The 55383-nt window shown below is 65.5% G+C and carries 55 protein-coding genes (1 of these 55 only partly in view); 28 read left to right on the top strand and 27 right to left on the bottom strand.

What is annotated here, in order from left to right; genetic code table 11:
- Together PKE80_RS04575 and PKE80_RS04570 are read left to right on the top strand one after the other, a co-directional pair.
- Positions 1-704, top strand: partial view of a MaoC/PaaZ C-terminal domain-containing protein gene (locus PKE80_RS04575; RefSeq protein ID WP_271181487.1) — the 3' portion only. 145 nt of this gene lie to the left of the window's left edge; 704 of the gene's 849 nt are visible here — the last part of the coding sequence; the start codon falls outside the window, past its left edge; its stop codon occupies positions 702-704.
- A 4-nt stretch (positions 705-708) separates the two neighbouring features.
- Positions 709-1650 carry an NAD(P)H-dependent flavin oxidoreductase gene (locus tag PKE80_RS04570; RefSeq protein ID WP_271181486.1) on the top strand — a complete coding sequence of 314 codons (942 nt, stop codon included), beginning with the start codon at positions 709-711 and terminating at the stop codon, positions 1648-1650.
- A gap of 43 nt (positions 1651-1693) precedes the next feature.
- On the opposite strand, the gene PKE80_RS04565 is transcribed toward PKE80_RS04570, so the two are convergent.
- The 4 genes from PKE80_RS04565 to PKE80_RS04550 all read right to left on the bottom strand — a co-directional run bounded on the left by PKE80_RS04565 (position 1694) and on the right by PKE80_RS04550 (position 4852).
- Complete coding sequence (locus tag PKE80_RS04565) at positions 1694-2089, bottom strand: putative quinol monooxygenase (protein ID WP_271181485.1); 396 nt, start codon at positions 2087-2089, stop codon at positions 1694-1696.
- A 107-nt stretch (positions 2090-2196) separates the two neighbouring features.
- Positions 2197-2706 carry a hypothetical protein gene (locus PKE80_RS04560; protein WP_271181484.1) on the bottom strand — a complete coding sequence of 170 codons (510 nt, stop codon included), beginning with the start codon at positions 2704-2706 and terminating at the stop codon, positions 2197-2199.
- Entirely contained in the window at positions 2703-3884 is a 1182-nt protein-coding gene (locus PKE80_RS04555) for a phosphotransferase family protein (protein ID WP_271181483.1), read from the bottom strand. Before PKE80_RS04555 ends, PKE80_RS04560 begins: the two co-directional genes overlap by 4 nt.
- A 44-nt stretch (positions 3885-3928) precedes the next feature.
- Positions 3929-4852 carry a DUF7064 domain-containing protein gene (locus PKE80_RS04550; protein WP_271181482.1) on the bottom strand — a complete coding sequence of 308 codons (924 nt, stop codon included), beginning with the start codon at positions 4850-4852 and terminating at the stop codon, positions 3929-3931.
- A gap of 374 nt (positions 4853-5226) precedes the next feature.
- On the opposite strand from PKE80_RS04550, the gene PKE80_RS04545 reads away from it, so the two are divergent.
- Positions 5227-6498: a TetR family transcriptional regulator gene (locus PKE80_RS04545; protein ID WP_271181481.1), complete on the top strand. Its 1272-nt coding sequence runs from the start codon at positions 5227-5229 to the stop codon at positions 6496-6498.
- A 20-nt stretch (positions 6499-6518) separates the two neighbouring features.
- Here the strand turns inward: PKE80_RS04545 and PKE80_RS04540 are convergent, their stop codons facing one another.
- The 7 genes from PKE80_RS04540 to PKE80_RS04510 all read right to left on the bottom strand — a co-directional run bounded on the left by PKE80_RS04540 (position 6519) and on the right by PKE80_RS04510 (position 14439).
- Complete coding sequence (locus PKE80_RS04540; protein WP_271181480.1) at positions 6519-7634, bottom strand: alkene reductase; 1116 nt, start codon at positions 7632-7634, stop codon at positions 6519-6521.
- Positions 7631-9190, bottom strand: a complete 1560-nt coding sequence (locus PKE80_RS04535) for a class I adenylate-forming enzyme family protein (RefSeq protein ID WP_271181479.1) — start codon at positions 9188-9190, stop codon at positions 7631-7633. Before PKE80_RS04535 ends, PKE80_RS04540 begins: the two co-directional genes overlap by 4 nt.
- A gap of 4 nt (positions 9191-9194) precedes the next feature.
- A complete protein-coding gene (locus PKE80_RS04530; protein ID WP_271181478.1) occupies positions 9195-9983 on the bottom strand; it encodes an enoyl-CoA hydratase/isomerase family protein in 789 nt (262 codons plus the stop codon).
- Positions 9984-10130: 147 nt separating this feature from the next.
- Complete coding sequence (locus tag PKE80_RS04525; RefSeq protein ID WP_271181477.1) at positions 10131-10457, bottom strand: cytochrome C oxidase subunit IV family protein; 327 nt, start codon at positions 10455-10457, stop codon at positions 10131-10133.
- Positions 10454-11053 (bottom strand): cytochrome c oxidase subunit 3, encoded by a 600-nt coding sequence (locus tag PKE80_RS04520; protein ID WP_271181476.1) that lies wholly within the window; start codon positions 11051-11053, stop codon positions 10454-10456. The genes PKE80_RS04525 and PKE80_RS04520 overlap by 4 nt, the downstream gene beginning before the upstream one ends.
- 2 nt (positions 11054-11055) lie before the next feature.
- Positions 11056-11763, bottom strand: coding sequence for a hypothetical protein (locus PKE80_RS04515; RefSeq protein ID WP_271181475.1), 708 nt, complete (start codon positions 11761-11763; stop codon positions 11056-11058).
- Positions 11764-11838: 75 nt separating this feature from the next.
- The gene (locus PKE80_RS04510) at positions 11839-14439 is read right to left on the bottom strand and encodes a TonB-dependent receptor (protein WP_271181474.1); all 2601 of its coding nucleotides are present in this window, start codon (positions 14437-14439) and stop codon (positions 11839-11841) included.
- A gap of 170 nt (positions 14440-14609) precedes the next feature.
- On the opposite strand from PKE80_RS04510, the gene PKE80_RS04505 reads away from it, so the two are divergent.
- From PKE80_RS04505 to PKE80_RS04450, 12 genes are all read left to right on the top strand, one after another.
- The gene (locus tag PKE80_RS04505; protein ID WP_271181473.1) at positions 14610-15665 is read left to right on the top strand and encodes a 2Fe-2S iron-sulfur cluster-binding protein; all 1056 of its coding nucleotides are present in this window, start codon (positions 14610-14612) and stop codon (positions 15663-15665) included.
- A 29-nt stretch (positions 15666-15694) separates the two neighbouring features.
- Positions 15695-17134 (top strand): aldehyde dehydrogenase, encoded by a 1440-nt coding sequence (locus PKE80_RS04500; protein ID WP_271181472.1) that lies wholly within the window; start codon positions 15695-15697, stop codon positions 17132-17134.
- 299 nt (positions 17135-17433) lie between these two features.
- Entirely contained in the window at positions 17434-18111 is a 678-nt protein-coding gene (locus tag PKE80_RS04495; protein WP_036525245.1) for a TetR/AcrR family transcriptional regulator, read from the top strand.
- 59 nt (positions 18112-18170) lie between these two features.
- On the top strand, positions 18171-19379 hold the full coding sequence (locus tag PKE80_RS04490) for a phosphotransferase family protein (RefSeq protein ID WP_271181471.1): 1209 nt from the start codon (positions 18171-18173) through the stop codon (positions 19377-19379).
- On the top strand, positions 19376-19885 hold the full coding sequence (locus PKE80_RS04485; RefSeq protein WP_271181470.1) for a hypothetical protein: 510 nt from the start codon (positions 19376-19378) through the stop codon (positions 19883-19885). Before PKE80_RS04490 ends, PKE80_RS04485 begins: the two co-directional genes overlap by 4 nt.
- Complete coding sequence (locus tag PKE80_RS04480) at positions 19878-21062, top strand: phosphotransferase family protein (RefSeq protein WP_271181469.1); 1185 nt, start codon at positions 19878-19880, stop codon at positions 21060-21062. Before PKE80_RS04485 ends, PKE80_RS04480 begins: the two co-directional genes overlap by 8 nt.
- Positions 21052-21591 (top strand): hypothetical protein, encoded by a 540-nt coding sequence (locus tag PKE80_RS04475; RefSeq protein WP_271181468.1) that lies wholly within the window; start codon positions 21052-21054, stop codon positions 21589-21591. The genes PKE80_RS04480 and PKE80_RS04475 overlap by 11 nt, the downstream gene beginning before the upstream one ends.
- A complete protein-coding gene (locus PKE80_RS04470; RefSeq protein WP_036525239.1) occupies positions 21588-22304 on the top strand; it encodes an NAD(P)H-dependent oxidoreductase in 717 nt (238 codons plus the stop codon). Before PKE80_RS04475 ends, PKE80_RS04470 begins: the two co-directional genes overlap by 4 nt.
- Positions 22301-23092, top strand: coding sequence for an enoyl-CoA hydratase/isomerase family protein (locus PKE80_RS04465; protein ID WP_271181467.1), 792 nt, complete (start codon positions 22301-22303; stop codon positions 23090-23092). Before PKE80_RS04470 ends, PKE80_RS04465 begins: the two co-directional genes overlap by 4 nt.
- A gap of 16 nt (positions 23093-23108) precedes the next feature.
- Positions 23109-24290: a phosphotransferase family protein gene (locus PKE80_RS04460; protein ID WP_271181466.1), complete on the top strand. Its 1182-nt coding sequence runs from the start codon at positions 23109-23111 to the stop codon at positions 24288-24290.
- Positions 24287-24799 (top strand): hypothetical protein, encoded by a 513-nt coding sequence (locus PKE80_RS04455; protein WP_271181465.1) that lies wholly within the window; start codon positions 24287-24289, stop codon positions 24797-24799. Before PKE80_RS04460 ends, PKE80_RS04455 begins: the two co-directional genes overlap by 4 nt.
- A 15-nt stretch (positions 24800-24814) precedes the next feature.
- A complete protein-coding gene (locus tag PKE80_RS04450; protein ID WP_271181464.1) occupies positions 24815-25783 on the top strand; it encodes a DUF7064 domain-containing protein in 969 nt (322 codons plus the stop codon).
- A gap of 74 nt (positions 25784-25857) precedes the next feature.
- Here the strand turns inward: PKE80_RS04450 and PKE80_RS04445 are convergent, their stop codons facing one another.
- On the bottom strand, positions 25858-26613 hold the full coding sequence (locus tag PKE80_RS04445; RefSeq protein ID WP_036525234.1) for an SDR family NAD(P)-dependent oxidoreductase: 756 nt from the start codon (positions 26611-26613) through the stop codon (positions 25858-25860).
- A gap of 282 nt (positions 26614-26895) precedes the next feature.
- Between PKE80_RS04445 and PKE80_RS04440 the strand changes: the two genes are divergently transcribed.
- The 6 genes from PKE80_RS04440 (at position 26896) to PKE80_RS04415 (ending at position 34094) form a co-directional block, all read left to right on the top strand.
- Positions 26896-28011 carry an alkane 1-monooxygenase gene (locus PKE80_RS04440; protein WP_271181463.1) on the top strand — a complete coding sequence of 372 codons (1116 nt, stop codon included), beginning with the start codon at positions 26896-26898 and terminating at the stop codon, positions 28009-28011.
- 216 nt (positions 28012-28227) lie between these two features.
- The gene (locus PKE80_RS04435; RefSeq protein WP_271181462.1) at positions 28228-30579 is read left to right on the top strand and encodes a TonB-dependent receptor; all 2352 of its coding nucleotides are present in this window, start codon (positions 28228-28230) and stop codon (positions 30577-30579) included.
- Positions 30580-30591: 12 nt separating this feature from the next.
- Positions 30592-31557 (top strand): DUF7064 domain-containing protein, encoded by a 966-nt coding sequence (locus PKE80_RS04430; protein WP_271181461.1) that lies wholly within the window; start codon positions 30592-30594, stop codon positions 31555-31557.
- On the top strand, positions 31554-32060 hold the full coding sequence (locus PKE80_RS04425; protein ID WP_271181460.1) for a hypothetical protein: 507 nt from the start codon (positions 31554-31556) through the stop codon (positions 32058-32060). Before PKE80_RS04430 ends, PKE80_RS04425 begins: the two co-directional genes overlap by 4 nt.
- Positions 32057-33187 (top strand): phosphotransferase family protein, encoded by a 1131-nt coding sequence (locus PKE80_RS04420; protein ID WP_271181459.1) that lies wholly within the window; start codon positions 32057-32059, stop codon positions 33185-33187. Before PKE80_RS04425 ends, PKE80_RS04420 begins: the two co-directional genes overlap by 4 nt.
- A gap of 94 nt (positions 33188-33281) precedes the next feature.
- Positions 33282-34094 (top strand): tyrosine-protein phosphatase, encoded by an 813-nt coding sequence (locus PKE80_RS04415; RefSeq protein WP_271181458.1) that lies wholly within the window; start codon positions 33282-33284, stop codon positions 34092-34094.
- 124 nt (positions 34095-34218) lie between these two features.
- Here the strand turns inward: PKE80_RS04415 and PKE80_RS04410 are convergent, their stop codons facing one another.
- Positions 34219-35334, bottom strand: coding sequence for an alkane 1-monooxygenase (locus PKE80_RS04410; RefSeq protein WP_271181457.1), 1116 nt, complete (start codon positions 35332-35334; stop codon positions 34219-34221).
- A gap of 126 nt (positions 35335-35460) precedes the next feature.
- Between PKE80_RS04410 and PKE80_RS04405 the strand changes: the two genes are divergently transcribed.
- Complete coding sequence (locus tag PKE80_RS04405; RefSeq protein WP_271181456.1) at positions 35461-36204, top strand: MerR family transcriptional regulator; 744 nt, start codon at positions 35461-35463, stop codon at positions 36202-36204.
- Between the two features lie 125 nt (positions 36205-36329).
- Here the strand turns inward: PKE80_RS04405 and PKE80_RS04400 are convergent, their stop codons facing one another.
- Genes PKE80_RS04400 through PKE80_RS04370 form a run of 7 tightly spaced genes read right to left on the bottom strand, consistent with a single transcriptional unit; the run spans position 36330 to position 42856 of the window.
- On the bottom strand, positions 36330-36938 hold the full coding sequence (locus PKE80_RS04400) for a TetR/AcrR family transcriptional regulator (protein WP_271181455.1): 609 nt from the start codon (positions 36936-36938) through the stop codon (positions 36330-36332).
- Between the two features lie 13 nt (positions 36939-36951).
- Entirely contained in the window at positions 36952-38556 is a 1605-nt protein-coding gene (locus PKE80_RS04395; protein WP_271181454.1) for a long-chain fatty acid--CoA ligase, read from the bottom strand.
- Positions 38553-39401 (bottom strand): alpha/beta fold hydrolase, encoded by an 849-nt coding sequence (locus tag PKE80_RS04390; protein ID WP_271181453.1) that lies wholly within the window; start codon positions 39399-39401, stop codon positions 38553-38555. The genes PKE80_RS04395 and PKE80_RS04390 overlap by 4 nt, the downstream gene beginning before the upstream one ends.
- 19 nt (positions 39402-39420) lie before the next feature.
- The gene (locus PKE80_RS04385; RefSeq protein ID WP_271181452.1) at positions 39421-40167 is read right to left on the bottom strand and encodes an SDR family NAD(P)-dependent oxidoreductase; all 747 of its coding nucleotides are present in this window, start codon (positions 40165-40167) and stop codon (positions 39421-39423) included.
- On the bottom strand, positions 40160-41065 hold the full coding sequence (locus PKE80_RS04380; protein WP_271181451.1) for a VOC family protein: 906 nt from the start codon (positions 41063-41065) through the stop codon (positions 40160-40162). Before PKE80_RS04380 ends, PKE80_RS04385 begins: the two co-directional genes overlap by 8 nt.
- A gap of 17 nt (positions 41066-41082) precedes the next feature.
- A complete protein-coding gene (locus tag PKE80_RS04375; RefSeq protein ID WP_271181450.1) occupies positions 41083-41586 on the bottom strand; it encodes an aromatic-ring-hydroxylating dioxygenase subunit beta in 504 nt (167 codons plus the stop codon).
- Positions 41579-42856: an aromatic ring-hydroxylating oxygenase subunit alpha gene (locus tag PKE80_RS04370; protein WP_271181449.1), complete on the bottom strand. Its 1278-nt coding sequence runs from the start codon at positions 42854-42856 to the stop codon at positions 41579-41581. The genes PKE80_RS04375 and PKE80_RS04370 overlap by 8 nt, the downstream gene beginning before the upstream one ends.
- Before the next feature lie 112 nt (positions 42857-42968).
- Here PKE80_RS04370 and PKE80_RS04365 point away from each other — a divergent pair, with 112 nt between their 5' ends.
- Positions 42969-43628 (top strand): class II aldolase/adducin family protein, encoded by a 660-nt coding sequence (locus PKE80_RS04365; protein ID WP_271181448.1) that lies wholly within the window; start codon positions 42969-42971, stop codon positions 43626-43628.
- Between the two features lie 13 nt (positions 43629-43641).
- Here the strand turns inward: PKE80_RS04365 and PKE80_RS04360 are convergent, their stop codons facing one another.
- Positions 43642-43854 (bottom strand): hypothetical protein, encoded by a 213-nt coding sequence (locus PKE80_RS04360; RefSeq protein ID WP_271181447.1) that lies wholly within the window; start codon positions 43852-43854, stop codon positions 43642-43644.
- On the opposite strand from PKE80_RS04360, the gene PKE80_RS04355 reads away from it, so the two are divergent.
- The 4 genes from PKE80_RS04355 (at position 43853) to PKE80_RS04340 (ending at position 48830) form a co-directional block, all read left to right on the top strand.
- The gene (locus tag PKE80_RS04355) at positions 43853-46021 is read left to right on the top strand and encodes a TonB-dependent receptor (RefSeq protein WP_271181446.1); all 2169 of its coding nucleotides are present in this window, start codon (positions 43853-43855) and stop codon (positions 46019-46021) included. The genes PKE80_RS04360 and PKE80_RS04355 overlap by 2 nt on opposite strands.
- Positions 46022-46148: 127 nt before the next feature.
- Positions 46149-46883: a FadR/GntR family transcriptional regulator gene (locus PKE80_RS04350; protein WP_271181445.1), complete on the top strand. Its 735-nt coding sequence runs from the start codon at positions 46149-46151 to the stop codon at positions 46881-46883.
- Between the two features lie 22 nt (positions 46884-46905).
- Positions 46906-47826, top strand: a complete 921-nt coding sequence (locus PKE80_RS04345; protein ID WP_271181444.1) for a DUF7064 domain-containing protein — start codon at positions 46906-46908, stop codon at positions 47824-47826.
- The gene (locus tag PKE80_RS04340) at positions 47823-48830 is read left to right on the top strand and encodes a phosphotransferase family protein (RefSeq protein ID WP_271181443.1); all 1008 of its coding nucleotides are present in this window, start codon (positions 47823-47825) and stop codon (positions 48828-48830) included. Before PKE80_RS04345 ends, PKE80_RS04340 begins: the two co-directional genes overlap by 4 nt.
- Before the next feature lie 76 nt (positions 48831-48906).
- Here the strand turns inward: PKE80_RS04340 and PKE80_RS04335 are convergent, their stop codons facing one another.
- The 4 genes from PKE80_RS04335 to PKE80_RS04320 all read right to left on the bottom strand — a co-directional run bounded on the left by PKE80_RS04335 (position 48907) and on the right by PKE80_RS04320 (position 53052).
- A complete protein-coding gene (locus tag PKE80_RS04335; RefSeq protein ID WP_271181442.1) occupies positions 48907-50049 on the bottom strand; it encodes an acyl-CoA dehydrogenase family protein in 1143 nt (380 codons plus the stop codon).
- 243 nt (positions 50050-50292) lie between these two features.
- Positions 50293-51321, bottom strand: coding sequence for a 4-hydroxy-2-oxovalerate aldolase (dmpG, locus tag PKE80_RS04330; protein WP_271181441.1), 1029 nt, complete (start codon positions 51319-51321; stop codon positions 50293-50295).
- On the bottom strand, positions 51318-52262 hold the full coding sequence (locus PKE80_RS04325; protein WP_271181440.1) for an acetaldehyde dehydrogenase (acetylating): 945 nt from the start codon (positions 52260-52262) through the stop codon (positions 51318-51320). Before PKE80_RS04325 ends, dmpG begins: the two co-directional genes overlap by 4 nt.
- A gap of 4 nt (positions 52263-52266) precedes the next feature.
- Complete coding sequence (locus PKE80_RS04320; RefSeq protein ID WP_271181439.1) at positions 52267-53052, bottom strand: 2-keto-4-pentenoate hydratase; 786 nt, start codon at positions 53050-53052, stop codon at positions 52267-52269.
- Positions 53053-53139: 87 nt separating this feature from the next.
- On the opposite strand from PKE80_RS04320, the gene PKE80_RS04315 reads away from it, so the two are divergent.
- Positions 53140-53898 carry an IclR family transcriptional regulator gene (locus PKE80_RS04315; RefSeq protein ID WP_309298976.1) on the top strand — a complete coding sequence of 253 codons (759 nt, stop codon included), beginning with the start codon at positions 53140-53142 and terminating at the stop codon, positions 53896-53898.
- 323 nt (positions 53899-54221) lie between these two features.
- Here the strand turns inward: PKE80_RS04315 and PKE80_RS04310 are convergent, their stop codons facing one another.
- On the bottom strand, positions 54222-55133 hold the full coding sequence (locus tag PKE80_RS04310; RefSeq protein ID WP_271181437.1) for a histone deacetylase family protein: 912 nt from the start codon (positions 55131-55133) through the stop codon (positions 54222-54224).
- Positions 55134-55201: 68 nt separating this feature from the next.
- Positions 55202-55383: hypothetical protein (locus tag PKE80_RS04305; RefSeq protein ID WP_271181436.1), on the bottom strand; the 182-nt coding region annotated here is incomplete at its 5' end.

Here is a 55383-nt window from a genome sequence, read left to right as displayed (position 1 = left end):
GATCGCTGCGGGTTCTGCCGACTTATGGTGTGACGCTGTGTTCGCCCGGCATGTGGATTCGCGAGCCGGCGCTCGGGGTCGATTTCGGCAAGCTGGTGCATTCCGCGCAGGCAGCCGAGTTCTTCGAGCCGCTGCCCCCCGGCGCCACGGTGACAGGGACGGCGAGCGTCGTCTCGCTGACCGACCGGGGTGAGGGGCGAGGCGCGGTGCTGGTGCTGGAGCGCGAGATCAGCAATGCCGATACCGACGCCGTCCATTGCCGCCTGCGCCAGACCCTGCTGCTGCGCGGCGACGGCGGTTTCGGCGGCCCCGAAGCCCCGCGCGAGGCGAAGTTCGAACCGGTCGGCGCTCCCGATGCGGTCGGGCACTACGCGATCTCGCCGCGCGCGGCGCTGATCTATCGCCTGTCGGGGGACTGGAACCCGCTGCATCTCGATCCGGGCTTCGCGGCGAAGGCCGGTTTCCCGCGCCCGATCTTGCACGGGCTGGCGAGCTATGCCGTCGCCGGCGTGGCGGTTTCGCGTGCGCTGGGGCGTGATCCGGGGGCGGTGGGGGCGCTTGCCTGCAAGTTTTCGGGCGTGGTCATGCCCGGGGACGCAGTCACGTTCGAGATATGGAAGGACGGCGATGCCTCGGCGCGGTTCCGCGCGTTGGTTGGGGATCGCAAGGTGCTGGATGACGGCACGATAACATGGAAGCGATAGGACGATGAACAGGGAAGAGATCGCCGCCCTCAAGGGCAGACTGCGCATTCCGGTGATGGCGGGGCCGATGTTCATCGCCTCCACCGCGGACCTCGTGATCGCGCAGTGCAAGGCCGGGATCATCGGCTCGATGCCCGCACTGAACCCGCGCACGACCGAGGCGCTCGATGCCGACATCGCCCGCATCAAGGCCGAAGTGGGCGACGCACCTTATGCGATCAACCTCGTCGCCCATGCCTCGAACTCGCGGCTGGAGCCGGACCTCGAGGTAGTGCTGCGCCACAAGGTGCCGATCGTGGTGCTGGCGCTGGCGGCCAACCCGGACCTTGTGCGGCGGCTTCAGGACAACGGCGCGCTGGTGTTCCAGGACGTGGTGCGCAACCGCCATGCGCAGAAGGCGGCGCAGATGGGCGTGGACGGGATCATCGCTGTCGGTGCCGGGGCAGGCGGGCACACCGGCAATATCTCGCCTTTCGCGCTGGTGCAGGAAATCCGCGAGTGGTGGGACGGGCTGCTGATCCTCTCGGGCTGCATCGCCAACGGCCGCTCGGTGCTGGCGGCCGAGGCGATGGGGGCTGACCTCGCCTATGTCGGCTCGGCCTTCCTTGCGTCGGAAGAGGCCAACACGCAGGTCGGTTTCAAGCAGATGATCGTCGACTGCACGGCCGACGACATCCTCGTCAGCGACTCGTTCACCGGCGTGAAGGCGACGTTCCTGCGCCCCTCGATCGTCGAGAACGGGTTGGACCCGGACAACCTCGTGCGCGCGGCGGGCAAGGCGATCAACATCGACGGCGGCGGCGACAACGCCAAGGCGTGGAAGGAAATCTGGAGCGCCGGGCAGGGCATCGGCGCGGTCAAGGTCGCGGGGCCTGCAGGCGAATGGATCGGTACGCTGGTGGACGAATACGCCGAGGCGCGCCGCTGTCTGGCAGACGCAGGCTGACATGAAAAGGGCGCGGGAGAGTTTGCCTCCCGCGCCTTCTTTGTCAGTCGACTGGCGGCGTTACGGTGAGATGAGCGGGCTGCCAGATGTCGATGCGCGGGTCCCCAACGAGCAGTTTGGCCAGGTCCGTGAACAGCCCTGAGACGATGCGGGCCTGCAGGTAGGTCTGATAGGCCAGCGCACTGTGCCATTGCTCGGAAAGGATGAGTCTGTCGGCGTCCGCATGATGGCGATGGGCACTGATGGCGACAAAGCCGTCGGTCCTGCGCGTCTCTTCGAGAATGCCGGGCAGTTGCGTCAGGAACGTCTCTATCATGCCCGGTGCGAAATGGAGTTCGAGGGTGACGAATACAGGGTGCATGCGATCTCTCCGTGCCTGGAATTGCATCTTCGCCTCTATCCCGTAAGTGCGCGGTTCCAGACGGATGAGCTGGCTCACCCTGAAAGCGCCTTCGAGATCGAGAGCGAACGGGGCGGGAATTCATCTTCGACAGTCCCCTCCGTCGTAACTTGTGAGCCCGGTGTTCGCGGCCCGAAAAGCCGAAACTACGTGAGCGCAGCCGTCATCGACGGCAGTTCCGTGTCCGGGCCTTCGAACCCGGTAATCGCGAACCAGCTCCGGTCGCGCAGGGCGGTCGCGGCCCCGTGGCCTAGCACCTGCCGGTAGACGGCAGTGCGGAACCGGGTATCTCCATCGACGTGCGCAGCGGCGATCAGCGCGGCTATGGCGGCGCTCGTCCGTACGGTCGCTGCCCGCAGGGCGTCATCGTCGGTTGCGGGCATGGCCGCCGACCGCAATTCATGCGCTGCGGATGTCGTCACCGGGCCGCCGCTCGCTGCTGCGACCAGTTCTGCGGCCAACGTTGCGAGTGCGCGGAACTCGGCGTCTTCGTAATGCGTGTTCAGGCCTGCCTGCGCGCGCAACTGGTGGAGATGCCCCAGCACCAGCGATGCCTGCTCCTCCGCAAGCCCCTTGCGTCCCCGCAGTTCGGGGAGAACGACTTCTTCCATGGCCCGGATCATGCTGCCGAGGCGATCTTCGATCGATGGATTCATGGTGCGGTTGCCTCATCCAGAAGGCGGCAGAGTTCGGACACGAAGATGTATCCTGCGGGTGCCAGCCAGGTGAGCAGGACGTCCTGATGATTGTGGCGGTCGCGCGCGGTCTTCATGCCGGTCGCCAGCGTCATAACCACGCATTTGTAGGCGGAGAGTATCTCGTAGAAATGCAGCGAACGCGGATCCACCGATCGTCCTGTCTGCGCGATATATGCGGCAATGAAGTCCTCGCGCGTTAGCATCGCGCTGGCAAGGTGCACGCCGTTCTCGGACGAACCGAATATCCGCTGCAGCGTCCACGCGAGATCCTCGTGCGGGTCGCCGATATGGGCCAGTTCCCAATCGAGCATGGCGGTGATCTCGCCGCTGTCCTCGTCGAACAGGTAGTTTCCGGTCCGATAGTCACCGTGGACCATCACCAGATCGGTCGCGGCGGGCAGGTTGGCATACATCCACTCTTCCGCGAGTGTGAGCACCGGATGGGCCTGGACCACGTCTTCGCGGTGCAGGCGAGCCCACCAGTTCACCTGCCAGCGCGCCGCCTGCCAGGGATCGGCGTCCGGTCGCTGGAAGCTGGCAAGGTTTGGATCGGCAAGGTCCAGCGCGTGGATGGCGGCGAGATTGCGGATGAATTGCGGTGCGATCCTGCCGCGAAGATCCGGCCCCAGATAAGTGCCCAGACCGGTTACCGTATTGCCGTTGTCGCTCGGCTTGGTCACACCGGCGACGAAATGCATGATGGCTGCGGGCTGGCCGAAGAATGTCCCTTCCGCGTCGAGCCATGCCGGTTCTGGCGCGGGAATTATGCCCCGCACCGCGTTGAGCAGGTCGGCCTCGCGGCCCCGGTCCGATTCCGAGATCGACTGGATCGGCTCCATGCGTAGCACGTAGGCCTGCGCTGGAGCAGCGCCGCCGCCGATTTCAAAGTAGAACTGTTCCTTGGACGCGCCGCCGCCGAGCCGGCGCACGCCGCTGGCGATCAGGCCCGGAGCGACGCTTGCCAGGAACCGGGACAGGCGTTCCTCAACTTCTGCGATCGACGCGACGCGATAGACGTCGCTGGCCGCCTTTCGCAGTGCCCGCCGATCGAGCACGGCCCGGATGCCGGGCTCCAGATCGGATCGGTCCGGCGTGGATGCGAAGGCGGATGTACTGGTCGAATGGACCGTAGCCATCGGGATAACCTCATCGTCAGGGCAGTCATGGTCGGCCCGGCTTTCTACTGGCCGTACTTCGCCACATGTTGCCGGGCGAAGTTGTAATAGTCCTTGTTCCAGCAGAACTCGCACCACCCGGCGCCGGGGACTCCGTCGATGGTCACGGTGACGGGTGCCTCGCAAAGATAGGTTATCGGATCGAAGTCGAGCCGGATGTTGGCGAACGCCTTGCATTCCACCCGCGCCGTGCGGCCCTCGTCGTCGAATACGGTGGAATCGAAAGTCTGCTGCATCATGTTCTCGTCGAACGTGTAGTCGTACTCGGCATCGACGAGGTGGGTCATCCTGCCGTCCTTGACGAGATAGCCTTGCAGGTGGCGCCGGCCGAACGACTGCATTTCGAAGTAATGGATCGACGCTTCGGCAGTGACTGCGTGGAACCACTTGTAATGCTGGTTGAGCCCCCAGACGCGCGGTCCCCATGAATGATCGCGCACGAGCCAGCCGTTGACCTTGAAGGTCTTGCCGTCGACGGCCAACTGGCCGGTGACCCTGCCGTGCTGCTCGGTGCGATCATCGCCGTAGTAAGGTGGCAGGCCGTCCGGGTGCGAGCTGAAGGCATAGACGGGATAGGCGGCCTCGTACGTGCCCTCGAACTGGATGCGCTCTCCCTTCCAGCGCAGTTCGACTTTGTGGTGAGGTTCGACGATGGCCATTTCCAGCGGTCCGAAGCGCCAGTCGTCGAAATCGAGGTCGGGGGCCTCGCCTTCGATCTCCTCGTGGATTTCTTCGCCAAGGCCTGGGCCGAAAAGCGTGGTGCGCACTTTCGCCGTGCCGCCGCCGCGCAGGCTGGGATAGATGAAGCCGGCTATTCCGTGCTCAGGAATGATAAGCATGTGCGCGAGGGCCTCGCGGCCGTCCGGGGCAAGATCGTGCTTGTAGGCGTGCCTGTCGGCAAACTTCGGGATCGAGGTGATGACGTTCATCGGCCGCTGTCTCCTGCAGTCGTGGGGGTGCCTCGCCGGCCGCAATCTGCGTGACGGCCTTGTTTGAAGACTTTTGGAAAGTTCGCATCAGCGCGCTCGATCGGCGGTTGTGCCCCGGCGCTCGCGTCCTTCCTCTCCATTCGTTCGCCGACTCATTCGGCTGTTTGAAAATTGGTAACCTGATTAATCAAAGCGAACAAGAGGTATTTGCCATCCTGTTTTGTCATCGAGCCAAATCTAACTTCGGCGTCGAATTAAAATATTGATATATAATAATATATATAAATCATGTGATGAGCAATAACTGTTCATTCGTTATGTTCGATGTCACGCAAGGTCATTGCGCTCAACCCGTGGGCCTGTAAGGTGCGGTCATGTCGGTACAGGCTCTCCAGGAAGCGGCACCGTCCGGACAGGACGGCTATCCGTTGAAATCTCTGCTTGTCGGGAAAGCTGTCGAGGGGATCGCGCGGCAAGGCATCCGCAACATGCCGATGCGCGCCATAGCCGCGAACGCCGGAGTCACGACCGCGGCGATCGTCCATCATTTCGGCGACAAGTCAGGCCTCCTTCGAGCGGCGCTGCAGCAGGCACTTGCCGAAGATACCGCGTTTCACGAAAGGCTGAGCGCAGAGATCGCCGGCCGACCGCTCGGCTATCTGAACTTCGTCGAGTGGACCGCGAACTATATCCGGCTACGGCATGGGAGCGACAATGCCCGCTTCTGGTCGGAAGTGCTGTTCCATCCGCAAGCGGTGGCCGGCAACCTGCGTCACGTCGAAGCCTGGCACGATATGCGAGTCCGGGCGTGGGGCGATATTCTGGAGGGGCAGGGGCGGGACCGCAGCTTTGCCGAAGCGCTGGTCACTTACCTGTGCATGGAGGAAGTCTGGGCGCAAGGCCTCGATTCCTTCGCCGAATATCCCATCCTGCAGCGCGAGACCTTGCGTGCACTCCTGGCGGCAATGTTCGATCTATCGTGGGATGAAGAGCACAGCATAAGCGCCTTGCTGGAGCCCAGGCTCGAAAGTTTCGCTATGCGCGCGCCGCCCAATCCAGACGACCTGCGCGAACGGCTGCTGACAGAGGCAGCGCGTGACCTGTTCGAACACGGGATCGAGAAGGTGAACCAGCGGCGGATCGCCGGCAACCTTGGCGTGTCTCCCTCGATCATCGCCTATCATTTTGGAGGCATGTCGAACTTTCGCAATCAGGCGATGTGGCGCGCCATGATCCACAAGGTGGCCGATCCGCTGAATCCATACAGCGCGAAGGACAAGCCGCTTACGCTGGAGGACTGGGCCGAAGGCATGGCGAACGCGATCTCGCCGGCCGACGGGAGCGGCGACAACGGGTTCTACGTGTCCTTCGCGAGAACGATTGGCGAAGTCGCGCTGCTGTCAGGGCGGGAGCCGGAACTGCTTCCCCTCGTCGAGCACTTGCGGATACTGGACGGCACCGCCAGCTATCAGGCCGGGCGCGGAATCTGGGCCGGCCTCGTCTCGCTGCGGCGCCAGCAGGCGTCGGCCTTCGCGATGTGGATGAAAGGCCGCGCGGTGCTCAACACGGCCTTCGGGTATGACCGTGCCTCGACACGCAAGGCGCTTATCGAGGCGGTTACGCGGCTGATCCGACCCGCCGGATAATTCCGGCAGGGTCGCGATCATTACCCGGCATACCGGGGATAGTCGGTATAGCCGCATTCTCCGCCGACATAGGCGTAGTCAAAGTTCGCCGCAGCCAATGGCCGGTCTTCGCGCATGCGCTCCACCAGATCGGGATTGGCGATGTAGGGGCGTCCGAACGATACCGCATCGGCCTGCCCTGCAGCGATGAACGCATCGGCGGTCGCCGCGTCGAAGCTGCCGTTCTGGATCACCGCTCCGGCATAGGACGCGCGCAGCCGGTCCATGACCGGATGCCGGGGCTTTTCCATGAACCCCGAGGCGATCGGCTCGATCAGATGAACATAGGCGATGCCGAACTCACTGGCGATCTGCCCTATCGTTTCGGCGAGGGCGCCGGGGTCTTCATCACCCATGCCCTTGCGTTCGCTGGTGGGGCTGATCCGCAGGCCGATGCGGCCGGGATCGACCTGCGCCGCCACGACCTCGATGATCTCCCGCAGCAGGCGCGCCCGGTTGGAGACGTCGCCGCCATAGCCGTCGCTGCGCAAGTTGGTCTTCGACTGGAGGAACTGGTCGATGATGTAGCCGTTGGCGCCGTGAATCTCGACGCCGTCGAACCCTGCGGCAACCGCATTGCGCGCCGCCGCGCCGTAACTCGCGACGACGCGGTCGATATCGGCCTGGTCCATTTCGCGTGGGACGACGTAGGGCTTCATCGGCAGGAAGCCGCCGGTGTAGCCGGGCGGCGGCGGAGCCATCGTTTCGCCTTCTCCGGCGATCGCCGAAGGACCGATCGGCAAGTCTCCGCCGAGATAGTCAGGCAGGACGAGACGGCCCATATGCCACAGTTGGGCGAACATCCGCCCACCGGCGGCATGGACGGCGTCGGTGACCACACGCCATCCCGCGACCATCTCCGGGTTGTAGAGGCCCGGCGCGCCATACCAGCCCATTCCGAGCGGATCGACGGCTGTAGCCTCCGACACGATCAGCCCGCAGTCGGCGCGCTGGGCGTAGTACTGCGCCATCAGCGCGGTGGGCACCTGGTCCGGGCCCGAGCGGGCGCGGGTTAGCGGGGCCATGATGACACGGTTGGGCAGGTCGAGCGTCCCGATCCGAACCGGCGCGAATAGGTGCGGGTGCATGCCGGTCATGCCACGCTCCTTCCGTGCGCTTCCCAATAGGGCGCGCGCAGGTCCTTCTTCGAGATCTTGCCGCTGGGGATCAGCGGGAAGCTTTCCATGAAGACGACGCGCTTGGGCACCTTGTACCCGGCAAGCGCCGTGCGGGCATGGGCGATGACTTCGGGTTCGGTGACGGTGCTGCCGGGATGGCGAATGATGCAGGCCATGACCGCTTCCCCCCAGCGCGCATCGGGCACGCCGATCACCGCGACGGTCGCGATTTCCGGATGGGTGGAGAGCACGTTCTCGACTTCGGCGCAGTAGATGTTCTCGCCACCCGACACGATCATGTCCTTGAGGCGATCGACGATGTAGTAGAGGCCTTCCGCATCCCGGCGCGCGACGTCGCCGGTGTGATACCAGCCGTGCCTGAGCACCTTGGCGGTCGCCTCGGGCTGGTTCCAGTAGCCGGTTGTGATCGACGGTGTACGGATCAGTAGCTCGCCGGGCTCGTCGATGCCGAGTTCGTTCCCTTGCGCGTCGACGATGCGGAATTCGATCAGTGGCAACGGCCGTCCGCAGCTCTGCAGCTTGGCCTCGTTGTCGAGGTCATGCTCGTCCGGGCGGAGGATGGAGAAGGCACCGCCCGCCTCGGTGGCGCCGTAGAACTGCATGAACTTGCCCGGCATCCGCACGATCGCGCGCTTGATGAGGCCGAGCGAGATCGGCGATCCGGCATAGAGCGTCAGCCGGATCGAGGTGAAATCGGTGTCGGCGGCGCGCGGATGATCGAGCAGCATCTGCAGCATCGTCGGCGTCAGCGTCACCAGCGTGGGACGATCGCGCTGGATGGCTTCGCAGACGAGCCCGGGATCGAACTGCCGCACCACCGAAATGGCGACGCCGTTGTAGAGGCACTGGAAAGCGATGCCGATCGAAAGCAGGTGGAAATTCGGCAGAGGATTGATGAAGATGTCGCCGTCCACCCACTCATAGGCGGGTTCGAGATGCTCGCACAGGCGCATGCGGTTGAAGCCGCCGTGGCTGAGCATCACGCCCTTGGGTACTCCCGTCGTTCCGGAGGTGTAGAGCTGGACGGCGATGTCCTCCTCGCTGATGAACAGGTCGGGGCGGGTGTCGGGGTAGTGGGCGAACTGGGCCTCGATGCTGTCCGCCTCGTCGAACCATATCGCCGCCGGAGCATGCCCGGCGATGGCTATGGCCTCGTTCCACAGGGTTTCCATCGAGCGCTCGACCAGCACCACGCTGGCGCGGCTGTCCGCAATCAACTGCGCCAGTTCGCCTGCGGCAAGGCGCCAGTTGAACACGGTGAAAGCGCCGCGCGTCTTGGCGCTCGCGATCAGCGAGAAATAGAAGTCGGGCGAATTGAGGCCGAGGAAACCGACTCGGTCGCCCGGACCGATCCCGTGGGCGACGAGGGCATTGGCGATGCGGTTCGCGGCCCGGTCGTATTCGGCGAAGGAGATGTTGCGCTGCCCATAGACCAGCGCGCGGCGATCGGGCGTGTGGCGGGCGTGATACTCGATGAATTCGCCCATCGTGCGGACTTCGGGATATAGCCACATGGCGTCACTCCCCCTTGAAGACGGGTTTGCGTTTTTCGGCGAAGGCGGTGATGCCTTCGCGGGCGTCGGCGGTCCCGGCGCAGCGGGCGAGGGCCAGCGCCTCCAGTTCGAGCTGGGTTTCGAGGGGCTGGTCCTCCACGCTCAGGAACAGGCGGCGGATTTCCCCGAAGGCGCGGGTCGGACCCTCGGCCAATTGGCGCGCGACGGCCTCGGCGCGGGCGAGGTAATCCTCAGGCGCCGCGACTTCGTCCACCAGCCCGGCGCTGAATGCGGCGTCGGCATCGAGCAGTTCGTTCATCAACAGGAAGCGCTTGGCGCGGGCGATGCCCATGCGACGCGACAGCATGATCGAGGTTCCGGCATCCGCGCAGAAGGCGATCCCCGCATAAGCGGCGAGATAGCGCGAAGTGGCCGAGCCGACGACGTAATCCGCCCCCGCGACAAGCCCGTTCATGCCCCCCGCCGACATGCCCTGCACGGCGACGACGACCGGCGCGTCCATGCGTGCGAAGCGGGCGATGCCGACGTGGAGAGCAGCGGTCCACCGCTTTATCATCATCGGCAGGCGGTCGAGCTCACCGGTGAACGTGGCGATATCGCCGCCGAAGCTGAAGTTCTTGCCCTCGGCAATGATCAGCACGGCCCGGATCGACGGGTCTTCCGAGATCGTGTTTGCGGCATCGAGGAATGCCCCGCAGAATTCGGCGTTGATGGGGTTTCCACGCTCTGCCTGGGAAAAGACGAGACGGGCGAGGGCGCCGTCGCGCTCTATGCGCATGGTATGATCGGTCATCGAGGACAAACTCTCCGTCATTCTCATATCGGCGCCGGCTTGTTGCCGGCGCCATTGTCCGTGTCCGCTAACGCCGTGCTGCGCCGGGAGACGGCACAGATGGCAATACGGCCGAGCGATTCCAGGAACCGCCTCTAAACCAGTTAATCACTTTATTATCTCGAAGGGAAGAGTCCTGTCATTCACGGCGACAGGAATGTGCGTCGGAGCCTTCCAGGGCAAAGCGCATAGTCCTCCGCCGAGGATGACGCCGACGATACCGAGCCAGGCGAGCAGCAGCGGCGCGAAAGGCCGGTGGCGCCATTCCAGATGCATGAAGCGGTTCAGGATCAGCGACGCCTTGACCAGTGCGATCGCGACGGCGGCAAGGCCGACGACAAGGGACGCCGCTTCCGTTTCGACGAGCAGGAAGCTGCCCACAGACAGCGCGGCGAGAGCGAGCAGGGTGGCGGTACTGCCGAAGCGGCCGCTCATGCCGTGCCTCCCGCAAGGTAGAGCATGGGAAACAGCACCATCCACAGCAGGTCGACCATGTGCCAGTAGGCGGCGGCGCTCTCCAGCCAGACCAGCGTTTTCGCGCCTTCGGGCTTGGCGAGCTTGCCTACGGTGACCGCCAGCACGCCGATTCCGAGCACGAAGTGCAGGAAGTGGATGCCGGTGAAGGCGAAGTAGTAGCCGAAGAACTCGCTGGAGGTCAGCGTGACGCCGGCAGAGACCTTGGCGTAGTATTCGTAGCCCTTGGTCAGGGCGAAGGCGGAGCCGAAAAGCATTGCCGCCAGCACCCGCGTCCGGGCGTGCCGCCAGTCGCCCTCGCGCCCGGCTTCGACGGCGCGGACCATCCACCAGCCGCTGAAGACGAGGATCAGCGTGTTCGTCAGCCCCAGCACCGGGTCGAGCGCCGCGCGTGAGGCGCGATAGCCTTCCGGGTCCTGGAACTGCCCAACCATGAACAGCAGGAAGAACACCGCGAACATCGCCATGTCCGCCGTGATGAAGAAGAACACGCCCGGATCGCCGGGCAGCGTCCGGTCGCGTTCGCGCAGGTTGCCCGCGCCTGGCTGGCCATGCACGGTCAGGGCGCCTCTTCCCGGACCAGACGGTCGATCGCCTTGAACAGATAGACCGATATGATCGCCATGAAGAGGAAGAAGATCGAGAACTCGAGCCAGTAATTGACGGTGCCGCTGCGCGAGAACGGGCCGGTCTTGAAGAACGGGTTGAGCGCCTCGATCACGAACATCACGCCCACCCAGATGCTGAACCAGCTGACCCAGGCCGGGAACAGCGGCACCTGGCGCCGGTCCGAAAGGAAGCACACGCCCAGCGCCACCATCTGCAGGGTGGTGAGCGAGTAGGCGAGGTCGAAGATCATCCAGCCCAGATCGAACAGGATCTGCAGCGTGCCGGGCTCCAGCGTGTCGGCGCGGAAGGTGGCGGTCAGCCAGATGCCGCAGGGAATGACGAAGATCAGGGTCGTGAACCCGGCGCCCCACAACTGCAGGGTGGAGAGCACGTTGTTGTGCCGCTCGACTTTCTCCATGACCTTGGTGATCGCCAGTCCCCACACGAAGTAGAGGACGGAGCAGGCGATCGTCACGGTCATGCCGACGCGAATCTGGTCCGCCACCGGGGCGAACTGCGCCTTGAACTCGGCGGCGGAAAGCCCGGCGGAGTAGGGCGGAATGTTGCGCCCCAGAATGCCCCAGAAGATGATGGTGACGATCAGGAGGATCGGGCCTCCCCATGCGCATATCCGGACGTACTTGTAGGGGTTCTCCACGGCACTCTCCCATTTTTCTCGTTGTCGTAAGGTCATGAAAAAGGGGCAGGACCATCGGCCCCGCCCCAGTCACCGTCAGAAGCGCATCGTCGCCTCGATGCCGTACGTGCGTGGCAGGCCGCGCACGCGGTAGCCGTTGCCGAACAGGTTTTCGAGCGAGATGCCGTAAGGGTAATAGACCTTGTTGGTCAGGTTCTTGCCCCAGACCGAGATCGTGTAGCGCGGCGTATCGTAGGAGATGCGCCCGTTCAGCAGCCAGTAGTCGCCGTTGCCCTCGCCGAACTTGCCGCTGGCGACGCTCGGGAGCGGGCCGCGGCTATAGTCCTTGAACGAGTCGAAGTAATACCGGCCGGTGTACGAGGCATCGCCGTGTAGCTTGATGGTGCCGCCGCCCAGTTCCGCCGCGTCCCAGTCGAACCCGAAGTTGAGCGAGGACTTGGCGGCATAAGGGAAGGGATTGCCTCCGACGCTGACGTTGCCGCCCGAGGTCTGGACGCACGAGCCGTCCTGCGCGGGAAATTGCCCGGACAGATCCTTGGCGGCGCAGGCGGCCTGATCGTATCCCTTGTACTTGCTGTCGAGGATGCCGACCGACGCGGTCAGCGTCAGGCGGTCGGTGGCGGCGAACTGGATGTCCGCCTCGAAGCCCTTGAGGGTGCCGTCGAGCGCGATGAGGTTGGCAGTGGCGGTATTATCCACCACCTGACCCTGCTGCCCCTTGTAATCGTAGTAGAAGAACGCGCCGTTGACCTGCACCCGGTTGTTGAGGAAGCGAGACTTGAAGCCGATCTCGTAGGCATTCACCTGCTCTGGCCGCACGAAGTAGACCTGATTGGCGCTGCCGTAGGCGAGGCCGTTGAAGGTGCCCGCCCGGTAGCCGCGGCTGAAGCTGGCATAGAGCATCACGTCGTCGACCGGCTTCCAGTCGAGGATCGCGCGGCCGGTGAACTTCTTGGATTTGCCGCTGCGCTCAAGCCCGCCGGGCATCGGCACGCCGAGGTCGCGGTAGGACGGGATGACGATGTTGCCGGCTTCGTCGCGCACCGGCTCGATGAAGTAGGTGTTGCCCAGCGCCGGATCGTTGAAGTCCGACACGGTGATCATCCGCGCATTGCCGGCATCGTCGTAATAGGTCGTGATGCCGTCCATGAAGCGTGTCTTGTCGATCGTGTAACGCAGGCCCGCCGTCAGTTTCAGGGTCGGCGTGATCTCGTAGCTGCCCTCGCCGTAGAGGGCCCAACTGGTGCGCTTCTGCTTGGAATGGTTCGTCGCGCGGATGCCGGTGGGCAGGGAGCCAGCCGAAAGCGCCGTGCCGTTGAAGGCGCCGCCCGGGTTGAAATACGTGTCTGGCAGGCCGACCGCCGCGCGCACGTCGCTCAGGAAATTGAAGAAGTCCGGGCGGTTGTCCGCCGTGATCGAGTCGCGGCCGTATCCGCCGCCCAGGATCAGCTTGAACGCTTGCCGGTCGAGCACGAAGCGCAGATCCTGGTTGAAGGCATTGAAGTTGGACTGATAGCCGATCGCGCACATGCGCAGCGGCGTGCCGTCGCAGTCGGTGATCGACTGCAGGTAACGCCCGGAATCGTAGCCGCTGACCGAAACCAGATCGAGCGAGTCGCCCAGTTCCGCCTTGACCGTCAGAACGACACCTTCCGAGCGGGTCAGCGCCTTGCCGATGGTGTCGGCCTGGATCTCCTTGAGGCCGAGTCCTTCGCCCGACTGGCTGTACGAAGCCGGAAGCAGACCCGCCGGGGCGAGCGATCCGAACAGGCCGCCGAGCAGGAAATTGGGCGAAGTATAATCGATGACGTCGCTGGTTTTCGACTGCCCGGTCGGCAGCGGTGGCTCTGTGCCGCCGACGGCCTTGGCGTAGTAACCCTTGAGCGTGATATCGAGCGTATCGGTCGGCTTCATCCGCAGGGTGCCGCGAATGCCGTAGCTCTTGGTGCCGCCCGGCGAGCGGTCATTCACCTGGTTCAGCCCCGATGCACCGCCCGCTGCCGAAGTGTTCAAGCCGGGCGCCAGACGGTTGCGCAAGTAGGGGTCGGAATCGACGTAAGTTCCGGCGATGCGGATGCCGACCTTGTCCTCCACCGGCGTGACTTCGATCGCGGCCTCGCCGTTGATCCGGTTGTAATTGCCGTAGCCGATGGTGGCATAGCCGTTGGTGCCGGAGAGCTTGGGCTTGCGGGTGATGAAGTTGATCGCGCCGCCAGTGGTGTTGCGGCCGTAAAGCGTGCCCTGCGGGCCGCGCACGACCTCGATCTGCTCGAGATCGTAGAGCTGCTGGCCGTGGCTGGAACGGAACGCCTGATAGACCTCGTCGACATAGACGCCGACGGGCGAGGCGGCGTTCGCGTTGAATTCGGTGCCGACGCCGACGCCGCGCAGCGAGAAGTTCGGTTGCTGCGAACCATAGGGCGAGGACACCTGCAGGTTCGGCATCGAGGCATTGAGGTCGGAGGTCTCGAACACGCCCTTGGACTGCAGCGTTTCAGACGAGATCGCCGAAACCGCGACCGGCACGTCCTGCAGGTTTTCGGAGCGTTTGGTGGCGGTGACGATGATCTCGTGCAGGCCGCCTTGGCTGGCAGTATCCTGGCTTTCCTGTGCGAAGGCAGGCGAGGTGAGTCCGACGGCGAGCGCGCAGATGCTCACGCAGCGAATCGCTTTCATGCTGTTCTCCCATTCCCAGATCACTTTTACGTTTTTTGCGTGACCTTGATACGTAAATTATGTAGCTCGAATCGAATGTCAACAGATTTACGAGTTTGTGCTTTGCAGCATCCGCTGATAGTTGGATCGTAAGCCGGACCACCGAGAATCGGCCGATTTGGGATAGGACCATGTTCAAGAAGCTATTCGGCAAGAAGCCCGAGCCGCAGGTGGAGCTTGTCCCTTCGGGGGCGACCTTCTCGGTCGGTCGGAACAAGACGGTGCTGGAGCAGGCGCTCGAAAACGGGCTGGCCTATCCGCACGACTGCACGGTCGGCACTTGCGGCAGTTGCCGGTCGCGGCTGCTCTCGGGGAAGGTCGATGCGATAACGCCGTTCGGCTACACGCTGAGCCGCGAGGAACTGCAGGCGGGCTATATCCTGGCTTGCCAGGCGATCCCCGAATCGGATCTGCGCATCGAGGTCGATCTGCCGGATGCGGAGGAGGCGCCGGTGACGGTTGGCGGCCGAATTGTTTCGGTGCAGGATCTGACGCACGACATCCGCAAGGTGACCTGGCAGGTCGATGCGCCGCTGCGCTTCAAGGCCGGGCAGTACATGAACGTGCGGTGGCCTTCGGGGCCGGGGCACAGGTCCTATTCGTTCTGCCATGCCCCTGCGCCGGAAGGCAGCCGGACGGTGTCCGCATTCGTCCGCCGCGTGCCGGGCGGCGCTTTCACCGAGGCGCTGTTCGCAGGCGAACTGGCAGACACCGAATTCGCCATCGAGGGCGCGCACGGCGGGTTCTGGCTGCGGCCGGGCGAGGGGCCCATCCTGCTGGTCGGCGGCGGGAGCGGTCTGTCGCCGCTGATGAGCCTGCTGCAAGATGCGGCTGCCCGCAACGTGGCGCGCGACGTCGTGCTGCTGTTCGGCGGGCGCGGAGAGCGCGATCTCTACTGTCTTGAAGACATTGCAGCGATAGCTGCTCGCTGGGAGGGTAAGTTCCTGTTTCGGCCGGTCCTGTCCGAAGAGCAGGTCGAAGGCGTCCGCCACGGTCTGGTCACGCGGGAGATCGCCGACGCCATCGCCGAACTCGGCGGATCGCAGGATCTGCAGGCCTATATGTGCGGCCCGCCGCCGATGATCGATGCCGCCGTCGCCGAACTGACGGCGCAGGGCGTCGCGCTGGACGCCATTCACTACGACAAGTTTACCGATGCCAGTTCGGCCGCCGGTGCGCGCGCCTGACACCCCCATACCACAAGAGGATGACCACGATGACGATATCCAAGGACGCCTTCTTCATCGGCAACCAGTGGGTTTCCCCCGCCAGTGACCGCCGCTTCACGCTGGTAAACGCCTCAACTGGAGAGGAATACGGCAGCGCGCCCGAAGCAGTCGAGGCCGACGTTGATGTGGCGGTGGCTGCAGCGCGCAAGGCTTTCGAAAGCTCGGGCTGGACCGATGCCAGCCCGGCGGATCGCGCGACGGTCATGCAGCGCTTCGTCGCCGCCGTCGCGGCGCGGGGGGATGAGATCGCCCGCACCGTCAGTGCGCAGAACGGCATGCCGATCGGTCTCAGCACGCTGCTGGAAGGGCAGTTCGGCGCAGGCGTCGTGCAGTATTACGCGCAGCTTGCCGAAGGCCTCGGCGCGCCTGACGTGCGGCCTTCGCAGATGGGCAAGGAGACGCTGGTGGAGCGTTCCGCCATCGGCGTGGTGGCCGCGATCGTGCCGTGGAACTTCCCGGTGACGCTGGCGCTCAACAAGATCGCTCCGGCCATGGCGGCGGGCTGCACCGTCGTCATCAAGCCTTCACCCGGCACGATCCTCGACAGCTACCTGCTCGCCGAGGCGGCGCTGGAAGCGGGTGTGCCTGCAGGCGTGCTCAACTGGGTCGCGGCCGACCGCGATGTCGGCGCCTACCTCGTCTCGCACCCCGGCATCGACAAGGTCGCCTTCACCGGATCGACCGGCGCGGGCCGGGCGATCGCGCGCACCTGCGGCGAACTGCTGCGCCCGGTCACGCTGGAACTGGGCGGCAAGTCCGCCGCGATCCTGCTCGACGACGTCGATGTCGGCGCGTTCCTGCAGGGCGTGCCGATGGCCAGCATGCTCAACAACGGGCAGGCTTGCTATAACGGCACACGCGTGCTGGCACCGCGTCGCCGCTATGACGAAGTGGTCGGCGCGCTGGCCGAGTTCGCGAACGGACTGGTGGTGGGCGATGCGCTCGATCCGGCGACGCAGGTAGGGCCGATGGCATCGGCCGCACACCGCGACCGGGTGGAAAGCTACATCGGCATCGGCAAGCAGGAGGCGCGCCTTGTCGCGGGTGGTGGCCGTCCGCAGTCGACCAATCAGGGCTGGTTCGTGGAGCCGACCATCTTCGCGGACGTCGACAATGGAGCCCGCATCGCGCAGGAGGAAATCTTCGGCCCGGTGCTTTCCGTGATCCCCTACGACGGCGAGGAAGAAGCCATCCGCATCGCCAATGACAGCGCGTTCGGCCTCGGCGGTTCGGTCTGGAGCGCGGACGGCGATCATGCCACGCAGATCGCTCGCAAGGTGGCCAGCGGCACAGTGGGCGTGAACGGCTACATGCCTTCCCTGGGCGCGCCGTTCGGCGGCATCAAGGCCAGCGGCCTCGGCCGGGAATTCGGGCCTGAGGCGATCGCAGCCTATCAGAACACCAAGTCGATATACGTCATGGCGTGAAGCCTGCGGGCCGGAGATTTCTTGCGGAACCCCTGCGAGAAATCTCCGGCATTTCGAAAACAGATAATAATAAACATATTGACCGAGTTTTTGTAACGTATTACACTTCGAGGCACAGGGTCGAAAAGGACCCGACCTTGGTGATTGAGGAAGCGGAAGCGTTCGCAAATGTTCGCTCCGCTGTCGAAAAGCGAATTACTGTTTGATTGGCCGTGGCAGGAGTTACGATTGCGAAGTCGTGTTCTGGCGCTAACCTTCACACATTGCCTGCATTCCGAAGGTGCTGCCGGGATTCCGAAATGTTGAGAAAGCTGCCGAAAGACCAGCGCAAGGACCTTATCCTCGACAGCGTCGAGGCGCTGATCCTTTCGACATCCAGTACCGACTTCACGATGCACCAGCTGGCCAAGCATGTCGGGATCAGCCCGACGACGTTCTACAACCTGTTCGGATCGAAAGGGACGGTACTCTACAGCCTTCTGAACCGGTGCCTGGATGCGATCATCAGCGGCCGCGAAGCGGATGTTTCGGAGAAGGACCCGGTCCTCTACGCCATACACACCATGACGTTCGCGGCGGAACTCTTCGTGGAGCGGCCGGGTCTCTATCGCCCGCTCTACAAGTTCCAGCTGGGCGAGCGCGACATGGGTGCGCGGCCGGTCTACCTCGACCGCGCTTTGGACTTCTGGCGTCGCAGTCTCGCAGGACTGGTCGAGCGCGGTTACTTGTCCGACCATCCGAGCGATGGATCGTTTTCGCGTGACGATGTCGCACTGGCATTGCTGACGCACAGTTCCGGCGTGATCGACCTGTGGGTCCAGGAAGATTTGGACGATGCCGAATTCGTGGCCCGCATGACGCACGATGCCGCATTGATCGTCTATGGCATCGTGTCCGACGAAGACCGCAGGACGATAGCTGCGATAGTCCGGCAAGTCCGGCCGAATATCAGGGACTTCTCTTTCCTCAAGTCTTGATCGTGATCTGCCGGTGCCTGGCGCCGGATAATAACAGATAGAGATACATGGGAGAATGTATGACCGAAAGGTTCGGCGGGGATTCCCGCGTCGTACAACTGTGCCCGGATCATGCGCGGCATCGCGCCGCCGATCCGAACGACCAGGACCCCACGCTCGCGCATATGCTGGATGGTCGGGCGGCGAAGCTGGCGTCATCCGATTATCATCCTGTCGCGATCGACGACATCACCGAGCGGCTCACGCGCCTGTTCGCGCAGAACCTCCATCCTGCTGCGAAGGTAAGCGGCCTGCGCAGGCTGGCAGGGGGCGCGTCCAAGGAACAGTTTCTCTTCACGCTGGACGCGCCGTGCATAGAGGGCAGCGAACAGCTCGTGGTCAGGATGGACCCGACCGACGGCGTGCTGGAAACGAGCCGACAGCGCGAGTTCGAGATCCTGGAAGCCATGCAGGGCGTGGTTCCGGTGCCCCGTCCCCGCTTTCTGGATCATGAAGGGACATGGCTCGGCGCTTCCGGGATGATAACCTCGTTCGAGCAGGGCAGCACCAAGCCGCCGCAGGCGGGCGCAGGCGTGTCGGGCCTTGGCACCGGCTTCACGCCGCAATGGCGCGAGCGGCTCGGACCGCAGTTCCTCCGGCTGATGGCGGCGATCCATCGCTTCGATTTCAGGGCGGCAGGATTGCGGCACTTCGCCATTCCCGATGCGGACCCGTTCCAGGCCGCGCGCCAACGCGTCAACTTGTGGGCGCGGGTCTGGCGGGAGGGGGCCTATGCGCCGATCCCGGGCTTTGCGGTCGTCGAATCCTGGCTGCGCAGCAACCTGCCCGCCGCGCGGGAGCTCGTTCTCGTCCACGGGGACTTCCGTACTGGGAATTACCTGTTCGACGGCGACAGCGGCGAAATCACCGCGATCCTTGACTGGGAACTCGCCCATGTCGGCGACTATCACGAGGATCTGGCATGGTCGCTGGTCGAAATCTTCGGCGCGCGCGACGAACAGGGGCGCTACTTGTGCTCCAACCTCATGACCGTCGAGGATTTCATCGGCGGCTACGAGCGCGAGACGGGACGCATCGTCGATCGCGACACTTTGCGCTTCTACCGCATCCTGCTGTCGTGGAGCGTAGTGGCGATGGCGAGCAGCGGCCTGACAGCGGCGGCCAACCGGCATAACCACCAGGACATCCTGCTGACCTGGCTGTCGATGGTCACGCACCCTTTGCTCGACGAGATCACGCGCCTGATGCTTGAGGAGAAGGCGGCATGAACCCCGGTTTCGAAGTGCGCCTGTCCAGCATGCGCCGCGCGCTGGCGACGGTCATCATGCCCGCGATCGACCCCGGCAATCCGCTGGCGCAGGAGCAGGCCGGGCTGATGCTCGCGCATATCGGCATGCTGGAGGCGCAGTGGGACAAACTGGAGGACTACGCGCGCCTGTGCATGCAGGATCTGGTCGAGGTCTCCGGCAGGATCGACGCGGCGGGAGGGCCCGAAACCCTTGCCGCAGCCGCTGGACTGGCGGCCCTCGCCGGAAAGCCTCCCGTGCGCGGCGAAGTCGCCTACCGCGCCTTGTCCGAAGCGCTGGAAGAGTTGGTCCGCGCCGCTGATCGGGACGGCGACGCGCACTTTCGCCGAGCGCTGCACCGCGAAGTCCTGCTGCATGCAAACCGTCAGGCCGCCCGGGACCGGGCTTGGTTCGCGGCCTGCGGCTTCGACGTGAACACCGCCGATCTGCCCTCCATCGAGAAATTGATCGGGCGCTGCGATGGATAGCAAGCAGCATCCCACCCGCGAGTGGATCGATGCGCTGCGCCTGCGCTATCCGACCGAACGCACCATCGATCAGGCGCTTACCCGAAAGCTGCAGGCGCGTTCCGGCCCACCTTACGTGCCTAGTCCGGTCAGCGAGATCGCGACAAGGCTGGAACGCTTCTTCGCGCACGCCATGCCGGGCGCCCGGGTCTCCCAAGTCGCGCCGCTGGGCGGTGGGGCGTCGAAGGAGCAGTTCAGTTTCACGCTGGCACAACCGGACGGAACCGAGGCGCGCCATGTCCTTCGGCGCGAACCGCCCGAATCCGTCGTCGAGACACACCGCCTGCGCGAATTCCAGATGATGCGCGCGATGGCCGGTACGGTGCCGGTGCCCGATGCGCCCTGGGTAGACGCGGAGGGGCAATGGTTCGACCGTCCGGCGATGATCTCCCGGTTTGTCGAGGGCGTGACCAAGGCGCCGGGCTCGGGCGGCAACGTCACCGGGCTGGGCACCGGGTTCTCGTCCGAACTGCAGGATGCGCTAGGCGGACAGTTCGTCGATCTACTGGCGCGGATACATCAATTCGACTGGCAGTCGGCCGATCTCTACGCCTTCGATCGGCCGGAGCCCAACAGCACCGCCGGGGTCCATCAGGTCATCAACTGGTGGGAACGGATATGGGAGGAAGACTCGTTCGAGCCGATGCCCATCATCCGCTACACCGCGCAGTGGCTGCGCGCCAATGCGCCACCGATCGAGCGAGTGGTGGTGATCCACCATGACTTTCGCGCCGGCAACTTCCTGTTCGATCCCGCCACCGCGCAAGTGACGGCGGTTCTCGACTGGGAACTGGCCCACCTCGGCGATTACCACGAAGACCTCGCCTGGACGCTGCAGGAAGGTTACGGCTATCGCGATGCCCAAGGGCGCTTCATCGTCTGCGGCCTGATCGAGCAGGCCGAGTTCCTGGAGCGTTACGAACGGGCCACGGGCTTCCCGGTCGATCCGCGCAAGATCGCCTACTACAGCGTCATGAACACCTGGAAGTCGGCGATCATCGTCCTCGCCACCGGCATCCGCTGTGTGATCGGCGGCAAGAGCCATCAGGACATACTGCTGACATGGCTGGCGGGCTTCGGCCATGTCTGCGTCGATACGCTTCTACAGCATCTGGAAAGGGCCGAGAATGGTTCCTGACACACCCTTGCGCCTCGCCGCCGTGCAGAAGGCGCTGGAGGACATCGTCGCACCGGTCCTGCCGCCCGACGCCGATTTCGCGCGTGAGCAACTGGCGCTGATCGTCCGATCGCTGGCGCTGGTGCGCAAGCAGATCCCCCAGGAATACGCCTTCCACGTACACGATGCGCATGACTTCAGCGCCTTCGGCAGCGAAGTGGCCGCGTGCCTGCCCGATGCGCACCCCGTGCGCGGCGAACTCACGCAGGCCATCGAGGACGTGCGCGCGATTGCCCCGCCGGTGGTGCCTGACCGCACCGCTCTGGAGCAGGCGGTCAGGGCCTTGCGCGGTGCGATCGAGACCGCCGTGCAGCAGGCCGGAGAAGACGCTGCCACCTTGCGCGCGATCGGACCGGTGGTGCTGGAACACACCCGCAGGCAGACGTTGCTCGAACGCGCCTGGGTGGCCGACACCGGCTTCGACCGCGACCCGGCGAGCCTGCCCCTGCCCGAAACCATCCTCTACAGCGCCGGAGAGACGCCGCGATGAAAGCCCATCTCGTTCACGCCCATTCTGAGGGCGATTCCTTCGTCACCGCCATGAAGACCGTCATCGCTTCGCAGCTTGAGGCGGACGGTCACGAAGTCACGATTTCCGACCTCTACGCCAAGCGCTTCAACCCGGTCGCCTCGCCCGCCGACTTCGGCAGCCGCCGCGACGATGAGCGCCTCGTCTACGCGCTGGAGCAGCGCCACGGCTACGAAAGCGGCACGCTGGCACCCGATATCCTCGAAGAGATCGAACCGGTTCTGGCCGCCGACCTGCTGGTGTTCACCTTCCCGATCTACTGGTTCGGCGCACCCGCGATTCTGAAGGGCTGGTTCGACCGGGTGATGCTGTCGGGCGTCTGCTATGGCGGAAAGCGCCTCTACGGACGCGGCGGACTGGCCGGGAAGCGCAGTTTCGCGGCCATGAGCCTGGGCGGGCGCGAGAACATGTTCGGCGCGCAAGGCGTGCACGGCGAACTGGTCACCGGCATGATGCGGCATTTCTTCCAGGGCACGCTGGGCTATGTCGGCACCAGCGTGCTGGAGCCCTTCGTCGGCTACAACGTGCCTTATATCGGCGAGCCGGCGCGGGCAGCCCTGCTGGACGATTTGCGCGGCGTCGTGGCGCAGATCGACCGTCGCCCGGTGCTCGCCGTGCCGGACCTGAACGCCTTCGACGACAGGCTGGCGCCGCTGGCGAGTGTCGAGGCATGAGCTACGAGACGATGCGCCTCGACGTGCAGGGCGGCATCGCCGCGCTGACGTTCACCAAGGCCGAGACCGGCAACCCCATCAACGGCTCATTCTGCCGCGACCTCTATGACGTGGCGGTCGACCTGTCGGAACGCAGCGACGTTCGTGCCGTGCTGATCCGCGCGGAAGGCAGGGCCTTCGGCTATGGCGGCGACATCGCGGGTTTCCTGCCAAGGCTGGACGAACTGCCGCGCCTGATGAAGCAGTGGACCGGCGACTTCCATACCGGAATTCTGCGGCTGCAGCGCCTTGATGCGCCGATCGTGGTGGCGGTCCACGGCGTCTGCGCGGGCGGCATGGTGGCGCTGGCGGCGGGGGCGGACTTCGTGCTGGCGAGCGACCGGGCGCGGTTTGTCTCGGCCTATTCCGGGATCGGGCTGGCCTGCGACGGCGGTGCTTCGCTTTCGCTGGTACACCGCATGGGACGCAGCCATACGCGCCGCTTCCTGATCCTCAACGAGACCTGGGACGCGGCCGCCGCCGCCCGGGCCGGGCTGGTCGACGAAGTGCTGGAAGGCGACGAGGCACTGGCGGCGCGGGCGGAAGAACTCGCCCGCCAGATCGCCACCGGACCGACCCGCGCCATCGGCGAAATCCGCCGCCTGCTGCGTCTCTCGGGCGAAGTCCCGGCGGAGGCGCAGATGGAGGCCGAAGCACAGGCGATGGCCCGCGCCGCCGCCTCTGCCGACGCGCGCGAAGGCATCACCGCCTTCGCTCAGAAACGGCAGCCCGTGTTCACCGGAAAATAGAAAAAGGGAGGGAGTCATGCAGACCCAGGCACAGCGCTTAGCGCAAGAACCGGTGGCCGCGATCGACCGCGATGCGATCGAGCCCCGGCTCCTCGAAATCCTGCTGGCGAAACAGGAACGCCGCAAGCTGGGGCCTTATATCCCTCGAACCGCGGCCGATATCGCGGAAGGGCTCTCGGTCCTGTTCGCCCGCGAAGGCATAGCCGCGCGGGCATGGGGCGTGCGCCGCATGGGGGGAGGGGCCTCAAAGGAGCAGTTCGTCTTCGATGTCGAGGGCGAGATCGACCCCGCCTTCGCCCGCTGCGTGCTGCGCATGGACCCGCGCGAGGGTATCATCGAGACCTGCCGCCGCCGCGAGGCGCAAGTCCTGCGCGCGGTCGCGGGTGTGGTGCCGGTGCCGCCCGTCCTGACCGAGGACGGCGACGGGGAGACGATGGGCCAGCCGCTGATGGTCACCGGCTTCGTCGGCGGCGTGACCAAGCCCAGCGACAGCGGCGCGGGGCCATCGGGGCTGAAGGCGCGGTTCGGGGAAAGCCTCGGGGCTGCGCTGACCTCGCAGTTCATCGGCCATCTCGCCGCCATTCACGCGGTGGATTATCGCGCGGCGGGGCTCGACGATTTCGTCGTTCCCCGGCCCGAAACCACCGACGCGGCGCTTTGGCAGGTCAATTACTGGACCCGCGTGCGGGCGCTGGAGGAAACCGATTCCCTGCCGCTGCTGACGCTGGCCGAGACCTGGCTCTACGACCATCTGCCCGTCTGCGAGCAGCCGGTCCTGCTCCACGGTGACTACCGCGTCGGCAATTTCCTGTTCGACGAGGATCGGCAGGAAATCACCGCGCTGCTGGACTGGGAACTGACGCATATCGGCGATTTCCATGAGGATCTCGCCTATAGTTTCGAGCCGCTGTTCGGCCACCGCGATGCCGACGGCGTGTTCCATGTCGGCTCGATGTTCACCACCGAGCACCTGATTTCGCGCTACGAGGCGCTGACCGGGCGCACGGTGAACCCGGCGACGCTGCACTGGTATCGCGTCCTGACGAGCTACAAGCTGATCGCCATGAACCATTGCTCGTCGATCATCGCGGCGCGCGACGGGACCAACCACCAGAACGCGCTGCTGGCGTTCCTCGCCTCGTGCACGGCCGGGATGTCCGGCACCCTGTGCGAGCTGCTTTCGGGAGAAATGGCATGACACCGGACCCGATCATCCGCCTCGCCAGTGTCGTGCAGACGCTGGAGCATGTCGTTGTTCCGGCAGTCGATTCCGGCAATCTGCTGGCGGTGGAGCAATGCGGCGTGGTGCTCGCGCAACTGCGCATGCTGGAGCGGCACATGCCGCTGATCGGCGCCTATCACGCGCTGTGTCTGACGGACCTGCTGGCCGTGGTCGCCGCGCTGCCGCCGGTCGAGGGCGGACCTGCGGCAGTGGGGGCGCGGCGCGAACTGGCCGGGGTCTGCGCGCAAGTGGACGATCCCGCCGACCCGCGCCTTGCCTTCCACCGCGTCGGCCGCGCGCTGGAGGGGCTGGTGCGCGCGATGGCGCAGGACGGCGAACCCGCCGTGCGGCGCGCCATAGACGCGGCGGTGCTGGCCTTTTCCATCCGGCAGGCGCGGCGGGCGCGTAGCTGGTTTCAGGATGCGGGCTTCGACCACGATGCGGATTCGCTGCCGACCGTGGAGGCCATGGTCGCGGGCAACTGATTGAAGGGATGGCGAATGATTGCCAGGGAACACGCCGAATTCCAGTTCGGCGCCGATGCATCCTACGACTGGTGCGAGACCAACTTCTTCCCGTTTTCGGTGCCCGAAGCCTGCATTTCCGGGAGCATCTACGTGCTTTCGCGGCCGAAGCTGGGCGTGGCGATGGTCGATGTGCTGGTGCAGGACCGCATCGCTCCGGCGTGGGAGGCGCAGGCCTATGTCGACAACCAGCAGCATCTGCCGTGCCCGACCTCGCTGCTGCGTTATGCCTTTTCCAATGGGCTGGCGGTGGAGGCAGTCGCCCCGCTTTCCCATTACCGGATACGCTACGAAGGTATCGACGATACCGCATTCGAACTTGATTTTCAGGCACTTATGGCGCCGTTCGACATGAACGACCCGGCGATGGACCCGATGGCGGCGGGCCGCATCGGCGCGGGCTGGGGAGGGGCGGCGTTCTCCGGGCACTACGAGATCACCGGCCGGATCACCGGACGCCTGCGGCTGCGCGGGCGCGATTACGCGGTCGATTGCGTCGATACGCTGGACCGCAGCTGGGGGCCGCGCAAGGAACGGGACAACGGCAATGCCACCTGGATTCACGGCTCTTTCGCGGAAAAGCTGACGGTTCACGCCTTCCTCGGCCTCGATCCGGCGGCGCGGTCGGGCTTCGGCCCGCTCATCAGCGGCTACGTGCTGGAGGACGGCGTGGTCAGCGGTCTTGTCTCCGCGCAAGGGGCGGTGGAGCGCCACGCCGGGCTGCCGATGTCCAACCACCTGCAGGTGGAGGATGCGCTGGGGCGGCGGCATGAACTGACGGCGGCGGCGATCAACGGGTGCGTCTGGGCGCCGTTCCCCTCGATGGTCTATGCGCAGAGCTTCATGCGCTGGAACTGCGCGGGAATGCTGGGTTTCGGGGTGCAGCAGGACGTGCTGAGCCGCTCTTACCTGACCCGGAACCGGGATGCACTCAACGGCACCTAGAGGTACCACAAGGGTGCCACAGCCATATCTGAAGTGCCTCCCCGTGCGTGCGTAACGCGCGGGGAGGCACTGCGTCACTGGGTCATGAAGATGCCGCCATCGACGGCGATGTTCTGGCCGTTGATATAGCCGCCGTCCGGACCGGAAAGCCACAGCGCGGCGCCGGCGATGTCGCCCGGTTGCTGCGGCCGGGCGATCGTGCGCATCGAGGCCGCGGTGCCTTCGAAGGCGGCGTGCTGGTCGGCGTTGGCGACCGCGTTGTCCGAGTGGGTGTAGCCCGGCGAGATCGAGTTCACCAGGATCCCGCTCTGCGTCGCGCCGAGTTCGCGCGCCATCGCGCGCGTCATAGCGCCGAGCGCGCCCTTGGATGCGACATAGTGCAGCATGAAGGGGATGCCGAGGTTGGCGATGACCGAGGCGATGTTGATGATCCTGCCGCCGCCGGCGGCACGCATCGCAGGCAGCACCGCGCGGGCGCAGAGCCAGGGGCCCATGACGTTGACGTCCATGATGCGGCGCCACGCATCGACCTCGATCGCTTCCATCGGGGTGTAGTTGAGGCCGGTGAAGATGCCTGCATTGTTGACGAGAATGTCGATGCCGCCGAACCGGTCGGTCACCGCCCGTGCCATCGATTCGGTGCTGGCCTTGTCGGCGACGTCGGTGGCGACGCCGAAGGCATTGGCGCCCAGCGCGGCAGCGGCGTCCTCGGCGCCCTTGATGTCGGCGATCGCGACTTGCGCGCCTTCGGCCAGGAATCGCTCGACGATGGCGCGGCCGATGCCGGTCGCGCCGCCCGTGACGATGGCGGTCTTTCCTTTGAGTATCATGCAGTTCTCTCCCTTGTCGTCCCTGTGGGACGTATCGGCCCTGCGCCTTGCCGGGGAATCGATCCCGCAAGGCGCCGCGCGGCGCAGTCTGGACTGCGTATAAATTTTACGCAATATTGATAAATCAGTTGACGGTCATCATCTGTAATGTAATACATTCCACTACAGCGACGCCGATGGCCCACAGGGGAAATGTCCCCGCGCCGAAACCCGGCATGCTCCGCGTAAGAAATACCAGACACAAAATATAAAAATAAATCCTATGAAATGTAGGAGAGGAACATGTCCAGTATTCGCTACTATGTAGCGGCGCTCGTCCAGCTATGTACATATGCCGGATTCGCGTTGGGAGGGTATTGGGTCTGGACGGGAATTGCGTCCCTGCCGGCCCTCGCTCTATTAGACAGCATTCTGCCGGACGATCTTTCCGCGCGCCGGATGAAGCGCGGTTTCGCGGCCGATCTGCCTGTGTGGCTGGCGACATTCCTGGCTCCGGGGCTCTACGTAGCCGCCGCCTTCTGGGTGGTCCGCGCACCCGATGCCACCGCGGGTCAGTACATCGGTGTCATTCTTTCACTCGGCTGGCTTTCGGTGGTGCCGCTGGTGCCGTCCAGCCACGAGCTTTACCACCAGCGCGGCAAGCTGCGCCGTTTCGTCGGCCGCTATGCGCAAGTCTGCTACCTCGACTGCACGCGCGAGATCGCGCATGTCGTGGGGCACCATATCCATGTCGCGACCGTGAAGGACGGCGATACCGCGCCGCGCGGCACATCGCTTTACGGCTTCACCGTGCGCGCCGTGCTTTCCAGCACGATCGAGGCGCTGACGACCGAGAGCGACGGCCTTGCCGCACAGGGCAAGGGGCGCTGGTCGATCGGCCACCGGCTCTACAAGGCGCTGCTGGCGCAGGCGATCTTCCAGGCGATCCTCTTCGCGGTCGGCGGGTGGCGCGCCAATGCGGTGGCGCTGGCGGGCATGATCGTCGCGCGCTTCTGGATCGAGAGCTTCAACTACTTCCAGCACTACGGCCTGGTCCGGCTGGAGGACGGCCCGATCGCGCGGCGCCATGTGTGGAACCACTTGCGCCCGCTCTCGCGCCTGATCGGCTTCGAGATCACCAACCACGCCGATCACCACACCAACAGTTTCGCGGCCTATCACGAACTGGTCCCGGACCGGCAGTGGATCCGCATGCCGAGCGTGTTCGTGTGCTTCTTCTCGGCCCTGATCCCGCCCTTGTGGCACAACCTCATCATCAAGCCCGCGCTGCGCCGCTGGGACAACGAACTGGCCAGCCCCGAAGAACGCGAACTGGCCCGCGAACAGAACCGCCGCGCCGGCTGGCCCGACTGGTTCGACGGGCAGGGCGACAAGGCCGGAGCCGCGCTGACGGCTTAAGCGATCCGCCCCCCATCCTGCCCCATGGCTCCCCCCTGTTTCCGCTCATGCTGAGCTTGTCGAAGCACAGGCAGCCTATCGCCGCGCTTCGGGGCCTTCGACAGGCTCAGGCTGAGCGGGATTGGAGGGAGGTGTTCGGGCGGAAAGCAGAGGGATCAATCGCTCTTCTGATTACCAAGTAAAAATAAAACCAGAACAAAGTATTGGGAGAACATCATGAACAGAGCATTCGCGTGCAACGGGCGTTTCGCCCGGCTTCTTCTTGCGTCCAGCGCCCTTGCGCCGATGCCGGGCTGGGCGCAAACTGCCGAGCCGCAGGCCAGCGAAACCGCGCCGCCGACGTCTTCCGGCATCGCCGAGATCATCGTGACGGCGCAGAAGCGCTCGCAGTCGATCAACGAAGTGCCGCTGTCGATTACCGCGGCCTCGGGCGAGCAACTGCTTCAGGCGGGGATTTCCAGCACCGCCGACCTCGCCAAGATCGTGCCGGGCCTGACCGCGCAGCCGTCGCCGTTCAACACCCCTATCTACACCTTGCGCGGCATCGGCTTCGTCGAGTTCTCGCTCGCCACGCCGCCGACCGTGGCGGTCTATACCGATGAAGTGCCGCTGCCGTTCAGCGCAATGACCAAGGCTGCCGCGCTCGACGTGGCGCGGGTCGAGGTGCTCAAGGGTCCGCAGGGCACGCTGTTCGGCCAGAACACCACCGGCGGCGCGATCAACTTCGTGGCCGCCAAGCCGACGCAGGATTTCCAGGCGGGCGCCGATCTCAGCTATTCGCGCTTCGACACGATCGATGCGCAAGGCTTCGTCAGCGGGCCGATCACGCCCAACCTGCTGGCGCGCTTCTCGGCCCGCGCCATCCGCAGCGGGCCGTGGCAGAAGAGCAGCAGCAGCGGCGACGAACTGGGCAACCGGCGCGAGACGCAGGCCCGCCTGCTGCTCGACTGGCAGCCGACCGATACGCTGAAGGTGGCGCTCAACGTCAACGGCTGGCTCGACAAATCGGACTCGCAGGCGCCGCAGCGCACCGAGACCTTCATCAGCGCGCCCGGCAATCCCAACGAGGCGCCGATCCGCGCCCTGCCGCCGCAGCCGCTGACCTCGCGCTCGGCCGACTGGACCACCGACCTGTTCCCGCTGAAGCACGACGACCGCTTCGTCCAGGCGAGCCTGCGCGTCGATTACGACCTGAGCGATACGGTCACGCTCACCTCGATCTCGGCCTACAATCACTATCGCACCGAGTCCTTCCAGGACTACGACGCGACGCCGCTGCAGATCGCCGACATCCTGACCGACGGCAAAGTCACCTCGCTGTCGCAGGAACTGCGCCTGACCGGCACGAGTGCGGGGCTGCGCTGGATCGTCGGCGCCAATTACCAGCGCGACAAGACGCGCGATCACGCGACCTATTACGCCACCGATGCGACGACGCACTACGTCGGGCCGATGGAAGGCGGCAACGTCTCTCCGGTCAACGATTCCCTCATCAAGACGGCGGCGCTTTTCGCCAATGTCGAGTACGAGGTGATCCCGAACCTGACGGTGCAGGCGGGGCTGCGCTATACCGACAGCCGCCGCGACAACGCCAGCTGCGCGCTCGTCGGTCCGGGGCCGGGCGGCAACGAGAGCTTCGCGCCGATCTTCGAATTCCTGCAAACGCTGATCCGCCCCGGACAGCCGGTGGTGCCGATCGCCGAGGGCCAGTGCTATTCGCTGACCGCCGAGGGCTTTCCGCTCATCACCCCGCTCAAGGCCAAGCTGAACGAGGACAACCTGTCGTGGCGGGCGGGCGTCAATTACAAGACCGGCAATCGCGGGCTGATCTACGCCACCGTCAGCCGGGGCTACAAGGCAGGCAGCTTCCCGACCGTCGCGCCCGCCACCGCCAAGGAACTGGCGCCGGTCGCGCAGGAATCGATCACCGCTTACGAAGTGGGCTTCAAGCAACCGCTGTTCGACCATGCGGTGCAGCTGAACGGCGCGGTGTTCTACTATGATTACAAGGACAAGCAGCTGCGCGGGCGTATCCTCGACCAGATATTCGGGCCGCTCGACGCGCTGGTGCAGGTGCCCAAGTCGCGGGTGAAGGGCGCCGAACTCGAAGTGGTGATCCAGCCTGCGGACGGCCTGCACCTGAACGTGGCGGGGACCTATCTCGATACCGAGATCACGCGGTTCACGGGCTTCAACCAGTCGGGCGAGCTGGCGGACTTTTCGGGCGCGCGCTTCCCGTTCTCGCCCAAGTGGTCGGTGGTGGCGGATGCGGGGTATGATTTCCCGCTGACGGCCTCGATGCAGGGCTTCGTCGGGGCCTCGGCGAACTACAACAGCCGCACCACCGCGAGCATCGGCGACATCCCGCAGCTGGAAATCCGGGCCTATACGCTGGTCGACCTGCGCGCCGGTGTGCACGCGCCGGACGACAGCTGGCGCTTCTCGGTATGGGGCCGCAACGTCTTCAACAAGTACTACTGGACCAGCGCGTTCCAGACCCAGGACGTCTACGTCCGCTACACCGGCCGCCCCGCGACCTACGGCGCCACCTTCAGCTACCGTTTTTAAGGAGAGAGACGCATGATTACCGATGCGGACACCCGCCTGCACCTTCCCGACGTCAGCCGCGCCGACTGGGCCGAGACCGGATACTTCAACTTCTACATTCCCGAGGCCAACATCTTCGGCTTCATCTACATCGTCCACCGCGCCGGAGTGGGCGCGACGGTGAGCGACATCGAGATCATCGACCGGGCAGGGTTCAGCGCCGACGATGCGGTCTACATCGACCTCATCAACCACAACCCGCTGGTGGATAGGGCCGAGGATTTCCGGCTGGAAACCGGCCTGTCGTTCAAGGCCACCTCGATCCGCGACTACGTGCTCGACTACGATGCGGGCGGCGTGAAGCTGCACATCGAGGCCACCGCGCTGATGGAGCCCTACGACATCCACGACCCCGCAATGGACCCGATGGCCGTGGCGGACGCGGCGGCGGCGGTGGCGAACTCGGGCTTCGGGACGGCCTATTCGGCGCACTTCGACATGACGGTGCGGATGAAGGGCTCGCTCTCGCTGGGCGGGCGGACCCATGCGATCGACTGCGTCTCGACCATGGACCACAGCTGGGGGCCGCGTCCCGAGAACGGCTTCCATCCGATCCTGTGGGCCAATGCCCATTTCGACGATGGGCTGGCGCTCCACGGCATCTTCTCGGTCGATCGCACCGCGCCGGTGGGGCAGCAGCACGTCTTCAAGCACGGCTATGCGCTGGTGGGCGGCGAAGTGCGCGGGGCCAAGGCGGGCTCGGTCCGCACGCACCGGCCGGGGCTGTTCCCCACGACGATGGAGATGACGATCGTCGATCGCGACGACCGCGAACATACCGTCTCGGGCTCCGTGCTGGTCCATCACCCGTGGGTGCCTTACGGCAACAACCTCTCGCCGATCACGATGGCGCGCTGGCACCGCAGCGACGGGGCGATCGGCGTGGGCACGTACCTTGAGGGCTTCCCGCTCAATCGCCTGCGCAGCGATCTGGCATGACGCCTGACATCGACCTCAGGATCGCCTCGATGGTGCGCGCCATGGAGGACGTGGTGCGCCCGGCGATCGATCCGCTCAACAGCCTGGCCGCAGAGCAGGCGGCGCTGATCGTCGGGCACCTGCGCCTGCTGGCGATCCAGTGGAGCAAGGCGGAAAGCTATGCGCGCACCTGCCTTGCCGATCTCGAGGCGACGCTGGAGGGGCTGGCGCCCTCCGGCGGCCCGGCCACCCGCGCCGCCGCCGCCGATCTGGCCGAGGCGCGCGCGCCGGGCGGCGGGGCGGAAGCGCACTACAAGGCGGTGATGCGCGCGACCGACAGCCTCGTGCGCGCCGCCGCGAGGGATGGCGATCCCGCCTTTCGCGAGGCGTTGCACCATGCCGTCCTTGCCTTCAGCACGCGGCAGTCGCTGCGCGATCGTTCGTGGTTCGCCGCCAGCGGTTTCGACCTCAACCCCGCCGAACTGCACAGCATCGCGAACCTGACCATGGAGACCGCCCGGTGATCCTGACCGCCGAAACCACCGATACCTGCGTGGCCATCGAACCTCGCATCTTCGCCATCCTCGAGGAGAAGAAGGCCCGCCGCCTCACCGGGCCCTATATCCCGCGCAGCATCGCGCAGGTCACCGCCTCGCTCGAAAGCCTGTACGGCCCCGGCAGCATCTCGGGCCTGCGGCGCATGGCGGGCGGTGCTTCCAAGGAGCAGTTCGTGTTCGACCACGGCGGCGAGCGCCTCGTCCTGCGCATGGACCCGCTGGAGGGCCTCATCGAGACATGCCGCCGCCGCGAGGATCAGGTGCTGCGTGCGATGCATGGGGTCGTGCCGGTGCCCGAGGTGCGCCATGCCGATATCGACGGCGCCACCTTCGGCCTGCCCGCGCTGGTCACGACGTTCGTGCCCGGCGTCGCCAAGCCGCCGCAGGCCGCCGCCTCCGTATCGGGTCTGCGCACCGATTTCGACGCGCACTGGATCGCGCTGCTGGCGCCCGCCTTCATCGACAACCTCGTGTGCATCCATGGCTTCGACTATCGCGCCGCCGCGCTGCCGGACTTCGCGATGCCGGGCGGAGACCCGCACGAAATGGCGCTGCGGCAGGTCAACTGGTGGGGCAAGGTCTGGGCGGATGACGTCGTCGATGCCTTCCCGATCATGGCGCTGGCCGAATGCTGGCTGCGCGAGAACCTGCCTGCTTGCACCGACCCGGTGCTGGTCCACGGAGACTACCGCACCGGCAATTACCTGTTCGACCCTGCGGGCGGCGAAGTCACCGCCATCCTTGACTGGGAACTGGCGCACGTCGGCGACTTCCACGAGGACCTCGCCTGGAATCTCCAGCCCATTTTTGCCAACCGGGGTGCCGATGGCGAGACGATGACATCGGGCCTGTTCCGGCGGGACGAATTCCTGTCCGCCTACGAAAATGCCTCGGGCCGCACGGTCGATCCGGCCGCGCTGTTCTTCTACGACGTGCTCGCCGCGTGGAAATGCGCGGTGATCGACCTCTCCAGCTGCCTCACCGCCGCGCGCGACGGCAACAACCATCAGGACGCACTGCTCAGCTGGCTGGCGACCTCCGCCCATGTGGTGCTGAGCCACCTGACCGCACTGCTGGAGAAGGGGCGGCACTGACGGGAAATCGTAAATCCATGTACCATTTCGTTGACCCCGAGGCGCCGAAGCTGCCAGAAGGCCCCTCGAAATCCAGCAACGGGATTCTTGCGTGATGACATCGAACAGCCAGCCGGCCACCGGCACCCCCCCGGTTCTTCAGGGCGCGTTTCCGGCGGGCTCGCCCGTCCACAACCTGCGTGACTTCGGCGGCTATGCCACCGCCACCGGCGCCCGGCTCAAGCCCGGGCGCCTGCTGCGTTCGGGCCAGCTCGAAGCGGCGGGGGCGGGGTTCGAGGGCATCCTGTCCGCGCTCGGCGTGGCGACGATCATCGACTTGCGCGCCGGTTCGGAGTGCACGCTCGAAAGGGGCGGGGCCTTCGACGGCTATGCCGGTGCGATCCGCCGGGCGACCGCCCATGACGAAACGATCCCCCACGCCGTCGCCGCGTTCCTGAAGATGACGACGATCGAGGAAGTCGTCGCGCATATGACACGGATCTACCGCATCCTGCCCGACAGCCCGCGCTTTCGCGAATCCATGGGCCATCTGGTGACCGCGCTGGACCAGGACGACGGCGCCACCCTGATCCACTGTTTCGCCGGAAAGGACCGCACCGGGCTGGCGGTCGCGCTGGTGCAAATCGCGCTCGGTGTCCACCGCGACGACGTGTTCCACGACTACCTGCTGACCAACGCCATGGGACCGGAGCGCATCGAGTCCGGGCTCGACGCGCTGCTCGGCAAGGATCGTGCTCGCGGTTCGCAATGGGTGCTGGAAGAAGCCATGTCGGTGCGGCCGGAGTATCTGGAAGCCGGCCTCGCCAAGATCGGCGAGATCAGCGCAAGCCCCGCAGCCTACCTTGAGGCGATGGCGGGGCTTCCATCGGGAGCCATGGACCGGATCGGGCAGCGATTGCAGGCCTGATCCGGAGCGGCGAGGCTGCCACTCAAAGGCCACCTCCCTCGTCATTGCGAGCGCAGCGAAGCAATCCAGGGCGGTTTACGCGGCCCTGAATTGCTTCGCTGCGCTCGCAATGACGAAGGGGGCCTTACGCCGCCGCCATCTGTCCTTCGGCCACGGGCTTGTCCTCGAACCAGTCGGGCCATCCGGCACGGCGGTTCTGTTCGCGTGCCAGTTCGCGCTCGGCGGGAGAGGCCATCTCGTTGTCCCAGCGGCGCAGCGCGGGCATGATGACCTTGTGGTGCCACAAGGGCGGGATCAGCGCCGAGAAGAAGCACACGAACACGCTCGGCATCGGGATCCACTGCCGATCGGGCACCAGTTCGTAGAACGCCGCGAAGCTGTTGGTGTGGTGATCGGCGTGGTTGGTGATCTCGAAGCCCATCACGCGCGAGATCGGCTTCAGATGGTTCCACACATGGCGGCGGTCGATCTGGGTGCCGGGAATCCGGATAAGACCGTAGTGCTGGAAGTAGTTGAAGCTCTCGATCCAGAACCGCGCGCCGATCATCCCGGCCAGCGCCACGGCGTTTGCGCGCCAGCCGCCGATCGCGAACAGGATCGCGTGGAACGCCAGCAGCACCAGCGCCGCGCGGTATACCCGGTGGCCGATCGACCAGCGGCCCTTGCCCATCTTCTCCAGATTGTCGCTTTCCGAGCGCCACGCTTCCTTCGTGCTCTCCACCACCGCGCGCGGGGTGAAGGCGTAGAGGCTGGTGCCGCGCGGCGCGGTGTCGCCGTCGAGCGTGGTGGCGACGTGGATGTGGTGGCCCACCACGTGCGCGATCTCGCGCGTGGCGTCGAGGTAGCAGACCTGGCAGTAGCGCCCGACGAGGCGGCGCAGCTTGCCGCGCTGGTGGTACAGTTCGTGCGTTGCGGGGACCAGCGGGATCACGCTAAGCCACGCGCACGAGGCGATGACGCCCGCATATTCCCACCCGCTCGCGCCGGGATTGCGTGCGGCCCAGTAAGCGGCGGCAAGGTAGATCACCGGACCCAGCAGCGCGCAGAGCCACACGGGGATCTCGACCAGCCCTTCATGCCGGATGCGGCGGGCGCGAAAGTCGTTGGGCAGCACGCTGTCGACAAGGCCGAACGCGGGCAGGCTGGCGATGCCGACCCAGACCCACGGCCCGCCGACGATGAAACTGGCGATCACCGCCACCTGCAACAGCACGCCCAGATAGTAGCGCGAGTAGTCCATGTTCCTCTCCACAGGAATGCTCAATAATTGCGTTATATCTATACGCAAAAAATGCGTTATGGCAATCCGTGAAATTGCATCTCGGTCGGCCAAGACATTCCCGCTTGGAATGCGTATGGAAGGCCCATGAAAATGCGTGATCTGGAAGCCCGTACCGGTGTGAACCGCGAAACCATCCGCGTGCTGTTCCGTGCCGGGCTGCTCCCCGATCCGCACCGTCCGGCGCGCAACGTGGCCGATTACGGCGAGGAGCACGTCCGCGCGATTCTCGCGGTGCGCAAGCTGCAGCAGGATTCGCGCATGACCCTGCCGCAGATCAAGGCGGCGCTCAGCGGGCAGAACGGGTCGACGCAGATCGGTGCCAACGCGCTCGGCCATCTGGAGGAACTGGTGTCCGGCCGCGTCGGCGTGCGCAAGGGCTACCTGTCGCTGGCGACGCTCGCGGAACAGAACCCCAAGGCGCCGGGCGATGCCCGCGCGCTGGCGAAGCTGGAGATCATCGAACTGGCCGAGGGCGAGGACGGCCCGATGATCAGCATCACCGATGCCGAACTGCTTAACATCTGGAGCCGCATGCGCAGCGTCGGCTTCGACGAGGAGCACGGCTTCCCGCCCGACATCCTCGACTACTACGTCAAGGCGTCCGAATTCGTCGCGGCGAACGAGGCGAAGCTGTTCCTCGAACAGGTCGAAGGCCAGATGGGCGAGGATGAGGCTGCGGCGATGCTGGAAGTGGCGCTGCCCTCGATGCTCGATTTCTTCGGCATCCTGCGCCAGCGCGCGTTCCTGCGCATGATCGGCGAGCGCACCCGCGATGGCGCCGGGATCAAGGTGAAGAAGCTGCCCCGCGCGCCTCGCGCGAAGGGCTGAACCTCTTTGTCGTCCCCGTCTTTCGTCGTCCCCGTCTTTCGTCATTGCGAGCGCAGCGAAGCAATCCAGGGCAGTTCAAGGCCGCCCTGGATTGCTTCGCTGCGCTCGCAATGACGACGGTGGGTTCAGCGCCGCGCCAGTCGCTCGGCGATCCACTGCTGCGTCAGGGTTTCCTCCAGCGCATCGGGTTCCGCCCAGAAGCGGCGGATCGAGAAGCCCGAGATCATCGCCGCCGCCGAGCGCACCGCCCCTTGCGCTTCCTCCTCGCTCCAGCCTGCGGCGGCGAGGCGCTTTTTCCAGCCTTCATAGACCGGCGTGCGCAGCCCGCTGACGCTGCCGCGCAGGACGGGGTAGAATTCCGCGTCCTTGGCCGCTTCCATGGTCATGCCGATGGCCACCCAGAAGCGGTCGCTGAAGAAGAACCCGTGCAGGTCGTCCAGCAGCGCGCGCAGCACCGCTTCGGGCGATGCATCGGGCGCGAGGTCGCCGACGCCGCTGTCCTGCTCGGCCAGCGCCAGCGCCTGCTCCACGGCGGCGAGAACCAGCGCGTTCTTGTCCGGGAAGTGGTGCATCAGCGCGCCTTGCGAGACGCCCGCCGCCTGCGCCACGTTGCGCATGCGCAGGGCATTGAAGCCGCCTTGCGCGATCGTCTCGTAAGCCGCAGCGGCGAGGCGGGCGCGCATCGCCTCGCTGCGTTCCGCCTGAGTGCGGCGCGGTTTAGGGGCTGTCGGCAATCGCGGGTCCTCCTCAACAGACAAGGATATCGCGATAGGTGTCGCGGATCACCTTCTTGTCGATCTTGCCCGTAGCGGTCAGCGGCACGCTTGCGAAGATCACGCGGTCGGGCATCCACCATTTCGCCACCCGTGCGGACAGATGATCGAGCACTTGCGCCTCGGACAGCGCGACGCCCTCGTGCGCCTCGACCAGCAGGATCGGGCGTTCCTCCCACTTGGGATGCGGCACCCCGGCGACGGCGGCGACCTTCACGCCGGGGCAGCCTGCGGCGGTGTTCTCCAGGTCGATCGAACTGATCCACTCGCCGCCGGACTTGATGACGTCCTTGGTGCGGTCGGTGATGCGCATGAAGCCGAAGCGGTCGATCGTGGCGATATCGCCAGTATCGAACCAGCCCTGCGCGTCGCAGGCGCTTTCCTCGGTGCGGTAGTAGTGGTCCAGCACCCACGGTCCGCGCACCATCAGCGCGCCGGAGGTCTCGCCATCGTGGGGCAGCGGCGCGCCTTCCGCATCGACGATCTCGATCTCGATCCCGAACAGCATGCGTCCCTGCCGCGTCCAGATCCGTTCGCGCGCGTCCTCCTCGCCAAGCTCGGCGAGGGCGGGGGTGAGCGCGGAGACGACGCCTAGCGGGCTCGTCTCGGTCATGCCCCACATCTGGCGCACCGCGACGCCGCGCCGGTCGAAGGCCACCGCCATGTCGCGCGGCACCGCCGATCCGGCGATGAACACGCGCTCCAGCGTGCCGGTGTCTCCCCCGGTGCGGTCGAGGTGGTCGAGGTACATCGTCCAGATCGTCGGCACCCCGCCGGAGAAGGTGACGCCTTCGCTGCGGACCAGTTCGTCGAGCGAGGCGCCGTCCATGCGGTCGGCGGGGAGCACGAACTTGGCCCCGTTGATGGCCCCTGCGAATGGCAGGCCCCACGCCGTCGCATGGTAGAGCGACTGGCACGGCATCACCACGTCGAAGGCGCTGAACCCCATGCTGCCCGACAGTCCGCCGGCCAGCGCATGCAGCACGGTCGAGCGGTGCGAATAGAGCACGCCCTTGGGATCGCCCGTGGTGCCTGAAGTGTAGCACAGGAAGGCCGCAGCATTTTCATCGAAGCCGGGCCAGTCCAGCGCGTCCGGGTGAGGGGCGATCAGGTCTTCGTAGCTTTCGATGCCCTCGCAGGTCCGGTCGGACAGCACGATCAGGCGTTCGACATGCTCCAGCCGGTCGCGGATGCGCGCGACTGTCGCCGCCATGTTGCGGTCCAGCAGCAGCACGCGGCTGCCCGCGTGGTTGATGGTGTAGACCAGATGCTCGTCGGGCAGGCGCGGGTTGGCGGTGTGCAGCACTGCGCCCATGCCGGGGACCGCGAAGAACAGCTCGAAATGCCGGTGCGTGTTCCACGCCAGCGACGTCACTCGGTCCCCCGAGGCGACGCCCCCAGCGGCCAGCATCCCCGCCGCCTGCGCGGCGCGGCGCAGGCAGGCGGCATAGTCGTAACGCCACAGCGGCTCGTCCACGTTGCGCGAGACGATCTCGCGCGTGGCGTGCGCGCTTGCGGCAAAGCGCAATATGTCGATGATGGCGAGCGGGCGCGCCTGCATCGAGCCGGGTATGGTCATTGCGGGCCTTTCAGGAAGGGTGTCACCAGCGCCACGAAACGTTCGCGCTTCTCGATCTGCGTCCAGTGGCCGCACTGGCCGAACAGGTGCAGTTCGCTGTTGGGGATGAGCTGGTGGAAGCGCTCCGACACGGCATGCGGGACGATCACGTCCTCGCGGCCATGGACGATCAGCACTTCATGCGGCAGGGCGGCCAGCTTGGCCTCGTCGGTGGCGAGGGCTTCCAGCCAGCGCTGGCGCGGCTCGGGGAACAGGCTGGAGAACGCCTCCTGCGCGCCGGGGCGCACGCTGGCCTCGAAGCGGGATCGCACGATCTCGTCCTTCACCAGCGCGGGGTCGAAGGCGAAAGTGGTCATGAGGTCGCGCATTGCCTCGACCGAGGGTTCGTAACCCCAGACCTTGCGCAGGCCCTCCGTCACCTCGAAGTGCACGCCCGCCGCGCCCATCAGCACCAGGCGGCCGACCCGCTCGGGGTGCCGCGTCGCCAGCGCCAGCGCCAGCGCGCCGCCATAGCTGTTGCCGATGAAATGCGCGCGCTCGATGCCCAGCGCGTCCATGAAGCCGGTCAGGTGCGCGATCCAGCGGTCCATGTCGAACCCGGCGATGTCCTCGGGGAAATCGGTGTAGCCGAACCCCAGCGTGTCGGGCGCGTAGCAGCGGAAATGCTGCGCCAGATCGGGGATCACTCCGCGCCAGTTGGCATAGGCGGTAACGCCGGGACCGGAGCCGTGGATGAGGATCAGCGGATCACCTTCACCCGCCACGATATAGTTGGTGCCGATGCCGCCCACGTCGACGCGCTCGCCGATCTCGGGGTTGCTCAAGGTTGCGGAATCCGTGCTCATCATCGTTCTCCCAGAAGGCTTATAGCATGGTGGTGCCGCCGTTGACGCTGATGACCTGTCCGGTCACGAACGCCGCGGCGGGGCTGGCAAGGTGGGCGACCATCGAGGCGACTTCCGCCACGGTGCCGGGGCGGCCCATCGGGATGACCTCGACGACCTTGCGGATGAGATCGGGGTTCACCGCCTCGATCTCGTCGTACTGTTCGGTGCGCACGGCGCAGGGGGCGACGGTGTTGACGGTGATCCCACCTTGCGCGAATTCGCGGGCAAGGCCGGTCGTCAGGCCATGCACGCCGCCTTTTGCTGCATTGTATGCTGCATGGTCGACAAGGCCGTTGCGTACCGAATCCGCGCCGATGTTGACGATGCGCCCGTACCTGGCCTGCTTCATGTGTGGCAGCGCCAGCCAGCACATCCACAGCGCCGACCACAAGTTGCGGTCTAACGTCTCGCGCAAGGTTTCGGGCGTGTGCGCAAGGAACGGCGCGATGATGCCGCCGCCCGCGTTGTTCACCAGAATGTCGATCCGGCCGTGCGTGTCCAGCGCGGTATCGACGAGGGCGCGGGCGACCGCCTCCTGCGCCAGATTGCCGCCGCAGCCGATCCCGCCGAGTTCCCCGGCCAGCGCTTCGGCCACATCGGGCGAGAGATCGGCCACCACCAGCCGCGCGCCGTCCGCCCGCAGCCGCTGCGCGATGGCCCGGCCGATCCCGCGCCCGGCGCCGGTGACCACGGCGACCTGACCCGCCAGCGGTGCGTCAGCCATGGCGGGCGAGCACCGGACTGCCCTTGCCGAAGCGTGGGTCGGGGCGGCCGCCCCAGGTGTCCATGACTTCGGCCTTGTGCTCCAGTTCGCGGGGGCCCCGCGCGCCCTGTTCCTCGAACAGTTCCATGCCGAAGCTGAACTCGGCGCTGTTGCCGTCCGGGTCGAGGAAATAGAGGAACACGCTGGTCGAGGGCAGGTGGCGGCCCGGTCCGAACACGATCGGTACTTCGGCGCGCTTGAGGCGGTTCATGGCCTGGCCGATATCGTCGATGTCCGTCACCATGAAGTTGACGTGGTGCAGCGTGTTGGCACCGGTCGGGCTCTGCAGCAGGGCCAGGCTGTGATGCAGCGGATTGGGCCAGCAGCGCAGCCATTCGGCCATGCCCTCCACCCGGTCCGACACCGCGAAGCCGAGCGTCTCCACCCAGAAATTGTGCGCAGCATTCAGGTCATGAACGTTGATGACGACATGCCCCATCCGCACGATCTTGGTGAGCTGCGAGGCGAGCGGTTCGTCCGTCACCGCCAGCCCGGCGAAGAAGTCGATCTCCATCCCGGTGATCGGATCGGTGAAGCGCAGCGAACGGCGCACCTGCATGCGCGCGCATGTTGCCTCGTCGGCCCAGTGGGGCGAGAGATCGAGGGTTTCGGCGATGGCGTGGGCGCGGTCGAGATCGGACTCGCTTTCCACCTCGAAGCCCACGGCGGCGAGGCCCGCCGGGCCCTGGCCCAGCACGATGTCGTAAGGCTTGTCGCCGCAGCGCAGCCATGCCTCGGTATCGTCGCGACGCGCCAGCGTCAGGCCGACGACGTCGCGGTAGAAGCCGATGCTGCGCTCCAGATCGGGCGCGTGCAGGCGGCAGTAGCCCAGCCGGGCGAAGCGAAGGGGATGGTCCATGGCGTCTCTCCCGCCGGTCAGAGGATGATGCTGATGCGCGCGTGTGGACGCAGCGCTTCCATGTCGAGGACGCACTTCTTGCCCGCGATGCGCAAGGCGCCGTCCCGCTCGACGATCTCGTGGATGTAGTGGCCGACGAAGGCGTCGCTGGTAATGTCCTTGCTGCGGTAGATGATGAACGAGGACCGCGCCCGGATCACCGCGCCGTCGCGGCGGACGCGCACGTTCGAGACGATGTGGCGCACTTTCGATCGCGGGTGCTCGGAATGCGCGCCGATCTTGGAGAGGCGCGAAACCCGCTCGCGCATGCGCACGGCGTCGTCGATGATGTAGAACAGCGAGGTGTCAGGATCGGCGGTATCGCCGTCCACGTCGCTGGGCGGCACATGATACCAGGCGTCCTCGGTATAGAGCGCCAGCCACTCCTTGAGCCGCCAGCTGTCGAGCAGGTCGGCCTCCTCGAACAGCAGGTCTTCCACGCGCAGGCGCAGCATCAGGGTGTCGTCGATCATCTCAGGCATCGGCCATCACTTTCGCCGCCGTGACCCGGCGGTCCCATTCGCGCCAGAAGCAGCGCATCTGCGCCTCGTCGTCGAACGAGGGGGCGTCGGAGCGGATCATGCCCTTGGAGATGTCGTTGTAGAGCGCGTCGCCGGCGGTGGCGTAGCCCTGCTGGCACTTCTCGATCGCTTCCACGTCGTCGGGCGTCGCGAAGCCGCCGGGGCCGAGGAACTCGGTGAAGTTGTAGAGCCGGTACTTGCGCCGCCACTCGCTTTCCTCGCGCGGGGCGAGGGCCCAGGCGTTGATTTCCATGTAATCGGGCGCGGTGGGGAAATAGGTGCGCACGGTGATCGCCATGATGTCGTTCACCACCAGGTTGGGGAAGATCACCATGTTGCGGTTCTTGCGCGCAATACGGTCGGCGCGCGGGGCGCCCACACGGCTGACGAGTTCGGCGTAGACGCCGTCGATCTCGGCCTTTCCTTCCTCGCCCCACAGCGGCACCCAGCTGGCGATCGGGCGGCCCCAGGGCGCGGAATATTCGACGACGGCGTGGCCGTTGCCAAGGTCGAACGCCTCGCCCGCAAGCGGCGTAGCGGAGAGGGCGCCGTTCGCGCTCTTGAGGTATTCGAGGTAGGTCGAGTGGTTGCAGGCGGCGTGGTAGCCGTCGAAGCTGTTTTCCGAGAGCAGCTTCCAGTTGCCGCGAATGGCGTACTCCTGCGTGCCGCCGACGATCTGCATGCCGCTGGCGGAATGCTCGGAGACCAGCTTGAGGTAGTCGCCCGCGCCGGCGAGGTACGTCGCCAGATCCTCGCCGTCGCGGGCGAAGCTGATGAAGAAGAAGTCGCCGAAGCGCTCCATGCGCGGCACGTGGACCATCTGCTTCTGCGGGTCGGTCTTGAAGCCCTCGGGATAGCCCGAGGAGCCGGGCAGCGTCTTGAGGTGCCCGTCCGAACCGAAAGTCCAGCCGTGGTAGAGGCACATGAACGCCGGCGACTTGCCGCTGCGCTCGCGGCATACGGTGGCGCCGCGATGGGGGCAGGCGTTGAACAGCGCGTGGAATTCGCCGTCGCGGTCGCGGGTGAACAGGATCGGGCGCCGCGCCACCTTGCGCGTCACGAAGCTGCCGGGCGCGGGCAGTTCGGATGCGTGGCCGAGGTACAGCCAGCAAGTATCGAATATCGCGGCATATTCCCGTTCGAACACCGCCCGGTCGGTGAAGACCCGGCGCGGCACGAGAAACCTGTTGGACGCCGGATCATCGATGATCCCGGTCGTTATCCTCTCCATGTCGTGTTGACTCCCGTATTGGCCCGGCTACAAGACGAATCAACAAACCGAGCACGTGGTTTGTAAGAAGCGATGAACCCGGGGTCAACACCCGGCAACGCGGGAGAGATCGATGGAGGCGAATGCGCGGCAGGATCTGGTGCGCAAGGCCGCGCGGGCGCTGGGGCGCAGCGGGCTGGCGCATGCCTATGGGCATTGCTCGGCGCGGCTCGATGGAGACAGTTTCCTTGTCTGCGCGGCGATGCCGATGGGGCTGGTTTCGGACGAGCCGGGCGTCGTCGTGCCGATATCGGGGCCTTTGCCGGAAGGCGTGCTGGGCGAAGTGCGCGTGCATCAGGCGATCTATGCGCGGCGCGCCGACGTTGGCGGGATCTGCCGGACGATGCCGCCTGCGCTCATGGCGCTATCCACGCAAGGGATCGTCCCGGCCGCGCGCCACGGCATCGGTGCATACTTCGCGCCGGGCCCCGCCTTGTGGGGCGATCCCCGCCTGCTGCGCGACGATGCGGCGGCGGCGCGCGTCGCCGAGGCGCTGGGCGAGGGGAATGCCATCGTCCTGCGCGGCAATGGCGTCGTCGTTGCGGGGGAGACGCTGGAGCAGGCGGCGGTGTTGAACTGGTTTCTCGAGGACGCCGCCCGCATCGAGCGCGACGTGCGCATGATGGGCTTTGCCCCCGAAAGCGGCCGTCTGAATGCCGAGGAAACGGCCGCACGGCAGGTCTGGTCAGGCGGAGTCGTCGAAAGAATGTGGAACTGGCTAATTTCAATGTAGGCCTCGGAAAAGGTCATAACATTTGCAAAATTCCTTGTTTTTCGATCACACATTGCTGGAAATATTTCGCAATTGATAAACAGCTTGACGATTTTGAATCGGGCTTGATAAATGGTCCAACCAAATCCGGGATGCCGCGACAGACGGTGGCCGGGCGGACCTCAAACAGAGGGAGGAAGAGGATGAACTTGAAGTACAGGACGATTCTGCTTGCCGCATGCGCCATGCCGCAAGTTGCGTTTGCTCAGGATCAGGCGGCGCAGGATACGGCGGCGGACCCTTCGCGCGACATCGTCGTCACCGCGCAGCGCCGTGCCGAACGCCTGCAGGACGTTCCGGCCACGATTTCCGCGCTCGACAGCAAGGCGCTGGTCGCCGCCGGCGTCATGGACATCAGCAACATCGCGCCGCGCGTGCCGGGCTTTTACGCCGGCGGCTTCGGCTCTGCGCGCCCGCAGCTCTACATTCGCGGCATCGGCACGCGCCAGTTCGATCCGGGTTCGGAATCCTCGGTCGGCGTGTTCGTGGACGAGAGTTATCTGGGCCGCACCGGCGGCGTGCTCGGCGCGCTCAAGGACATCGAGCGGGTCGAGGTGCTGAAGGGGCCGCAGGGCACGCTTTACGGTCGCAACACGATCGCGGGCGCCGTCAACGTCATCACCAAGGGGCCGACCGACGACTTCCAGGCCGAGGCCGAGGCAGGCGTCGGCAACTATGACAGCTACAACCTGTTCGGCGCCGTCTCCGGCCCGATCGCAGGCGATGCCATCAAGGGCCGCATTGCGGCGTGGCGTACCAAGCAGCAGGGCTACATCACCAACCTGACGACCGGCAATCACCCGCAGGGCGTCAACAACTGGGGCGGCCGCCTGCGTCTGGCGATCGAGCCGACCTCGACCATCAAGATCGACCTGATCGGCGAGATCGCGCGCGATACCGGCCGCTCGTTCCAGGGCGAAAGCATCGGCAGCACCACCAATCCCTACGGCATCCTGCTGGGCCGCGCCGGTCTGGTGCCGCAGCTTTCGGACGATCCCTACAAGCAGTACTACACCACCGATCCGCTCTATGATCGCAAGATCGATGCCTTCACCGGCAAGATCAACTGGGCGACCGACGTTGGCGATTTCGTCTCGGTCACGTCCTATCGCAAGATGACCTACACCGACGACCGCGATTTCGACAACACCAGCCTCGATGTGATCCGCCAGATCAGCAACGAGGACTCCAAGCAGTTCTCGCAGGAACTGCGCTTCGTCTCGGCCAATGACGGCGCACTGTCGCTGGGCGGGCTGGTAGACTGGATCGTCGGCGTCTACTTCTACAAGGACAAGAGCTACCACGAGGACTTCTTCCGCTACGGCGCGGACAGCGTCGCGGGGGCCGGATCGGTCGACCAGACCTTCGGCCATTATGACACCAAGAGCATCGCCGGGTTCGGTCAGGCGACCTTCAACATCAGCAACGAACTCAAGTTCACCGCCGGTGCGCGCTATACCGAGGATCGCAAGAAGGCGACGCTGGGCGGCCGTACCACGGACACGCTGCCGCTGGTTCGCGCCGACTTCGATCAGGTGAACCCGACCAAGAAGTTCACCTCGTTCGATCCCAAGTTCGTGCTGGCCTACCAGCCCAACCGCGATCTCAACTTCTATGCCAGCTTCAGCAAGGGCTTCAAGTCGGGCGGCTACCAGTACACCCCGCTTACGGCGGCGCAGGCGGCCGAAGTCTTCGATCCCGAGAAGATCAAGGCGTACGAGATCGGTGTGAAGAGCACGTGGCTGAACGGCGCGCTGCAGGCGAATGCGGCGGTCTTCCGCTACGACTATTCGAACCTGCAGGTCTCGCGCGTCACGCAGTTGCCGGACGGATCGACCCCGTCGCTCATCACCAACGCGGGCAAGAGCCGGATCAAGGGCGCCGAACTGGATGTGACGATGGAGCCGATCCGCGATTTCCGCGTGGCGGTGGCTTATGCCTATACCGACGCCAAGTACCTCGATTACTCGACCGGGGCGCTGGACTTCTCGGGCACCACGATGGTGCGTGCGCCCAAGCATTCGGTCAACGTCAGCTCGGACTACACCATCCACACCGGCGGCGACAGCGACCTGACGCTGCACGGCGACGTGGCGATGCTCAGCGACTTCTTCCACGAACCGGGACAGGGCGAACTTGCCTATGGCACGACGATCCCGTTCACCTCGGAAGACGGCTATGTGCTGAGCAACGCGCGGGTGACCTTCCGCACCGGCCAGTGGCGCCTGAGCGCATGGGTGCAGAACGCCTTCGACGTGAACTATCGCCGCACGGTGCTGGCGCTGCCGGGGCAGGTCATCAGCATCTACGGCCAGCCGCGCACTTACGGCCTGACGCTGGGCTGGGCGATGTAGCATGGGGGCGGCCCGGCAGGCATGGGGTGGAGACTGTGGCGCAGGGATCGAACCCTCGCGCCCGGTCCCGGCCTGCCGGGCGACCGTCCAACGAACGCGGCACCTGCGAAGCAAGGCGGGCAGTCCCATGACGATGCATGCCGAAGGGAGCGCCGCGGGCGGGCGACGGATATTCGAACGGGTCCGCGACGCCATCCTGGACGAGATCGGCGCCCAGCGCCTCAATCCGGGTGACCGGCTACCCAGCGAACGCGCCCTGGCCGAAGCCTTTCATGTCGGCCGCCATGCGGTGCGCGAGGCGTTGCGGACGCTGGAAATGTCCGGCGTGCTGCGCTTCGCCAAAGGCGTTAACGGCGGCGCTTTCGTGCGCGAGCGTAGCGGCGAGGGGGTCGGCCAGTCGATCCGCGACATGATCGTGCTGGGCCGCATGCCGCTGGAAGACCTGATGGCAGTGCGCGTCAATCTGCTGATGCAGGCTGCCGAACTGGCCGCGCAGCGCGCCGATGACGAGGATTTCGCCGCCTTCGACGCCAATATCGCCGAAACCGTGCGCTGCCTGGAAGTGGGCGATCCGCTGGCGACGATCGATCCGCTGGTGGAGTTCAACCAGGTGCTGGGCCGGGCCTCGCACAATCTCGTGCTGTCGATGCTGATCGATTCCGTAGCCGAGATCGTCGCCGACGTGCTGCGCGTCTACCGCCTGACCAGCGAGATCGAACTGGTCGCCCCGCGGCGGGCCGTCGTCGCCGCGCTGCGGGCGCGCGACGCGGCCGAGGCCGCGCGTATCCTCACGGCGCATTATGCGCAGACCACCCGCTATGTCCTTTCCCGCGTAAACTGCGCAGCGAAGCCGGACGCCTGAGCGAGCCCACGAAGGAGATTTCATGTCGCGCTTTTCCCCCCGCGATCATCTGCGCCACCCCGCCGACGACAGCGGCCGCATGCGGGATTCCCTGTTCTGGCAGACGATCCTGCCCGAGCAGAAGCTCGGTTTTCAGGCCTATCTCTACTTGACCAGCGCCGGGAAGGCGGGCTTCAACGTGGTGCTCTGGGGGGAGGAGAAGCGGCCGTTGCTGCTCGAACTCGTCAATGGCGAGATACCTGCGGGGATGGACCTCGACGCGCTGTCGTTCGAGGGGCTGGAACTGCGCAAGACCGGCTTCGGAGAGCCGGCCAGGGTCAGCTATCGCAGCGAGCGCGTGGAACTGGATTTCACCTTCACCGGCAGCCATCCGCCCTTCAGCTATCATGACAATCCCGATGGGTTGCCCGCATGGTTCGCGCTCAACCGCTACGAGCAGACCGGGCGGATCGAGGGCAGCATCCGCACGGGCGGGCGCACGATCGACCTTTCGGGCATGGCGCACCGCGATCACAGCTGGGGCAACCGCAACTGGGGCGTGCCGCAGCACTGGAAGTGGCTGTGCGCCTATACGCCCGATGGCAGCCGCATGATAAACGGCTGGATCTGGATCGCGCGCGGCGAGCTGGGCTGCGCGGGCTATGTCGTGCGCGACGGGGCGCTGACGCCGATCGCCACGATCCGCCAGCACGGCACCTATCGTGACGACATGAGCCAGGACACCCTGCGTGCCGAGATTGTCGATACCTCCGGGGAAACCTGCCTGCTCGAACTGCAGCGCTTCGGCCTCGTCAAGCTGCCGACCAAGGACAAGTTCGGCACGCTCATCCAGGAAGCCGCCTGTACCGGGTCGATCGACGGCGCGGTAGCGGCGGGGCAGTACGAGACGCATTGGCAGCAGGCCTATCTCGACCATCTGGTGGAAAGCGGAGCGACCCGTTGAGCTGGAGTTTCGATGCGCCCACGCGCGAGCGCCTGCATGCCTTCCTGCGCGAGCATGACCTTGCCGACGAAGAACCCCGCATCGCGCCGATCGGCGACGGGCACAGCAACCTGACGTTCCGCCTCGACACGGGCGGGCGGGGCATGGTGCTGCGCCGCCCGCCGCCGCCGCCGTTCCCACCGGGCAGCAACGACGTGCTGCGCGAGGCGGGCTTCCTGCGCATCGTCGGGCCGCACGGCGTCCCCGTCCCAGGCGTACTGGCAACGGCCGAGGCGGGCGCGGTCTTCGACGTGCCGTTCTACATCATGGACATGGTGGACGGCGTGGTCGTCACCGAGACGCTTCCGGCCGCCTTTACCGGCGAGAGTGTCGGCGAGGGCATGGCGGGGCAACTGGTCTCGGCGATGGCGCAGCTTCACGGCATCGACTGGAGCGCCACCCCGCTTGCCGGGAAGGCCAGGCCGGAAGCCTTCAACGCGCGCCACCTGCGGATATTCGCGCGCATGCTGGATGACGGGCGCGAGGAGCCGTCCCCGGCGTTCCGCGAAGTCGCGGCATGGCTGGAGGGCAGGGCGCCCGAGCCTTCCGGCGCGGCGATCATCCACAACGACATGCGCCTCGGCAATGTCATGTGGAGCGGCGAGGGGGTGCCCCGGCTCGTCGCCATCCTCGACTGGGAACTGGCGACCGTCGGCGATCCGCTGCTGGACCTTGCCTATCTCGCCTGCTCGCTCCCACGGGAAGGGGCGTGCCATACGCCGGTGCAGGATCTGGCGGCTGCGCTGCTGGAAGCCGGTTGCCCCGAGCCGCAAACGGTGATCGCGCGCTACTTTGCGCAGACCGGGGGCGAGGCGATCGATATCCGCTGGTATCAGGCCATGGTGAACTTCAAGCTGGCGGCGCTCTATCGCTATTCGCGCCTCGCGGGGCACGATTCCTACTTCGCCGATCCCACGCACGAGGCGCGCTTCCTTGCCGAAGCGGCGCATTACTGCCGGGATTGAACCACCCTTCGTCATTGCTTCGATGCGCTCGCAATGACGATTTGAGGTCAAGTCATCGCGCTCCGAATTTGGCCGCTCACAGGGAGCGGCCGACCAGTTCGCGCATGATCTCGCTCGACCCGCCGTAGATCCGGCGCACGCGCGCATCGCGCCAGATGCGGGCGATCGGGTACTCGTTCATGTATCCGGCGCCGCCATGCAGTTGCAGCGCCGCGTCGCAGGCCAGCCACTGCATCTCGGTGTGCCAGTACTTCGACGCCGCCGCTTCCTCGGCCGTCAGTTCGCCGCGCACATGGCGCGCGATCGCCCAGTCGAGATGAGCCCAGCCGACCTGCAGCTTGGCCTTGATGTCGGCGAGGGTGAAGCGGGTGTTCTGGAAATCGATGATTGCCTTGCCGAAGGCCTTGCGCTCACGCGTGAAGGCCACCGCCTCGTCATAGGCGCGCTGCGCGGCGGTCTGCGCGGTGATGGAGATCGACAGACGCTCCTGCGCCAGTTCGCTGACGAGGTAGATGAACCCCCGGTTCTCCTGCCCGATGAGATTGCTGGCGGGCACGCGCACGTCGTTGAAGAACAGTTCGGAGGTATCCGCCATCCACTGCCCGACCTTGTCGAGATTGCGCCCGCGCTCGAACCCGGCGCGATCCGCTTCGACCAGGATCAGCGAGGTGCCCTTGGCGCCCAGTTCCGGCTCGGTCTTGCATACCGTGATGATGACGTCGGCATTCTGCCCGTTGGTGATGAAGGTCTTGGAGCCGTTGATGACGTATTCGTCGCCGTCACGCCGCGCCGTGGTGCGCACGCCCTGCAGGTCCGAGCCTGCGCCCGGTTCGGTCATCGCGATTGCGGACACTGTCTCGCCCGACAGCATGCCCGGCAGCCAGCGCGCGTTGAGTTCGTCCGATGCGTAGTGCAGCAGGTAGGGCATCGTGATGTCGGACTGCAGCGTCACGCTGTCCGACATCATCGCATAAGTCAGTTCCTCGTTGAGGATGGCATTGAACCGGAAGTCGAGCCCAAGACCGCCGAACTCCTCCGGAATTCCGGGGCACAGGAACCCGGCCTCGCCCATCTTTAGCCAGAAGTCGCGGGCGACCTTTCCGGCGTCCTCGAACTCCTCCACCCGGGGCGAGAATTCGCGCTCGACGAAGCGGCGCACGGTCTGGCGAAACAGCCGGAGGTCTTCGTCGAAAAGGTGGCTGGCATCGCGTTCCAACATGGCATCATCCCTTTTTCGCGGCGATCGTGCGTCACCCCGTCACCCTTCGGGTTAGCCCATGAAATCGCATATTGTAAACCTGTGAACTTTATGCGAGATTGAAATCGTCGGACCTCACATCCACGGGATGCGCATCGCCTCCGCAGGCGATGCCTGTCTTCCGGTTCGACCGGACCGCCTCAGGCGGTCTCTCTCCTATGACTCTAAAGACCTGGTCCACTGAAAACGGACCAGGTCTTCTTTTCACTGCGCCGATGGTGCCCGCGCGAGGTCGAGCGCGATATCGACGATCATGTCCTCCTGCCCGCCGACCATCTTGCGACGCCCGGCCTCGACAAGAATGGCGCGGGTGTCGACGCCGTGATCGGCGCTGGCTTTTTCCGCATGGCGCAGGAAGCTGGAGTAGACCCCGGCATAGCCGAGCGTCAGCGTCTCGCGATCGACGCGCACGGGGCGGTCCTGCAAAGGGCGAACCAGATCCTCTGCCGCGTCCATCAGCGCGTAGAGATCGCAGCCGTGGTCCCAGCCGTTGCGGTCCGCAGCGGCGATGAACACTTCGAGCGGAGCATTGCCCGCCCCCGCGCCCATCCCCGCCAGCGAGGCATCGACGCGCACCGCGCCGTTCTGCACAGCGACGATGGAGTTCGCCACTCCGAGCGAGAGGTTGTGGTGCGCATGCACGCCGCGCTGCGTTTCCGGCTTGAGCACCCGGTCGTAAGCCTGCAGCCGCGCCGCGTAGTCGTCCATGTTCATGGCGCCGCCGCTGTCGGTGACGTAGACGCAGTGGGCGCCGTATTGCTCCATCAGGAGCGCCTGCCGGGCCAGTACTTCCGGCTCTGCCATATGGCTCATCATCAGGAAGCCGGACACGTCCATATCGAGGCCGCGTGCCGCCTCGATATGCTGGCGCGAAACGTCCGCCTCGGTGCAGTGCGTCGCGATGCGGACCGAGCGGACGCCAAGGCTGTGCGCCTGTTTGAGGTCATGGACCGTGCCGATCCCCGGCAGCAGCAGCGTCGTCAGCACCGCGCTTTCCAGCACTTCTGCCACCGCTTCCAGCCATTCCCAGTCGGTATGCGCGCCGAACCCGTAGTTGAACGAGGACCCGCTGAGCCCGTCGCCGTGCGCCACTTCGATCGCATCCACCCCGGCACGGTCGAGGGCGCGCGCGATCGACCGGACGTGGTCGAGGCCGTACTGGTGACGGATCGCGTGCATCCCGTCGCGCAGGGTGACGTCCTGGATATAGAGCTTTGGCTTGGCGGGGGTCACAGGGCGGCCTCCTTCATGGCGATCCGCTCGGCCGTGCGCAGGGCCGCCGAGGTCATGATATCGAGGTTGCCGGCATAAGCGGGCAGGTAATGCGCCGCGCCCTCCACCTCGAGGAAGACGGAAACCTTGAGGCCGGTGAATTCGGTCCGGCCGGTCGATGCCATTTCGGGAATGCGCAAGGGGCGGTTGGAGCCGATGCTTTCGAACTGGACCGCTTGCTTCAGGCGGTAGCCGGGGACGTATTCCTGGACCTGCGCGACCATGGCGGCGATGCTTTCGGCGATCGCCTCGCGGTCCGCGTCCTCGCACAGGCACAGCACTGTGTCGCGCATGATGAGCGGCGGTTCCGCGGGGTTGAGCACGATGATCGCCTTGCCCCGCTTGGCGCCGCCGATCTCGACGATGGCGCGGCTGGTCGTCTCGGTAAACTCGTCGATGTTGGCACGCGTGCCCGGACCTGCGCTTTTCGAGGCGATGGAGGCAACGATCTCGGCATAGTGCACAGGCGCTACGCGGTTGATGGCGTGGACGATAGGGATCGTCGCCTGTCCGCCGCAAGTCACCATGTTGACGTTGGCGGCATCGAGATGCGCTGCGCCGTTGACCGGCGGCACCACGAAAGGCCCTATCGCGGCGGGGGTGAGATCGACCACGCGCTTGCCGTGCTCGCGCAGGACGGCGTCGTGCCGCTCGTGCGCGCCTGCGGACGTGGCGTCGAAGACGATGCCGATCTCGTCGAAGCCGGGCAGGGCAAGCAGCCCGTCGATCCCCGCGCTGCTGGTGGCGATGCCCATGCGCTCGGCGCGGGCAAGGCCGTCCGAGGACGGATCGACGCCGATCATCGCGGCCACCTCGAGCGTCTTCGAGAGCCGCATGATCTTCATCATCAGGTCGGTGCCGATGTTCCCCGAGCCGATGATCGCGACCTTGGTTCTGCTCATGGCGTCATTCTCCGCCGAAGCTGAAAGCGCATTCGCCGATCCCGCCGACCACGGCGCGCACCTGATCGCCCGGCGAGAGAGGCACCATCGGCCCCAGCGCGCCGGTAAGTAGTATGTCGCCCGCCTTGAGGGGATCGCCCCGTGCCGCCAGCGTGCGTGCCAGCCAGGCGGCCGCTTCGAGCGGATGGCCGAGGGCGGCTGCGCCAGCGCCGATCGAAGCGATCGCGCCGTTCACCGTCATCACCATGCCGCAACTCCACAAGTCACGCCCGGCGATCGGAACGCCTTCCTCTGCGATCACGAAGAAGGCGGACGATCCATTGTCCGCCACGGTATCGGCAAAGGTGATCTTCCAGTCGGCGATGCGGGAATCGACGATCTCGATCGCGGCGTGAACCGAGCCCGTCGCCGCGCCCACCTGCGCGGCGGTGGTCGTGTCTTCCGGCAGGTCGCGTGCCAGCACGAGCGCGATCTCGGCTTCGGCCTTCGGCTGGATCGTCCGGGAAGCCGCGAGAAGTCCGCCGTCGGCGATGCGCATGTCATCGAACAGGACGCCGAAATCCGGTTGATCGACGCCGAGCTGAACCTGCACGGCCTTTGCCGTTAGGCCCGCCTTCCTGCCGACGATGCGGCGGCCCTGTGCCTGCCAGTGACGGGTGTTGATCTCCTGCACGGCATAGGCGCCCGCCGCATCCACCGGCTCAAGGCCATCCCTCAGTGGTGGTACGGCGCCCGCGACGTAAGCGTCGCGCAGCCTTTTCGCCAGGCTCTCGTGCGGTGTTTCGGTCATTACCGATGGTCTCCCTCTCGCTTGCCGTCGAGCATAGATGCGCGGCATGACTTGCGCCAGTTGGCTAGCAGGTTTACTTCTCACAATATGAGAAATAGAATGCCGCGCCTTTCATCTTTCGAGAGGGCGACGGACTTGTTGGAGGCGGTCCTGACCGATGGCGGGCGCAGCCGCGCCTCATCGCTTGCGGGCAGTCTCAATGTCCCGGTGGCAACCATACACCGGCATCTTGCCACGTTGCGTGACGCAGGGCTGCTGACGCCGGTTGGAGGCGGGCGTCATGTTGCCGGCCCGCGAATGCTCGCCTTCGCGGGCCGGATCAACGTGCCGGAGGTGCTGTCCGGTATCGGCCGCCAATTGTTGCCCGACTTCGCGAGGCGTTTGGGCTGCGTCGTGCAACTGGGCACCCTCGACGGCGATATGGTGACGTACCGCGTCAAGGTGGGCGGCGATCTGTTCACGAAAGTAGGGATGCAGTTGGAGGCCTATTGCTCCGCGATCGGCAAGGTCCTGCTGGCGCATCTGCCGGATGGAGAGCAGGCCCGCTATCTGGAGGCCGGTCCATTCGTCCAACTGACTACGCATACGATCACCGAGCCTCGTGCGCTTGCGCGGGAGTTCGTGGCAGTGCGCCGGCTGGGCTATGCCTGCGATCGTGAAGAGATCAGCGAAGGGCTGGCATGCATCGCGGTTCCGCTGCGCGATGCGAAGGGCGCTGTCGTCGCCGCGCTTTCTGCCTCACGGGCGATCGAACCAAGCCATTCGGGGGACTTGGAAGCAGCGCTGCCGTTGCTGGAAGAGGCGCGAGGCGTGTTGGAGCAACGGGCCTTCGGCTGCTCCACGTAGACGGATTTGCAATGATCTGGAATTTTGGCCCGTTCTTTTAGCTGGGCAGCGAAGAGGTGTGATCAAACGTAAGGTCTCTGGGATGCTGATAGATCAAGTGTTTACTAGCGATATCTAAGCAGGTATTTTCAGATACTTGAAACGCTTAAGCTCGACCGCCCGCGATCGAAATAGGGGCAGACGGGCATCCTGCTTAGGCGGCCGATGTTCCGCAAAGGCCGTAAGACCTGCACCTGAATTCTCAATCCCAAGGAGATCGAAAAGCTGGGCGAGCGCATCGACGCCGAGAGTGAGGCGGGCCTAGTAAGGTAAGCCCTGCGCAATCAGGCGGCATTTCGCGCGCTGATCGTGTTGAACAGGGTGAGGATCGTGCGGGCGTGCCGCATGGCTACGGCTTCGCGATCTGTGCCATAGCCACCGCCCAGCGTGCTCGCCAATGGAATGGCGCGCCGCATCGCCTCTGCCGCCACAAATCGATCGCGGTCCGCTAGGCCCTCGTCGGTCATGGACAGCCGGCCAAGCTTGTCTTCCGCATGGGCATCGACGCCTGCCTGCAGCAGGATCAGTTCAGGCATGAAATGATCGAGGACGTTGGGCAGCGCTCCGGCCAGCGCTTTCAGATAGTCCGCATCGCCCGTTGCATCGGGTAGTCCGATATCCAGCGACGAGCGCGCCTTGCGTGTGGGAAAGTTCTTCTCGGCATGAATGGACAGCGTGAAGATGTCGCTGCGTCCTGCGGTGAGGGCGGCAGTACCGTCCCCCTGATGTACGTCGAGATCGAGTATCAGGATGCGTGAGACGTTACCGTCCTCGATCAGCCTGTTGGCGGCAAGCGCCAGATCGTTGAACACACAATAGCCCGCGCCGGTATCGGCCAGGGCGTGGTGGCTGCCACCGGCGGAATTTGCCGCATATCCATGCCGCAGCGCCAGTTTCGCCGCGAGCCATGTTCCTCCGGGGGAAAGCTGCGATCGCCGGGATATCCGCTCATCGATCGCAAAACCGATCCGGCGTTGCTTGGCCGCCGGGACGGAACAACTGATGACTTCATCGACATAGGCAGGGTCGTGGACTGCCTCGAGCCATTCTCGTGGCATGATTTCGGGCGCATGTATGGTCATCGGCACACCCGTTTCGCCCAGTGCACGCATGACCAGCGCATACTTGTCATGCGGGAAAGTGCCCATGCGCTCGGTTTCGACCACGTAACCGGGATGATGGACGATATGCAGCATGGCCTTGCAGGTAGAGCGCCTTGATACACAGGTCGAGCAGCATTGTCGGCGGCGCTGACCAGACGATTTTAGCTCGGGAAGCTCGGCCGGGGAATGCGCGAGTCGGCCCCTTTGAGACGCTCAGCGATCCAATGTCGGTCCCGAGGTGCGGTCCGTCCGCTATTGCGGCAGTTCGCGACCACTTTGAGCCATTCATCGTTAGCGTCCGCGCTCGTGGTGTAATTTCCGGTGTAGATTGAGGCGATCGCAT

Origin of the sequence: Novosphingobium resinovorum, assembly GCF_027922145.1 — a bacterium.
GTDB lineage: Bacteria > Pseudomonadota > Alphaproteobacteria > Sphingomonadales > Sphingomonadaceae > Novosphingobium > Novosphingobium resinovorum.
Note: the sequence above shows the minus strand (reverse complement) of the source record. Positions and strands in the feature narration are given on the sequence as shown.

What these genes read in the sequence shown, in the direction of transcription:
- PKE80_RS04430 (WP_271181461.1), top strand. Translation starts at nt 30,592, where the DNA reads ATGATTACCGATGCGGACACCCGCCTGCACCTTCCCGACGTCAGCCGC.
- PKE80_RS04325 (WP_271181440.1), bottom strand. Translation starts at nt 52,262, where the DNA reads ATGAGCAGAACCAAGGTCGCGATCATCGGCTCGGGGAACATCGGCACC.
- PKE80_RS04390 (WP_271181453.1), bottom strand. Translation starts at nt 39,401, where the DNA reads ATGAGCACGGATTCCGCAACCTTGAGCAACCCCGAGATCGGCGAGCGC.
- PKE80_RS04460 (WP_271181466.1), top strand. Translation starts at nt 23,109, where the DNA reads ATGCAGACCCAGGCACAGCGCTTAGCGCAAGAACCGGTGGCCGCGATC.
- PKE80_RS04545 (WP_271181481.1), top strand. Translation starts at nt 5,227, where the DNA reads ATGTCGGTACAGGCTCTCCAGGAAGCGGCACCGTCCGGACAGGACGGC.
- PKE80_RS04410 (WP_271181457.1), bottom strand. Translation starts at nt 35,334, where the DNA reads ATGGACTACTCGCGCTACTATCTGGGCGTGCTGTTGCAGGTGGCGGTG.
- PKE80_RS04530 (WP_271181478.1), bottom strand. Translation starts at nt 9,983, where the DNA reads ATGACCGATCATACCATGCGCATAGAGCGCGACGGCGCCCTCGCCCGT.
- PKE80_RS04375 (WP_271181450.1), bottom strand. Translation starts at nt 41,586, where the DNA reads ATGCCTGAGATGATCGACGACACCCTGATGCTGCGCCTGCGCGTGGAA.
- PKE80_RS04540 (WP_271181480.1), bottom strand. Translation starts at nt 7,634, where the DNA reads ATGACCGGCATGCACCCGCACCTATTCGCGCCGGTTCGGATCGGGACG.
- PKE80_RS04570 (WP_271181486.1), top strand. Translation starts at nt 709, where the DNA reads ATGAACAGGGAAGAGATCGCCGCCCTCAAGGGCAGACTGCGCATTCCG.
- PKE80_RS04535 (WP_271181479.1), bottom strand. Translation starts at nt 9,190, where the DNA reads ATGTGGCTATATCCCGAAGTCCGCACGATGGGCGAATTCATCGAGTAT.
- PKE80_RS04470 (WP_036525239.1), top strand. Translation starts at nt 21,588, where the DNA reads ATGAAAGCCCATCTCGTTCACGCCCATTCTGAGGGCGATTCCTTCGTC.
- PKE80_RS04370 (WP_271181449.1), bottom strand. Translation starts at nt 42,856, where the DNA reads ATGGAGAGGATAACGACCGGGATCATCGATGATCCGGCGTCCAACAGG.
- PKE80_RS04465 (WP_271181467.1), top strand. Translation starts at nt 22,301, where the DNA reads ATGAGCTACGAGACGATGCGCCTCGACGTGCAGGGCGGCATCGCCGCG.
- PKE80_RS04525 (WP_271181477.1), bottom strand. Translation starts at nt 10,457, where the DNA reads ATGAGCGGCCGCTTCGGCAGTACCGCCACCCTGCTCGCTCTCGCCGCG.
- PKE80_RS04500 (WP_271181472.1), top strand. Translation starts at nt 15,695, where the DNA reads ATGACGATATCCAAGGACGCCTTCTTCATCGGCAACCAGTGGGTTTCC.
- PKE80_RS04455 (WP_271181465.1), top strand. Translation starts at nt 24,287, where the DNA reads ATGACACCGGACCCGATCATCCGCCTCGCCAGTGTCGTGCAGACGCTG.
- PKE80_RS04320 (WP_271181439.1), bottom strand. Translation starts at nt 53,052, where the DNA reads ATGACCGAAACACCGCACGAGAGCCTGGCGAAAAGGCTGCGCGACGCT.
- PKE80_RS04335 (WP_271181442.1), bottom strand. Translation starts at nt 50,049, where the DNA reads ATGTTGGAACGCGATGCCAGCCACCTTTTCGACGAAGACCTCCGGCTG.
- PKE80_RS04490 (WP_271181471.1), top strand. Translation starts at nt 18,171, where the DNA reads ATGACCGAAAGGTTCGGCGGGGATTCCCGCGTCGTACAACTGTGCCCG.
- PKE80_RS04550 (WP_271181482.1), bottom strand. Translation starts at nt 4,852, where the DNA reads ATGAACGTCATCACCTCGATCCCGAAGTTTGCCGACAGGCACGCCTAC.
- PKE80_RS04510 (WP_271181474.1), bottom strand. Translation starts at nt 14,439, where the DNA reads ATGAAAGCGATTCGCTGCGTGAGCATCTGCGCGCTCGCCGTCGGACTC.
- PKE80_RS04450 (WP_271181464.1), top strand. Translation starts at nt 24,815, where the DNA reads ATGATTGCCAGGGAACACGCCGAATTCCAGTTCGGCGCCGATGCATCC.
- PKE80_RS04435 (WP_271181462.1), top strand. Translation starts at nt 28,228, where the DNA reads ATGAACAGAGCATTCGCGTGCAACGGGCGTTTCGCCCGGCTTCTTCTT.
- PKE80_RS04485 (WP_271181470.1), top strand. Translation starts at nt 19,376, where the DNA reads ATGAACCCCGGTTTCGAAGTGCGCCTGTCCAGCATGCGCCGCGCGCTG.
- PKE80_RS04495 (WP_036525245.1), top strand. Translation starts at nt 17,434, where the DNA reads ATGTTGAGAAAGCTGCCGAAAGACCAGCGCAAGGACCTTATCCTCGAC.
- PKE80_RS04345 (WP_271181444.1), top strand. Translation starts at nt 46,906, where the DNA reads ATGTCGCGCTTTTCCCCCCGCGATCATCTGCGCCACCCCGCCGACGAC.
- PKE80_RS04365 (WP_271181448.1), top strand. Translation starts at nt 42,969, where the DNA reads ATGGAGGCGAATGCGCGGCAGGATCTGGTGCGCAAGGCCGCGCGGGCG.
- PKE80_RS04475 (WP_271181468.1), top strand. Translation starts at nt 21,052, where the DNA reads ATGGTTCCTGACACACCCTTGCGCCTCGCCGCCGTGCAGAAGGCGCTG.
- PKE80_RS04555 (WP_271181483.1), bottom strand. Translation starts at nt 3,884, where the DNA reads ATGGCTACGGTCCATTCGACCAGTACATCCGCCTTCGCATCCACGCCG.
- PKE80_RS04560 (WP_271181484.1), bottom strand. Translation starts at nt 2,706, where the DNA reads ATGAATCCATCGATCGAAGATCGCCTCGGCAGCATGATCCGGGCCATG.
- PKE80_RS04395 (WP_271181454.1), bottom strand. Translation starts at nt 38,556, where the DNA reads ATGACCATACCCGGCTCGATGCAGGCGCGCCCGCTCGCCATCATCGAC.
- PKE80_RS04425 (WP_271181460.1), top strand. Translation starts at nt 31,554, where the DNA reads ATGACGCCTGACATCGACCTCAGGATCGCCTCGATGGTGCGCGCCATG.
- PKE80_RS04440 (WP_271181463.1), top strand. Translation starts at nt 26,896, where the DNA reads ATGTCCAGTATTCGCTACTATGTAGCGGCGCTCGTCCAGCTATGTACA.
- PKE80_RS04315 (WP_309298976.1), top strand. Translation starts at nt 53,140, where the DNA reads ATGAGAAATAGAATGCCGCGCCTTTCATCTTTCGAGAGGGCGACGGAC.
- PKE80_RS04380 (WP_271181451.1), bottom strand. Translation starts at nt 41,065, where the DNA reads ATGGACCATCCCCTTCGCTTCGCCCGGCTGGGCTACTGCCGCCTGCAC.
- PKE80_RS04350 (WP_271181445.1), top strand. Translation starts at nt 46,149, where the DNA reads ATGACGATGCATGCCGAAGGGAGCGCCGCGGGCGGGCGACGGATATTC.
- PKE80_RS04385 (WP_271181452.1), bottom strand. Translation starts at nt 40,167, where the DNA reads ATGGCTGACGCACCGCTGGCGGGTCAGGTCGCCGTGGTCACCGGCGCC.
- PKE80_RS04405 (WP_271181456.1), top strand. Translation starts at nt 35,461, where the DNA reads ATGAAAATGCGTGATCTGGAAGCCCGTACCGGTGTGAACCGCGAAACC.
- PKE80_RS04360 (WP_271181447.1), bottom strand. Translation starts at nt 43,854, where the DNA reads ATGGCGCATGCGGCAAGCAGAATCGTCCTGTACTTCAAGTTCATCCTC.
- PKE80_RS04505 (WP_271181473.1), top strand. Translation starts at nt 14,610, where the DNA reads ATGTTCAAGAAGCTATTCGGCAAGAAGCCCGAGCCGCAGGTGGAGCTT.
- PKE80_RS04310 (WP_271181437.1), bottom strand. Translation starts at nt 55,133, where the DNA reads ATGCTGCATATCGTCCATCATCCCGGTTACGTGGTCGAAACCGAGCGC.
- PKE80_RS04415 (WP_271181458.1), top strand. Translation starts at nt 33,282, where the DNA reads ATGACATCGAACAGCCAGCCGGCCACCGGCACCCCCCCGGTTCTTCAG.
- PKE80_RS04355 (WP_271181446.1), top strand. Translation starts at nt 43,853, where the DNA reads ATGCCGCAAGTTGCGTTTGCTCAGGATCAGGCGGCGCAGGATACGGCG.
- PKE80_RS04480 (WP_271181469.1), top strand. Translation starts at nt 19,878, where the DNA reads ATGGATAGCAAGCAGCATCCCACCCGCGAGTGGATCGATGCGCTGCGC.
- PKE80_RS04445 (WP_036525234.1), bottom strand. Translation starts at nt 26,613, where the DNA reads ATGATACTCAAAGGAAAGACCGCCATCGTCACGGGCGGCGCGACCGGC.